Genomic DNA, 56,721 nt, shown 5'->3' with positions numbered 1-56,721 from the left:
AATTGCACCATGAACGGTGTCTGCCCGGTGGTGGTGCCTTTGCCGGTGAATGCCGAAGCCAGAACCGAGGGCAGCGTCACAACGGTGGGATCGACCGCGATCGTGCAGGCCGGCGCGGCAAAGCGGACGGCAGAGGTATTGAAGATTTCGACGGGATGGGTGCCCTTGGATTGCGTGCAATAAAAGCCATACCAGTTGGAATAGTTCCCATTGCACATGTCGACATTCCACTGGGCGACCTTTCCGGTCAGGACGCTTCCGGGAGTGATGGTGCCAGTCACTACCAACTGCAATGCGGAAGCCACGCTGAAGGTGATCTGGCCGGCCGGCACGGATGCGTTGTATGGATAGGCGGACAACAGGTTCGACGTGTCGGGATGCAGGATCCGATACGAGAGTCCGGAAACGTTGGTCGGAAAAAGCGTTTCGTCGCTTCCGGCGGGGTTGCCCCACGTATTGGCTATGCCGTTGTTGGTAGTGCTGTCCTCGCAATAGAGCGTGGGCGGGTTTGCGGTGGCGATCTGCGGCGATGTCCAGAGGATGGTTCCGACAGGGAGGCTGTTCGGAAGCGTGATGGTGCTGGGCGGCGCGAAAGTGACGGTTCCCGGGTTATTGGTGTATTGGCATCCGGCATGCGCGCGGCCAGCCAGGGCCAGCAAAAGCAAGGCGAACAAGGCCAGCAGATGCTGCCCGCGTCGAAGGTTGCGGCGCATGGGTGCGGCGGTTTGATCGATCATGTCCCGTTCCCCCGCCGCGAAGGCGGAGCGGTAGCTTCGGCCACGCACGCGGCTTGGATTTGCTGATAGATGGGTGAAGCGTTCTTGGACTTGGGCAGCGTGTAGGCAAACGTGCACGCGTGCGCGGCGCCCTGCTCATCGTCCCACTGTACGCTGAGCCTGCCGTCGGCGGCGACGCCGCGCAACAGGGCCATGCCGCCCTGGCCCACCACGCCCAGCGGCTGATCCTTGGCGTCGAACACCTGCGCGCCGAACGGCACGGGCTGGCCATCGGCCAGATGGATGTGCGCGATCGCGGCATGGCCGAACTTGCTCTTGAAGTTCACCATCACCACCGCGCCCGCGTAGGGCGCCACGTCGGCGCTGGTGGCGTCCAGTTGCACGCCCAGCGGCAGGCCCTGCGGGTCGACCTGGACGGTGTCGAGCTGGTACGGGGTGAGGTACGGCACCAGCGCGTAGCCGTTGCGATCCACGCTGAGTCCCGGTGCGTTGAGGATGTGCGCGCCGGCGGCGCCGGGCATGTGCACGATGGCGATGGTGTCGCCGGTCGGCTGGCCGAAGGTGATGCCGCCCGCATGGGCGACCACCGCGCCGCTGGCGCCGACGGAGGCCTGCGAGTAGCCGCTGCCGCTGCCGACGCTGGCGTTGAACGTGGCATAGGGGCTGTTGTAGCCGGCGTTCACGCTGTAGGCATTGCCGGTGTCGTTGCCGCCGTGCGAAGCGGTGGCGCCATAGGTGAACTGGTTCCACTGGCCCAGCGTGCCGTTGAGGGTGGCTTGTTGCTGGCTGCCGCTCTCGCTGTCGTGGTTGAGGTTGAACGAGAGGCTCGGGGCATGCGGCGTGGCCCCCAGCGGCAGGCTGGCGTTGAAGGACACCTGATTGTCGTAGCCGCCCAGCGCCAGGCGCCCGCGGCTGACCGAGACGTTGTAGGCCAGGCGTCCCAGGTGGTTGTTGTAGCCCACCTGGAACTGCGTGTCGTTGCCCGACTGGTTCCAGTAGTCGTTGACCGAGGCGTTGGCGTACAGCGAGCCGCCGTTGCGCCCCAGTTGCTGGTTGAGCGACAAGGTGAAGCGGTTGCGCTGCTGCAGCAGCCCGCGTGCGGTGTAGAGGCCGTTGCCGTTGTAGGCGGTGCCGTTCAGCGCCGCGAGCTGGGCCGGCGTGAGCAGGCTCTGCACGGGCAGGCCGTCGATCGTCTGCACGCTGGACGGCTGGTATTGCAGCGCGTTCATGCCGCGGCGGGCGTAGTCGCGCGCGGTTTCGGCATCGCTCAGGCTCAGGAAGCCGTTGGTGGAATAGCGGTCGGCGGCCACGCTCAGCGAAGTATGGGTCTCCGGGATGATCTTGCTGTAGCTGATGCGGAAGCTCTGCCCGTTGTAGTTGCCGTAGCCCGGGATGCTGGCGTGGGCATGGGTGATGTCCAGCGCCAGCGCGCCGAAGCGCGTGTTGAGCGCGCCGCCGACCAGCGCGGCGGCGTAGCCTTCCGAACCCTGCACGCCGGCGTAGCCGGTGATGCGGTTGCTGAAGCCGTGCTGCATCGTGGCCTGGATCACGTTGGGGCGATCCTGCAGGGTGGTGTCGCGCAGTTGGCCGGCGGCGACGTCGAAACGGGTGACGCCGGGGCGCAACGACTGCGCCACTGAGGCATAGGGCACGGTGAAGCTGTGCTGGCGGCCGTCGGCTTCCGTCACGTTCACGACCAGGTCGCCGCCGTAGCCGGTGGGGTAGAGGTCGTTGATCACGAACGGGCCGGGCGCGACCGTGGTCTGGTAGATCTGCACGCCGTTCTGGGTCACCGTGACCTTGGCGTTGGTGTAGGCCACGCCGTGCACCACCGGCGCATAGCCGCGCAGGGACTGCGGCAGCATGCGGTCGTCGGTGCCCAGCTGCACGCCGCGCAGGCCGTAGCTGTCGAACACGGCGCCGTCGGTGTAGCTGTCGCCCAGGCTCAGCACGGCGCCCAGCCCGGGCAGCGCGCGCTGCACGTAGGCGTCGATGTTGTGCCAGTGGCGCTGGCTGCGCTGGCCGGTGCCGGACTGCAGCGTGGCGGTGCTGTCCTGCCGGAACTGCCACAGGCCGAGGTTGAAGCCCGAGCGCAGGCCGAGGTAGGTGCTGTCCAGGTTCCGGCCGCCGCTGGTGGTGCGGTAGCTGTCGAAGTTGTAGTTGAGCAGGAACGCCGGCACGCCCGCGTCCCATGAGGCCGGATTGACCCAGCCGCGCGGCCGCTGGTTCATGTAGGCCTGCGGCACGCTGGCGTCCATGCGCAGGTCGGACATGTCGAAGGACAGCGTGGCGCCGGGAATCAGGTCGCCCAGGCTCACGCAGGCGGGCGACGACAGCTTCGCGGCGGCCGCGGCCGCTGCGTCGGTCTTGGCGGGCGCCAGGCCCATGCGGTCGAGCAGTTCGGTGCTGAGGCAGGGCACGGCGTTGGCGTCGGCGGACGGCGCGGCGAAGCGCACGTCCATGCGGCCCACCCAGTTCCTGTTGAGGTAGACGTCGAGGTTGTAGACGCCGGGCAGCACGGGGTTGCCGTGCTCGAAGCGCGAGAGGTCGGCCGTGCCGCGACCGGCGCCGGCCAGCATGCTGCGGTCGAAATTGGCGAAGCCGCCCTCGGCGGCGCTGGCGTCGGCCGGCGCATCCGCGGCGGCGGCCCATGCCGGGCGCGGGCAAGCCATGGCGACGCCCAGCGCCAGGCCGCACGCCACCGCGAGCGCCGCACGGCGCCCGGTCGGGTGGCGAAGCATGGCGCGCCGCGAGGTCATGGCGTCACGGTGCCCTTGTGCGCGTCAGCCGCGCCGTAGTCGTCGATGGTGGTGAAGGCGACGGGCGTGCCGGCGGCCGGCGCATGCGCCAGACCCTTGAGCGGCAGGCGCAGGTCGCCGAACGGCGCCAGCATGCCGCTGGCGCCGTCGATCGCCTTGCCGTCGGCGCCGAACGAAAGCTTGCTGATCGTGACGTAGTACGGCGTGGGGTTGTGCACCTCCAGCGCCGCGCCCGATTCGGTGGCGGCCTTGAAGACCAGCCGGTCGGGTGCCTTCATCGCGTCGCCCGGCAGGCTGGCCGGGCGGTAGAACAACTTCAGCCGCGAACGTATCGCGAACTGCAGGTAATTCTGGCCAGCGTTCTGCGTACTGCTGGGCTTGGGCGGCACTTCCAGCACGTTCAGCCAGAACAGCGACTCGCGGTCGGCCGGCAGCGGCTGGGAGCCCTGGGTGTAGATGATCCGCAGGCTCTGATCCTTGTGCGAATCCATGCGGAACAGCGGCGGCGTGATCAGGAAGGGCGAATTGGCGGTTGCCGGCGTCGAATTCAGGTCGCCCGCGTCGATCCACGCTTCGACCAGCGCCGGGTGGTCGCTGTCGTTGGTCAGGCGCACGGTGATCTCGCCCTGCTGGGCGGGAAGCACCACGCGGGTGCCGGCGACGACGACGCTGGCGTGTGCCGGGGCGAGCGCGATGGCGAGCGCGACCAACGCTGCGCTCAGGGTGCAGTGGAGTTTATTCATCGGGAGTGTCCCTGCCGGGCCGCACGCCGGAGGCGATGCGAAGGCGTGCCGCAGCCGAATTCGAACGACTGCGGCACGCGGTGTCGCTTACTGGTAGGTGAAGGTCATGCTGGCGCTGGTGCTGACCAGACCGGCCGACGCTGGCGCCGTGGCGTAGTACTGGGCGGCCATGTTGGTGCTGCCCGAGCCGCTGGAGAGCGTAACTGCAGGAGCGTTGGCGTTGGTCTTGACGTTGATGGCGCTGCCGCTGGTGCCGCCGGCGAGCAGCTGCACTTCGACACTGCCGGCGCTGCCGGTGTTCGTGAGGTTGCCGTCGGTGGCGTTGTTGGCGCCGCCCGTGAAGCTCAGCTGTGCCTGGGTGGCGTTCTGGTCGCAGTTGCTGAGGTTGAGGGTAAAGGCGGTGGCGCCCGCGACCTTGCCGCTGGCGTTCAGGCTCGACGCCATGACGGGGGTCAGGGTCACGGTGTTGCCGGTGCCGCCGTTGACGGTGACCGTGCAGGTGTCCTGCAGCACCTTGCCGTTGATCTGGATGGTGCCGGTGTTGGGGGCGGCACTGGCGGCGGGCACGCAGGCCAGCGCACCGAGAGTGGCGACGAGGGCAGTGGAAAGCAGTTTCTTATTCATGGTGTTTCCTTGGACTTCCGGGATGTTGATGAAAAGGACAACAGCTTGTCGGTGTTCCATGGCGAACCCGTTGCGCAAACCATCCAGCAGACGACGCAAGCTGTTGGAAGAAGTTTGAGCAAGGAGCGGGCCAAAGCGTGACGCGGTGCTCACTTTACCTTTACGGGCGCAAGAATTTCGGGTTTGGCGTCGACCCGCCGTCGGGCATTTGGTCGCAATGCCAGCCATCCGTCTACTCTCTATATTGACGTTTTTTTCATCATTTTACCTTGCAACTCATTGATTATGAATTCCATTGAAGGTGAGGATGCGAGCCTTGGCGGTCCTGCGGCTGCATGAATGCCGGCTGGCTCGACTGTCAAAAAATGGGCTAGGAGGGATGCACGATCGTCCGTCATGGCGACCCTTCAGCGGCAGGTTACCTGCCCTTTCGCGTCGAAAAATGACCTCATGTCACTTGTTTGACGTGCCGTTCACGGACATGCCGGCTCTTTTGTAAAGCACACTTGACACCAGGAATGGCTACGCCTACGCTGCGTGTCAAGCAAGCTTTACATCAACAGGGAGGGGCACCATGCGCAACCATCGTTGGCTTTGTCGCGGCCTGGCAGCCGCCGCGCTTTGTCTGGCCGCTGATGCGGCAGTTTCCGCCACGGCGCCGGCCGAAACCGTCGGCACGCTGCAGGTGCAACGTTACGGCGACCATGGCCGCCCGGTGATCCTGATACCCGGACTGGAAGGTGGCCCGTGGGTGTGGCAGCAGACCATCGCCGGTCTCGAGAAGAATCACGTGGTGTACGCGGTGACGCTGGCGGGCTTCGACGGCGTGCCGGCGCCCGCGCCCGACGCGAAGGCCGGCACCCTGCTGGATCGCGCCGATGCCTCGCTGCTGCAATTGATCGAACGTAAGCACATCGACAAGCCGGTACTGGTGGGCCACAGCCTGGGCGGCACGCTGGCGCTGCGCTTCGCGGGCGAGCATGCGTCGCTGATCGCCGCCGTGGTGGCTGTGGACGGCTTGCCGATCCTTCCCGGCATGGAGCGCGCGAGCGCCGGGCAGCGCCAGGCGATGGCCGAGCGCACGCGCACGCAGATGGCCGCGATGACGCCGGCGCAGTTCCAGGCCGCGGCGCTGGGCTACATGCAGCACGTCGGCGTCGTTGACCCGAAGCTGGCCGAGCAGTACGCACCGCTGAACGCGCGCAGCGATGCCGCGGCCAGCGCCGAGTACATGGCCGAGGACACCGTCGCCGACTATCGCACCGGCCTGAAGCAGGCGAACGTGCCGATCTTGGAGATCTCGCCGTACTACGCATCGGACTTCAGCAAGCCGCCATTGCAGATCAGCGAGGCGCAGAAGGCCGCGTATTACCAGGGCCTGCTGGCGGATGCGCCGCACGCGAAGGTGGAATCGATCTCGCCCGCGCGGCATTTCGTGATGCTCGACCAGCCGGTGAAGTTCCAGCAGGCGCTGGACGGCTTCCTGGGTTCGCTGTGAGGAACGAGACATGCCACGCCTGACCAACAAGCGCTACCAGCAGCAGCTGATGCTGACCATGGCGGTCTACATGGCCGTGCTGCTGGGCGCCGGTTCGCTGATGCACGCCGTCACGAGCCTGCCGCTGAGGGCCTTGCTGGCGGTGGCGCCGGTAGTGCCGATGCTCTACGTGATCGCCTTGATGTGGCGGCGCATCCGCGACAGCGACGAGCTGGAGCAGCGCATGCACCTGGTGGCGCTGGGCGTGGCTGCCGCGCTGGTCTCCGCCCTCAGCATGGTGGGCGGCTTCCTCGCCGCCGACGGCGTGCTGGATCTGGGTGGCAGCGCGTTGATCTGGGTGTTCCCGGTGCTGATGTTCGGCTACGGCGCGGCCAGCCGATGGGTGGCGCGCCATTACGGCATCGACACCATGTGCAGCGGCGAGGGCGCCGAGTGGTTGCCGTGGTACTTCGTGGGCACCGGCGCGTTGATGGGACTGTTCGCACTGTACCTGTGGTGGCGCCACGACGAGCGCGGGGCAGGGTGGTTCGCGCTCACGGCCTGCCTGTTCGTGACGATGGCCGCATGGGCCTGGTGGCGCCGGGTGCGTGCGGATCGCCAGGCCCGGGAGGACTGACATGTTGCGCACATGGCCGGATCGCGCCAACGACTGGCGGCTGCGCATCCGTGCGCGCGACTTCGCGCGGCGCCAGCCGAACCGGTGCTTCGCATGAACAACCACGTGCGCGAACTGCGCGGCGGGCAGGGCTGGTCGCAGGCGGATCTCGCCGAGCGGCTGGAGGTGTCGCGGCAGACGGTCAACGCCATAGAGACCGGCAAGTACGACCCCAGCCTGCCGCTGGCCTTCAAGATCGCAAAACTGTTTGGACGTCCGATCGAATCCATCTTCGAACCAGGAAACGATGCATGAGCATGAACCAAAGGAAGCGCATGGGCGTTGTCGCGGCCGTGGCGGCCGCGATCATCGCGGCGAACCATGCCAGGCACCGGCCGCCGGAACACGAGGTGCCGCCGCCGGCGCCGGCCGCGGTTTCCGCGCAGGCGGAAGTGAAACCGGCGCCGCCGCGCACCTGGCGGCTCGGCAAGCTCACGCTCACCGCCTGCGACCTCGGCCAGCCGCATAGCGGCCTGAGCGCCGCGGCGTGGTGCGGCTCGCTGGAAGTGCCGGAGAACCGCGCCGCGCCGCAAGGCCGCAAGATCGCACTGAAGCTGGCGGTGCTGCGCTCCGGCGCGCAGGTGGCCAGACCCGACATGCTGGCTTTCCTCGCTGGCGGCCCGGGCCAGGCAGCCACCGATTACGCAGGGCAGATCGGCGCGATGCTGGAGCCGCTGCGCGCGCACCGCGACATCCTGCTGCTCGACCAGCGCGGCGTCGGCGGTTCCAACGCGCTGGACTGCAAGGCCGACGACAAGGCCGCGGCGGACGACGACACCGGCTTCGATCCCGCCAAGCTGCGCGCCGCGGCGGCGGACTGCCTGAAGCAGGTGCAGTCGCACGCCGATCCGCGCTACTACACCACCACCGACGCGGTGCAGGATCTGGACGACGTGCGCAAGGCGCTGGGCGTGCCGCAATTCGACCTGGTCGGCGTGTCCTACGGCACGCGCGTGGCGCAGCAGTACGCGATGCGCCACCCCGACGCGGTGCGCAGCATCGTGCTGGACAGCACGGTGCCGAACAGCGTGGTGCTGGGCGAGGACTTCGCGCAGAACCTCGACGATGCGCTGAAGGCACAGTTCGCGCGCTGCGCAGCCGACGCTGCCTGCAAGCAGCGCTTCGGCAACCCGTACCAGACGCTGATCCAGCTGCGCGACGCGCTGCGCGCGAACCCGCACCCGGTCAGCTTCCGCGACCCGCAGAGCTACCAGACCGTGCAGCGCGTGCTCAACGAGGATTCGCTGGTGGGCGTGGTGCGCATGTTCGCCTACTCGCCGGTCACCGCCGCGCTGCTGCCGCTGTCCATCGACGCGGCTGCGCACGGCGACGTGGGGCCGCTGCTGGGCCAGGCCAAGCTGCTCACCGTGGACATGGCCGACCTCGCCGGCAACGGCATGTCGTACTCGGTGATCTGCAGCGAGGACGCCGACCTGCTCGCCGCGCGCCCGCAGGACTCCGACACCCTGCTCGGCACGCACATGGTCGACGCCTACAAGGCGATCTGTTCCGTGTGGCCAAAGGGCGCGCGGCCGGCGGATTTCCACCAGCCGCTGAAGACCGGCAAGCCCGTGCTGCTGCTGGCCGGCCAGTACGACCCGGTCACGCCGCCGCGCTATGCCGACGAGGTGGCGAAGTACCTGACGGACGCGCGCGTGCTGCTGTTCAAGGGCCAGGGCCACAGCGTGCTGGCGACCGGCTGCGGGCCGCAGCTGGTGCAGCACTTCGTCGAGAAGCTCGATCCGAAAACCATGGACGCGAGCTGCCTCGATCGCCTGCAGCCGCAGCCCTTCTTCATCGACTTCAACGGAGCCACGCCATGAGCAAGCCTTACGTGCTGGCGAATGCCATGCTCTGGGCGGCCGCCATGCTTGCGGCTGCCGTGCTGAAAGCGCCGCATTTCCTCACCGTCATCCTGCTGCCGCTGCTGGCCACGTTGTCGACGCTCGCGGCACGCCAGGACATCTGCCTCAACCGGAGTGACCTCCCGTGATCGAAGTCAGGAACCTGCACAAGGCGTTCGGCGCGGTGAAGGCCGTGGACGGCGTCGGCTTCGCCGCGCGCGACGGCGAGATCACCGGCCTGCTCGGCCCCAACGGCGCCGGCAAGACCACCACGCTGCGCATGCTCTACACGCTGATGGAGCCGGACAGCGGCCAGGTGCTGGTGGACGGCATCGACGCCGCGGCCGATCCGCTGGCGGTGCGCCGCCGGCTCGGCGTGCTGCCGGATGCGCGCGGCCTGTACAAGCGGCTCACCGCGCGCGAGAACATCGAGTACTTCGCGCGCCTGCACGGCATCGACGAAGCCACGTTGCGGACGCGCCAAGGCGCGCTGGTCGATGCGCTGGAGATGCGCGACATCCTCGACCGCCGTACCGAGGGCTTCTCGCAGGGCCAGCGCGTGAAGACCGCGATCGCCCGCGCGCTGATCCACGACCCGCGCAACGTGATCCTCGACGAACCTACCAACGGCCTCGACGTGATGGCCACGCGCGGCCTGCGCCGCTTCATGCAGCAGCTGAAGGCGGAGGGCCGCTGCGTGCTGTTCTCCAGCCACATCATGCAGGAGGTGGCGGCGCTGTGCGACCGCATCGTGGTGATCGCGCACGGCCGCGTGGTGGCCGACGAAACGCCCGACGCGCTGCGCGCGCAGACCGGCGAAACCAACCTGGAGGAAGCCTTCGTGAAGATCATCGGAACCGACGAGGGCCTCGCCGCATGAGCGCCGTTGCCCCGAAGACCCGCAGCGGCGGCGCCGCGTTCGCCGTGTTCCTCAAGGAGGTGCGCGAGAACCTGCGCGACCGCCGCACCCTGATGAGCGCCTTCCTCACCGGTCCGCTGCTGGGGCCGCTGCTGTTCGTGATGCTCGTCAACATGCAGGTGAACATGCAGCTGGACAAGATCGACAAGCCGCTGCACGTGCCGGTAATCGGCGCGCAGTACGCGCCGCACCTGGTCGATGCACTGAAGGAGGGCGGCATCGTGCCGGATGCGCCGGTGGCCGACCCCGGCATGGCCGTGCGCAAGCAGGACGCCGACGTGGCGCTGCGCATCGCCGCCGACTACGGCAAGGCCTGGCGCAAGGGCGAGCCGGTGCAGGTGGAGATGTTCTACGACTCCTCGCGGCAGGACACGCGCAGCGCGGTGGATCGCGTGCAGAAGCTGGTGGAAACCTACGCCCGCCAGCAGGGCGCGATGCGGCTGGTGGCGCGTGGCCTGTCGCCGGGCACCGCGTGGCCGGTGCAGGTGGCGCGGCGCGACCAGGCCACGCCGCAGTCGCGCGCGGTGCTGATGTTTGCGATGCTGCCGTACTTCTTCGTGATCACCCTGTTCATGGGCGGCATGTACCTCGCCATCGACCTCACCGCGGGCGAGCGCGAGCGGCAGTCGCTGGAGCCGCTGTTCGCCAACCCGGTGGCGCGCTGGAAGATCCTCGTCGGCAAGCTCGCGGCGATCTGCGCGTTCTCGCTGGTCAGCCTGGCCATCACCCTGCTCGCGTTCGCGGTGGTGGGGCGCTTCATCCCCGCCGAGAAGTTGGGCATGGAGCTGGATCTCGGCTGGCATTTCGCTGGCTACGTGCTGCTGCTGATGCTGCCGCTGGTGCTGCTGCTGGCCTCGCTGCAGACCCTGGTGGCCGCGTTCGCCAAGAGCTACCGCGAGGCGCAGACCTACATCTCGCTGCTGATGATGGTGCCGCTGATCCCCAGCGCCCTGCTGGCCTTCCTGCCGGTCAAGGCGCAGGCATGGATGTACGGCGTGCCGCTGCTGGGCCAGAACCTCGGCATCATGCAGCAGCTGCGCGGCGACGGCATCGCGGCGGATCAGCTCGGGTTGTGCCTCGCCGGCACGCTGGCGGCGGCGCTGGTGGCGGTGGGCATCACCGCGCAGCTGTACCGCTCGGAGAAGCTGGCGATTTCGGGCTGAGCTTGCCCGGCAGCGGCCACGCCCTCGGGCGTGGCCGGCTCAGTGCGTGGCGTCGGGTTTGCCAGCCGGCGCCGGTTGCGCGGCATCGTCGCCCAGGGGGTGGAGAACGCCCACCGTGACCGTGCCATGCAGGTCGTCGAAGTCATTGTCGGCGCGATCCTGCAGGCTCTTGACCACGTTGAAGGCCGACTGGGGAAAGGGCGTGAAGCCGGCGACATAGGTGATGCCACCGCCCTGGGCGGCGGCGTATAGCGGGGCAATCTCCTGGTTGTAGCGGCGGATGGCGCGCTGGGCGGCCACCTTGTCGCCGTATTTGAGGCGAAGCTTCTTCCACAGCTCGCTGGCGGCCGCGATCTCCTGGGGCGAGCTTTGCAGGGTGGCCACGGTGTAGGCCTTCTGGAAATCCGGATTCTTCCTTTCGGCGGCCAACGCCAGCCAGGCGATGCCGAGCGGGCGGTTCATCGGTATGCCGGGGATGTCCCCGTGGAAATAGACCAGGCCCAGTTCGTACTGGGCGCTCTTGTTGGCCCAGTAGGCGGAATCGCGCAGCATGTCCAGGAACTGGCCGTAATGCTCCCTCTGCAGGTGGTAGGCCGCGCGGCACGCGTAATAGTCGCCCGGGAAAAAGTCTTCCAGGCCCGCCAGGCAATACTCGATCTTGGGTGCGGCTGCCGGAGCTGGCGCATCCGGTGTGGCAGCTGCCGTGGGCCGGATGGCGATGGTTGCCGTGATCAGCAGCGTGACAAGCGAGGCATGGCGTATACGCTTTTTCATGGCGATTCTTGGATGTGGATACGGATGTCAATAGAAGCGAAACGGCAGTCATGGTGCATGGTCGACCATGCCGTTCATGATGCCCTGAACGGTCGCGCCGCTGTTTGAATCCAATTGACGGCCTGTGCCAGTTCAGGCGTCTCGGGCGCGGCCCGTGTCACGGCTCGGCGTGGCGCAGCACCCATTGCGCCACCGCCTGCGGATGTTCCAGTTGCAGATGGTGGCCGCCGTCCATGCGCTCGACGGCCATGCGCGGCACGCAGGCAGCGCGCGCTTCCATCTGCGCCGCGGGCAGGTAGGAAGTGGCGGGTTGCGACAACAGGAGCGACGTGGGTGCCCCGATGCCGGCGAGCAGGGCATGGATCTGCGTTTCGGCCAGGCGGATCGCGGTGGGACGCACGAGGCGCGGATCGCTGCGCCATTGCCAGCCATCGCCGGTTTCGCGCAGGCCGCGTTCGATGATGGGGCGCGCGAGTTCCGCGGCCAGGCCGCTGGCGATGGCGCGCGCGCTGATGGCCTGCTCGACGTTGCGGAATGTGCGCAGCCCTTTTCCATCGGCGGGCGGCGTGGCCACTGCGTCGCGGTAGCGTTGCAGGGTGTGCGTGCCGTCGTCGCCCAGCGGGCCCAGCCCTTCGATCAGGTGCAGCCGTCCGATGCGCGCGGGCGCGGCCGCGGCGATCAGCGAGGCGATGCCGGCGCCCAGCGAGTGGCCGAGCAGGTGGCAGTGCGGCAGTTCCAGCGCATCGAGCGCGGCCAGCACGGCGCGCACGTGGTCGAGGTAGTGGTAGCTGGCGCCGGCGGTCAGGTGGCCGGAGTGGCCGTGGCCGGGCAGCTCCAGCGCGATCACGCGATAGCGCGGTGCGAGCCGCGGCGCCAGTGCGGCGAAGCTGGCGGCGTTGTCCAGCCAGCCGTGCAGGGCGACGAGCGGCGGCGCGGCGGGATCGCCCCATTCCAGCGCGGCCAGCGTGAGATGGGGCAGCGCGATGCGCCGTTCGCGGGGTGCGGTCATGCGTTGAACTTGTTCCTTGAGAAAGTCTTGGTTTTTGCTCGTCATCCCGGCGTAGGCCCACTGCTGTCCGGAATAATCTGGGGATGGTGTCGAAGGATGAAGGCCCGCGCCGCTTGCACGAAGCATTGCGAGAAGGCGACTTCATTTCCGATAACGACCACTATCTAGACTGTCATCCCGGCGAAGGCCGGGATCCAGTAGCGACCATGTTCGCTCAGGCCGCACGGCCACTGGATGACTCGCTTCGCTCGCCCCTTCGGGGCCGCCCTGCGGGCGTTCTGCGCGCTTCGCGCTTGTCCGGCCTGCGCCGGAATGACGAGCAAGAGCATTACGTCAGCTCACCCAGGCCAGCCTTGCAGGTGGCGGCGCGTGATCGCGGCGAGGCTGCGCACCTGTCCGGCGCCGTCGTTGAGCGCGGGGATGTAGCGCAGGTCGTCGCCGCCGGCCGCAACGAAGAAGTCGCGGTTCTGCATGGCGATCTCCTCCAGCGTCTCCAGGCAGTCCACCGCGAAGCCGGGGCAGGCCACGTCGAGCCGCTTCACGCCTTCGCCGGCGAGGCGGCGCACGGTGGCGTCGGTATAGGGTTCCAGCCAGCGTTCGCGGCCCACGCGGGACTGGAAGCTCAGCAGCAGTTGCGACTCGTCCAGCCGCAGCCGTTCGCGCAGCAGGCGCGCGGTGGCGCGGCATTGTTCCGCATACGGATCGCCGAGATGCGCGTAGCGCTCGGGGATGCCGTGGAAGGAGAGCAGCAGCCGTTCGCCGCGGCCGTGCCGGGCCCACCAGCCCTCGATACCTGCGGCCAGCGCCTCGATGTGGCCGGGATCGTCGTGGTAGTCGTTGACGAAGCGCAGCTCCGGCGGCCAGCGCAGCGATTTCATCGCGTCGGCCACCGCGTCGATCACCGAGCCGGTGGAGGTGGCGGAATACTGCGGATACAGCGGCAGTACTAGCAGGCGCCGCACGCCTTCGCGCTGCAATCGTTCGATGGTGGCGGCCACCGCCGGTTCGCCGTAGCGCATCGCCAGCGCCACGCGCACGTTCGCGCCCAATTCGTTTTGCAGGGCCTTCGCCAGCGCTTCGCTGCGCCAGCGCAGCGGGGAGCCCTGCGCATCCCAGATGCGCGCATAGGTGTGCGCGGAGCGCCGCGGGCGCACGCGCAGGATCACGCCGTGCAGGATCGGCCACCACTTCCAGCGCGGGTAGTCGATCACGCGTGGGTCGGACAGGAACTCGGCGAGGTACGGCCGTACCGCCTTCGCCGTGGGCGCGACGGGCGTGCCGAGGTTCACCAGCAGCACGGCTGTCTGAACGGATGCCGTGGCGTCGGGGTCGGAATGGCTGGCGGGGCCGGTATAGTGGTCGTGGCTGGGCATCGTGATGCTGGCGACAAGGCTGCCGCGAGTCTGCCACAAGCGCCCCGTTCCCATCCCTCGGCCCCACCCAACGACGGAGCTGACCATGTCCAAGAAGACATCCCTGTACCGCTTCATCCTGCTCGGCGCGGCCATGCTGCTGCCGGCGATGGCCGCGCACGCCGGCGACGATACGCCGCAGATGCGCGCGCAGGCCGCGGTGCGCGTGCTGAACGAGATCGAGCAGGCGCCGGACAAGGCCATCCCCAGCGATCTGCTCAAGGACGCGAAGGCGATCGCGGTGATCCCCGACGTGCTGAAGGTCGGCTTCGTGTTCGGCGGGCGGCGCGGCGAGGGGCTGATCTCGGTGAAAAGCCCGGACGGCACCTGGTCCAACCCCAGCTTCATTTCCTTCGGCGGCGGCAGCGTGGGCTTCCAGATCGGCGTGTCGTCCACCGACGTGATCCTGGTGTTCCGCACGCAGCGCGGCGTGGATTCCATCGTCAACGGCAAGTTCACCATCGGCGCCGATGCCTCGGCCGCGGCCGGCCCGGTAGGCCGCACCGCTTCGGCCGCCACCGACCAGCAGCTGAAGGCGGAGATCTACTCCTACTCGCGCGCACGCGGCCTGTTCGCCGGCGTGGCGCTGGACGGCTCGGTGCTGAAGATCGACTACGACGCCAATGCGGCGGTGTACGGCGCCGGCATCACGCCGCGGCGCATCTTCGAGGGCGGCGTGAGCAACGTGCCGCAGGAGGTGGTGAGGTTTCGCGACGCGCTGGAAGAGTACACTTCCAAGTAACCGCCCTGTGCGAAGATCGGCGCTTCGCGGGTGGAGCCGTTTCCGCCCCGAAGCGCCTCGAGGAACATCATGGGTTTTGACAGCATCTGGCACTGGATCATCGTGCTCGTTCTCGTGCTGCTGATCTTCGGCACCAAGAAGATCGGCAACATCGGCTCCGACCTCGGCAATGCCGTGCGCGGCTTCAAGAAGGCCATGCACGGCGAGGACGAGGAGAAGGCCAAGGAGTCGCAGCAGGCGAAGGAGCAGCTGCGCGCCGATCCGCCGGCCCCGCCGGCGAGCGCCAGCACGCAGGATCAGCGCGACTCGCACGAGTCGAAGTAAGCGCGGCCGGGTTTTGCGGCGATGATCGAGATCAGCCTCGGCAAGCTAGTGCTGCTCGCGCTCGTCGCGCTGATCGTGCTCGGCCCAGAGAAGCTGCCCGGCGCGGCGCGCACGGCGGGCGCGTTGCTGCGCCGCGTGCGCAGCGGCTGGGACAGCGTGCGCGCCGAGGTGGAGCGCGAGCTGGAAGTGGAAGAGATCAGGCGCGCCGCGCGCGAGGCCGCCGCGCGCGCCGAGGCTGCGCAGGCGGAGTTCAAGGACGCCGCGAAGGAAGTGAGCCAGCCGGTCGAGGAAGCGGCGGCGACGCTCAAGGCCACGGCATCGCCATCGCCGGGGCCGACCGGGCAGGCTGCGGCGGAAGGCGGGCCCGAAACGCAGCAGGAGCTGCCGCTGGGCGAGCCGCCGGCGGCACCGGCCGCGAAGGAGTCCGCGCATGGCGGCCATTGAACCCGACGATTCCGGCGACGACCTGCAGCAGGGCCTGTTCTCGCACCTGATCGAACTGCGCTCGCGCCTGCTCAAGGCCATCGCCTGCGTACTGCTGGTGCTGCTGGCGCTGGTGCCGTTCGCGAACAAGCTCTATTCGGAGCTGGCCGCGCCGCTGGTGGCGCGCCTGCCGCAGGGCGCGCACCTGATCGCCACCGAGGTGGCCAGTCCCTTCATCACGCCGCTGAAGCTGGCGTTCTACGCCGCGCTGTTCATCAGCATGCCGGTGATCCTCTACCAGCTGTGGGCCTTCGTCAGCCCGGGGCTGTACAAGCACGAGAAGCGCCTGGCGCGGCCGCTGCTGGTCGCCACCCTGGTGCTGTTCTACTGCGGCTGCGCGTTCGCGTACTTCCTGGTGCTGCCGGCGGCGTTCCGCTTCCTCACCGCGGTGACCCCCGCGGGCGTGGAGATGATGACCGACATCACGCATTACCTCGACTTCGTGATGCTGATGTTCTTCGCCTTCGGCCTGTGCTTCGAGGTGCCGGTGGCGGTGGTGATCCTCGCCGCGGTGGGCCTGGTGGACATCGCCAAGCTGCGCAACGCGCGGCGCTACGCCATCGTGGGCGCGTTCGCGGTGGCCGCGATCATCACGCCGCCGGACATCACCTCGATGATCATGCTGGCGATCCCGATGTGCCTGCTCTACGAGCTGGGCATCGTGGCGGTGCGCTGGCTGTTGCCGAAGAAGGCGACGGACTGAATCGCGCCCGGGAACCCATGATCTTGCCCGTCATCCCGGCGCAGGCCGGGATCCAGTGGCGATCAGGCTCGTTCAGGCCATGCCACCACTGGATCCCGGTCTGCGCCGGAATGACGAACCAGGGGAGAAACTGGCTGGTCGGATGTCCCTTACGGCTGCGTGGTTGAAGCGGCAGTCGCCGGTGCGGCAACCGTGGCCGCAGGCAACGGCTCCACCTTCGTGCCGTCGTCCGGCCGCCGCTTCAGTCCGCCCTGCTTGTAGAGGTCGCTGGCCACCTGGTAGTAGGCGATCGCGGTGTCCACCAGATCCTGCTTCACCGGCACCACGGGCGTGGCGTCGCCGGTGGCGAAGTCCGGCTTCAGCTGTTCGAGGCGCTTGCGCGGTTCGAGGATGGTCAGCGTGTCGCCGCGCACGTAGCCCAGCTTCTCGTAGGTGCCGGGCAGGGCGTGGCCTTGCCCCGGCGCTTCCTGGAACACGTCCTGGCCGAAGAAGCGCGAGCGGTAGCTGAAGTCGAGCAGGCCGAGCAGGGTGGGCGGGATGTCGAGCTGGCCCATCAGCTCCTCCACGCGCTGCGGCTTGAACTGCTTGGGCGCGTAGATCCACAGCGGGATGTGGTAGCGGTTGATCGGGATGCTGGTCTTGCCGGCGCTGGAGGCGCAGTGGTCGGCAGTGATCACGAACACGGTGTCGTCGAAGTACGGCCTGGTCTGCGCGCGCCTGATGAAGTCCCCGATCGACCAGTCGGTATAGGCCACCGCGCCCGGCCGCGACGGCGCCCTCCACTTCACCCGCCCCGCCGGATAGGTGTACGGACGATGGTTGGAGGTGGTCATGATGTGCAGGAAGAACGGCTTGCCGGCGGCGTGCGCCTCGTCCATCTGCTTCAGCGCCAGCGTGAAGAGATCCTCGTCGGCCACGCCCCACACGTTCTGGCTGTGGATGGGCGTGCCCGGCGCGATGGCGCTGCGATCCACCGTCTTGTAGCCGTTGTGGCTGAAGAAGTAGTTCATGTTGTCGAAGTAGCCGTAGCCGCCGTACACGAACTCCGACTCGTAGCCGCGTGTGTTGAAGATGCTGGCCAGCGAGAACAGATCCTCGTTGTTCTTCTCGCGCACCAGCGAATCGCCCGGCGTGGGCGGCACCGACAGCGACAGCGCCTCCAGCCCGCGCACGGTGCGCGTGCCGTTGGCGTAGAGGTTGTCGAAGAAGATGCTCTTGTGCACCAGCGAGTCGAGGAAGGGCGTCAGGCCCTGCTTGTTGCCGAAGGTGCCCAGGTAGTCGCCGGACAGGCTCTCCACGCTGATCAGCACCACGTTGAGGTGCTTCTCCGGCCCTGCCGCGCGGATCGCGCGGGTGAGGTCACGCGGATCGCTGCTGGTGAAGCTGGCGTTCGGCGCCTTGAGCTGCTCGTGCAGCAGCTTGAACGCTTCGTCGTCGGGCAGCGAGCGGTAGAACTTCTTGTAGTCGAGGTGGCTGCTGCGGAACGCGGCGAAGAACTGGTAGATGCCGTTGCCGGCCAGCTCGTTGACGTAGTTGTTGGCGGTGCGATCCTTCATCTCGCCGTTCACCCCGGCCACCGACACCACGGTGAGCAGCAGCCACACCAGCGGCACGCGGGCGCGCTGCCACAGCGTGCTGCCGTCGTCGCGCGCGCGCAGGCCGCGCCGGCTCAGCACGAAGGCCACCAGCGCCAGTACCACCAGCAGCGCCAGCCAGGTGCCTACGGGATAGGACTCGCGGATGTTGCCGATCACCTCGGTGGTGTAGACGAGGTAGTCCACCGCGATGAAGTTGAAGCGCGAGCTGAACTCGTTCCAGAACACCAGCTCCGACGCCGCCACGAACAGCAGGCCGTACAGCAGCGCCAGCCCGAGCACGTACAGCCCCCACTGCCCACTGGCGCGGTTGTACGCCAGCGCCGGCATCGGCAGGAAGAACAGGAACACCGCGAGGATCGGCCACGACTCGTGCACGTGCACGTGCCACAGCAGGAAGAACAGGCCCAGCGTGGCCGCGTACAGTGCCGCCATGCCGGCGAGGTAAAGCAGCCAGCGTCCGACGCCCGCCACCGGGGCGCGCCGCGTCGGCACCAGCCACAGGAACAGCACCATCGGCCAGGCCAGGTACACGAAGGTGATGAGGTCGTAGCCCAGGCCCACGCCGAACGCGTACAGCCAGTTCAGCGGATTCGGCGACACGTTGTGGCCCGACATCACCAGCAATGCGATGCGCGTGCAGAACGAGATCGCCAGGTAGGCGATGCCCAGCCACCACAGGGGACGGAAGCGCTGGCGCAGCGGAGACGAGGAGAACAGGGCGCGCGACACGGGCAGCTCCGGGCAGGTGGGAAAGACTAGCGCGCGTTATACACGCATGCCGCGCGCGGATTGCACAATTTTCGTTGCTGCCGCCCGGCAATGCCAGATACGCCCGTGCGCGCCGGCGCTTCGCCGGGATCGAGCCGGTACGCGTCTTGCGTCTACACTTCCGCCTTGAACGTGCGCCCAAGCGATGCGCCCGCGCCGCAGTAATGGCGGAACACGTAGAACAGCGGCCGGTAGCGGCGCGGGTCGATGTGCGAGGTGCCGGGCACCACGATGTCCGCGTGCGCATGCACTTCGCGCACCTCCAGCTCCAGCGTGAAATAGCCGCCGGCATCGCCGCGCCAGGCTTCCAGCGGGCGCTCGCCGGCATGCAGCAGGCACGCCTCCAGCTGCAATGGCGCCTCGGCGATGCGCGGCGCGTTCACGCGCAGCGACGGCAGCGCGTGCCAGCCGGCCAGCGCAAATTTGTCCGCTTCGTGGCGATAGTCGCGCTTCCATGCGGGCACGGGATCGGCGCCGCTGGTGGGCGCCAGCCGTTCCACCGCCTCGTGCATCGCCTCGCTGGCGAGGTTGAGCACGCACTCGCGTTCGCGCAGCAGGTTGGCCAGGCCCTGGCCGCCGCCGCTGAGACCTATCGTGACGCGGTCGGCCAGCGCCCATGCCGACGACATCGGCGTGATGTTGGCCGAGCCGTCCGGGTTGCGCGTGGTGATCAACACCACCGGCGTGCCGAAGTAGAGGATGGAGGGATGGATCCGCAGCGTGTCGGCGGCGTGGTGGATGTCCATGCCGGCAGTGTCGCGGGCATGCCCGCCCGATGTTTCGTCGCGCGACGAAACGGGCGCGCGTGGCGGCCACTACACTGCGCGCATGAGCCGCGCCGATCTGCCCAGCCGTTACCAACTGGCCGAATTCGGCGCCCTGCTGGCGGAACCGGCCCGCGCGGCGATGTTGCTGGCGTTGCTGGACGGCAGTGCGCGGCCGGCGGGCGAGCTTGCACGCACTGCCGGCGTGGGCGCGGCTACCGCCAGTGCGCACCTGAAGCGCCTGCTGGATGGCGGCCTGCTTGCCGTGCACGCGCAAGGCCGGCATCGCTATTACCGCCTTGCCGACGACGATGCGGCCGCATGGCTGGAGGCCATGGCGTTGCCGCGCGCGCCGCGCGTGCCGCGGCCGCAGGGCAGCGACCTCGCGCTGTGCCGTGCGCGCACCTGCTACCGGCATCTGGCCGGGCAGCTCGGCGTGGCGTTGTGCGAGGCATGGCTCGCTTGCGGCTGGCTGCGCGCCGACGGCAGCGGCCTGCATCTCGAAGCCGCAGGTGCGGAAGCGCTGGCGGCGAGCGGCCTGAACGATCCTCCATCGGATCGCCTGCTGCGGCTTGCCGGCCGGGGTTGCCTCGACTGGACGGAGCGCAAGCTGCATCTGGGCGGCCCGCTCGGCGTGGCGATCACCGGCGCCATGCTGGACGCCGGCTGGTTGCGCCGCAGCCAGCGCAGCCGGGCGCTGTTGCCCAGCGACGACGGCCTGCGCCGCCTTGCGCAACTCGGTATCCGGCTGGATTCGCCGGTGCATACGGATGCTTGAAACGCTTGCCTCGATTCAAATCGGAGGGGCGTAATCCAGGTTGCGGCTTTTTCAAGAACTTTCGATATCGACAATATATTACGTTTTCGAGCTGATGCCTTTTTCGCCGCACTGGGCTCGTTGCGGGGGATAATCCTGAAAAGCGTAGTTTTAATGGCAACCGGGTTGATCGAAATAAATTACGTATTGGCGTTGTTTCATGCGTTACCGGAATTCAAAATGAAAGCAATATGAATGATTAATGCGTCGCCGGTACACATTCCGGTTTCCTGATATTGACGCGTGTCAATTCCATTGCGTAGGTTCCAAGGGTTCGCCATGAGGAGTGTGGCGAACGGTTCCGAGCGGCTGCCGTGGGGGCGGGAGCCGTCGAGCAAAGCCCAGGGCTGGCCGTGAGAGGGATTCTCTACAGGGGAATGGCCGCCGCAGATGGGCGCTCGGGAATCGTCTGGCAAGCAGAAACCGTCGTCGCACACCAGTGCGGCATTCGTCTTTGCCACGGGGTCACGAGGCCGCGTCAGGCCCGTTTGCCCTGAAAAACCTGGGGAGTCATCCATGCATCATGTACGTCTGAAAGCCCTGGCCGCAGCCATCGCCCTGGCCGCGGCTTCTTCGGTGTGCGCCACTCCGGCCAGCACCGCCAGCGCGGCGCAGTTCTCCGTCGTGCGCCACGCCACCAGGCTGCATACCGGCGACCGCGTCATGGGCGCGCTGGACGTTGCGCATTCCATGCACGTCGCGGTGTCGCTGAAGCTGCGCAACAAGGCGCAGCTGGACGCGTTCGTCGCCAATCCGCACCATCCCAACCTCACCCCCGCGCAGTTCAACGCGATGTACGCGCCGACCGCGGCGCAGGCGCAGCAGGTGGCCAACTACCTGCGCCAGTCCGGCTTCAGCAACGTCACCATCGAGCCGAACCGCCAGCTGGTGACCGCCACCGGCCGCGCCGACAAGGCGGCTTCCGCCTTCCGCACCTCGCTGGTGCGCGTGCACACGCACGACGGGCGCGACGCCTACGCCACCTCCAGCGACGTGAAGATTCCCGCCTCGCTGCAGGGCATCGTGAACGAGGTGCTCGGCCTGCAGACCGTGCACACCTTCCACGTGCTGACGCCGGTGCAGGTCAACGCCACCAGCGGCACCGCCAGTGCGCACTCGCCGACCGACTTCGCCGCGATCTACAACGCGGGCAGCACGGCGACCGGTTCGACGATCAACGTCGGCGTGATCACCGAAGGCAGCATGACGAAGGTCAAGAGCGACTTCACCAAGTTCCTCGGCCAGCACACCAGCCTCGGCAGCATCCCGATGAACGTGGTGACGGTGGACGGCGGCAGCAGCGACACCAGCGGCGACGGCGAATGGGATCTGGACACCCAGGACATCGCCGGCATCGCGGGCGGCGTCAAGGCGTTCTATCTCTATACCACCTCCAGCCTCGACACCCAGCCGCTGGTGGACGACTTCAACAAGGCGGTCACCGACAACACGGTGCGCATCATCAACGTCTCGATCGGCGGTTGCGAGACCGGTTCGGAAACGAACGGCGCGGCCACCGGCGACAACATCTTCGAGCAGGCCGATGCGCAGGGCCAGACCTTCTCGATCTCCTCCGGCGACAGCGGCGCGGACGAGTGCGGCGACGGCGGCATCACGCCGAGCTGGCCGGCCGACTCGGAATACGTGGTGGCGGTGGGCGGCACCGAGCTGTACACCTCGGGCACCACCTGGACCAACGAGACGGTGTGGAACAACCTCTCCTCGAACGAAGGCGCGACCGGCGGCAGCCCCAGCACCTTCGAGCCGCAGCCGAGCTGGCAGAACGGCGTGGGCAAGAACGCGGGCAGCTCGTACCGCGGCCTGCCGGACGTGGCCTTCGACGCCAGCCCGGAAAGTGGCGCCAGCGTGATCGTGGACGGTTCCAGCGAGCAGATCGGCGGCACCAGCCTGGCCTCGCCGCTGTTCGTGGGCGTGTGGGCACGCACGCTGGCCACCAACTCCTCGCTGGGCTTCGCCGCGCCGCTGATCTACGCGGATGCCGCGTCGCACTACTCGACCGACTTCCACGACGTCACCTCGGGCAACAACGACGGCGAAACCGCCGCCACGGGCTGGGACTACACCACCGGCTTCGGCTCGATCAACATCGCCAACTTCGTGGCGAACGTCGCGGGCAGCGGCGGTGGCGGCGGCACGACCGGTTCGCCGGTGGCCAGCTTCACCGACACCGTGAGCGGGCTGTCGGTGAACTTCACCAACACCTCCACCGACACCGGCGGCACGATCAGCAGCTACTCGTGGAGCTTCGGCGACGGCAGCACCTCCACCTCGGCCAGCCCGAGCCACACCTACGCCTCGGCCGGCAGCTACACCGTGAGCCTCACGGTGACCGACAGCACCGGCGCCACCAACACCAAGACGGGCACGGTGACGGTCACTTCCAGCGGCGGTGGCGGCTCGCCGACCCAGCTGTTCGGCAACACCGGCTTCGAGAGCGGCGCGGCCTCGCCGTGGTCGATGAGCAGCGGCACCCTGTGCAGCAACAGCACCTGCTCGGGTGAAGTCGCCCATTCCGGTACCTGGTTCGCCTGGCTGGACGGCTACGGCTCGTCGCACACCGACACGCTGTCGCAGACCGTGACCATCCCGTCCGGCAAGACCTCGGCCACGCTGTCGTACTACCTGCACATCGACACGGATGAGAGCGGCTCGACGGCGTACGACAAGCTGACCGTGCAGGTGCTGAGCAGCGCCGGCAAGGTGCTCAAGACGCTGTCGACGTTCTCCAACGTCAATGCGGCCAGCGGCTACAGCGTGCATACGGCCGACCTGTCCGCGTACATCGGCCAGAAGGTGACGATCAAGTTCACCGGCAAGGAAGACAGCTCGCTGCAGACCTCGTTCGTGCTGGACGACCTGACCTTGAACGTGCAGTAAGTTCAAACCCTGGCGGCAGTTTCCGTAACTGCCGCCAGCGGTTCGGGATGCATGAAGCAGCGCATCCCGCTTGACCAGGAAGTCTGGAGGCCCGATCGGCGACGATCGGGCCTTTTCTTGCGCGCGTTCCGGCCGATCGCTTCATCGCGCCGACGCCGGCCGGCCGTGCATCGCGTGCAGTGCGCATGCGACCATGCGCGGATGACTTCGACACCTCCTGTTCGACTGGCCATCATCGGCGGCGGCCCGGCCGGGCTGATGGCGGCCGAGGCGGCCAGCGCCGCGGGGCTGGCGGTCGACCTGTACGACGCCATGGGCTCGGTGGGGCGGAAATTCCTGCTCGCCGGCAAGGGCGGGCTCAACCTCACCCACGGCGAACCGTTCGCGCGCTTCGTCGAGCGCTACGGCGAACGCCGCGAGGAGATCGCCCACTGGCTGCGCGCCTTCGACGCCGACGCGCTGCGCGACTGGGCGCGCGGGCTGGGCGTGGAGACCTTCGTCGGCAGCTCGGGCCGCGTGTTCCCTGCCGACATGAAGGCCGCGCCCTTGCTGCGCCGCTGGCTGCACCGCTTGCGCGCGTCGAGCGTGGGCTTCCACATGCATCACCGCTGGCAAGGCTGGCGCGACGACGGCGCATTGCGCTTCGCCACGCCGGAGGGCGAACGCATCGTTGTGGCCGATGCCGTGCTGCTGGCGCTGGGCGGCGCAAGCTGGCCCAGGCTCGGTTCCGACGGCGCGTGGGTGGCGCCGTTGCGCGGCGCCGGCGTCGACATCGCGCCGCTGCAAAGCGCCAACTGCGGTTTCGAGATCGCGTGGAGCGAACATCTGCGCACGCGCTTTGCCGGCGCGCCGCTGAAGTCGGTGGCGGCGCAGTGGATCGACCGCCATGGCGTCGCGCAATCGCGCCAGGGCGAATGCGTGCTCAGCGAATACGGCATCGAGGGCAGCCTGGTCTACGCCATCGGCGCCGACCTGCGCGAACGCATCGCGCGGGAGGGCGAAGCGGTGCTGCATCTCGACCTTGCGCCTGGCGTTGCGCAGGCCACATTGGCCGAACGTCTCGCCGCACCGCGCAGCAAGCATAGCCTCGGCGACTGGCTGCGCCGTCGCGCGCACCTGGATGCGGCGAAATGTGCGCTGGTGTTCGAGAATGCCGACAAGGCCACACTCGCCGATCCGGCCGTGCTTGCCGCACGCATCAAGGCGTTGCCTTTGACGCTGCGCGCGCCGCGCCCGCTGGCCGAGGCGATCAGCACCGCCGGCGGCGTGCGGCTGGAGGCGCTGGACGACGGCCTGATGCTGCGTGCGCGGCCCGGCGTGTTCTGCGCGGGCGAGATGCTGGACTGGGAGGCGCCCACCGGCGGCTACCTGCTCACCGCCTGCTTCGCCAGCGGCTTGCTGGCCGGGCGCGCTGCGGCGCATTGGCTGAAGCGACAAGTGGACTCTTGAATCCGCACCCGCCGAGCCGTGCCTCGATGTTCTCCCTCTCCCCTCCGGGGAAAGGGTTGGGGTGAGGGGCGGGTGCTTGCCATGAAACAGCCACAAGGGCTACCAAAGCTGCAAGCTCCTGCGCGCAGAAGCAAAGGTCAGAGCAGTGCTTGAGGTGTCCGATCCGCGCCGGAATGACGAGTGGGGAAGTTCCCGGTTTTCAGATACGGCAGGGCGCAGCCGCCACGCGCGTCCAGTCACCCCAGCGCCCGCACCCGGAAATTCCGCCCCTTGATGCGCCCCGCGCGCAGCCGTTCCAGCGCCTTGCTCGCCAGCGCGCGCGTGATCGCCACGTAGGCGCGGGTGGCGAACACGTCGATCTTGCCGATGTCCTTCGCCTCCAGTCCGGCGTCGCCGGTGAGCGCGCCGAGGATGTCGCCGGGACGCAGCTTGTCCTGGCGGCCGGCGTCGATCACCAGGGTCTTCATCGGAGCGAGGTTGAGCTGCTTGCCGCGTGGCGGCGACACGCGCAGCGGGTGCCAGGGCAGCGGATGGCCGAGCTGTTCCTCGATGTTCTTCGCCTTGGGCCGCTCGCGCGGCGTGACCAGGGTGATGGCGAGCCCGTTCTCGCCGGCGCGCCCGGTGCGGCCGACGCGGTGCGTGTGCGTGTCCGGGTCGTGCGCGATGTCATAGCTCAGCACCAGCGGCAGCGCCGCGATGTCCAGGCCGCGCGCGGCCACGTCGGTGGCGACCAGCACGCAGCAGCTGCGGTTGGCGAACTGCACCAGCACCTCGTCGCGGTCGCGCTGCTCCATGTCGCCGTGCAGGGCGAGCGCGGAGAAGCCGCGGCGATCCAGCTCCTGCGCCACGGCATCGACGTCCTTGCGCATGTTGCAGAACACCAGCGCGTGCTGCGCCTGTTCCGCGCTGAGCGTGCCCTTGCCCAGCAGTTGCGCCAGCGCGTCCAGCTTCTGCGCCGGCTCCACTTCGTGGAAGCGCTGCTCGATGGTGGTTTCCTCGTGTGGCGTTTCCACCGTCACTTCCACCGGCTCGCGCTGCAGGCGCTTGCTCACCTGACGGATCTCGTCGGCGTAGGTGGCCGAGAACAGCAGGGTCTGGTGGTGCTTGGCGATGCGCCCGACGATGTCATCGATAGCCTCGCTGAAACCCATGTCCAGCATGCGGTCGGCCTCATCCAGCACCAGCACCTGGATGCCGCCGCCGTGCAGGCTGCCGCGCTTCAGGTGTTCCTGCACGCGACCGGGCGTGCCGACCACGATGTGCGGATCGTGCGCAAGCGAGGCCAGCTGCGGCCCCAGCGGCATGCCGCCGCACAGGGTCAGCAGCTTCACGTTGGGGATGTTGGCGGCGAGCTTGCGGATCGCCTTGCTGACCTGGTCGGCCAGCTCGCGCGTGGGACACAGCACCAATGCCTGCAGGCGGATCGTCTCCACCTGCAGCGCCTGCAGCAGGGCGAGGCCGAACGCGGCGGTCTTGCCGCTGCCGGTCTGCGCCTGCGCGATCACGTCGCGGCCGGCCAGCATCGGCGGCAGGCTTTGCGCCTGCACCGGCGTCATTTCCGCATAGCCGAGGGTTTCGAGGCTGGCGAGCAGGGCGGGTTTGAGCAGGAGCGTGGCGAAGGCGGTCATGCGCCATGATCGCACGCTGCCCGCGCGGCGCGGCTTTATTCCGGTATCCGGATTTCAGTGTGGGTTTCGCCTGACCCCGCCGAAGCGCTCGGCTGGACACCGTGCGTAGGAATCTGCGCAAATCGATGTGACCGGAACGCGCTTCGTAGTGTGGAAGGCCCGTCCTGTCGTCGGCACAACAGCACTGCTCCTTGACGGCGATGTCACTCACGAATCGTGTCGCACGCGCTTGACCGAGGTTTTCTGCTGGAGACACTACGGGCAGGGGATGGTCAGCGAAGCGCCGCACCGGCGCTTCGCCTTCAGGGAGGACGCGCACGATGCGCCTGGGAAGGTCGATTTTTGTCGTGGCGCTGCTTGCTGCGGCACTGGCCGGTGGCCTCTGCCTCGCCGACTGGCTAGTCCTGTGGCTGCTGAAAGTGGATGCGCCACTGGCGTGGAATACCTGGCTGCGTTACTTCCAGGCCATCGACCTGCCGCAGGTCGCTCCCTATGCGATGAAGATCAAGCTGGCCGGCGGCCTCGGCCTCGGCTTCGGCCTGCCGCTGCTGGCGTGGCTGATCCTGCTGATTCCGCTGCTCAAGCCCAAGACCGAATCGCTGCATGGCGATGCCCGTTTCGCCGACCGGGGCGACCTCAGGAAAGCCGGTCTGCTCAAGCAGATGCCGCAGGGCATTCTCATCGGCAAATACCGCGGTCAGTACCTTTGGCTCAACGGCGCGCAGCACGTCATCTGCATCAGTCCGACCCGAAGCGGCAAGACGACGTCCATCGCTATTCCGGTGCTGTTGACCTACCAGCAATCGGTGGTCGTGCTCGACCTGAAGGGAGAGCTATTCAAGGCCACCAGCGGCAAGCGGCAAGCGATGGGCCAGGCCATCCACGTGTGGGCGCCGTATGACGAGGCGGGCCACACCCACCGCTTCAACCCCTTCACCCTGCTGGACGGCATGGATCCGGGCAAGCGTCTCGGCGAAATCCAGACCATCGCCGCCATCCTCTACCCGGACGAGCCGGGTAAAGATCCTTTCTGGACGTCCATGAGCCGCGCGGCATTCACCGCCTTTGCCTCGTACCTGTTCGAGGCGTGGGATCACTACCTGCAAGCCAGCAGCAAATTCGCCATGCCCGACGCGCTGCGGCCCGAGGCGAACACCGCCGACAACTTCCCCAGTTTCGAACGCATCCTGCGGTTCTCGTCCGGCTCGCCGGGGGAAAGCACCCGCGCGATGCTGCAACGGATCACCGCCGCGCCGAAGGACTCCCCCTGGCTCAGCCCGCAGACGCGCACCGCCTTCAGCAACCTCGCCGGTCTGGCCGAGCAAACGCAGTCGAGCGTGATTGCCACCATGCAGGCGCCGCTGCAGCAGTTCCTGAACCCGATCCTGGCGGCAGCCACCAACGCGACCGACATCGACATCCTCGCATTGCGCAAGCGGCCCACCACCCTGTACGTCAACATCCCCACCAACAAGCTGGACGAGTCGGGCAAGCTGCTCAACATCTTCTTCAGCAGCGTGATCGGCAACAACCTCGGCAAGCAACTGGGCGAAGAACCGGAGCTGAAGTACCAGGTACTGATGCTCATGGACGAATTCAGCGCCATGGGCCGGGTAGACGTGTGGGCCAAGCGCATCTCGATCTCGGCCAGTTACGGCGTGCGCGATCTGTGCATCGTGCAGAGCCGCTCGCAATTGCGCTCCGTATACGGCGACCACGACGCGCAGAACTTCATCACTAACCACGGCGCGCAGATCGTGTTCGCACCGCGCGAACAAGGGGACGCCAACGAATACAGCGAGATGCTCGGCTACAAGACGATCCGCAAGCGGCACCAGAGCCGGAGCAGCGGGGGCGGCCAAGGCTCCACGGTATCGGTCAACTACACCGAGGAGAGGCGCGCGTTGTTCCTGCCGCAGGAGATCAAGGAACTGCCGGGCGACGACGAGCTGATCTTCTACGAAGGCTGCAAGCCGATCCGGGCGAAGAAGAACTGGTTCTTCAAGGACAAGGCCTTCACCGCATGGACGAAGCTGCCGCCCGTGGTTATCGAACCACCGGCACGGCGGCTGGCCGCGGCCGATGCGATCCCGCCAACACCGCCACGCATGGCGACGCTGCTGGCGCGGTAGGTTGCATCCTGACCCGCCGATGCGAACCCGCATGGACAAGACACGAGAGTCGTACCCGATGAACCACACTCCGAACGACCCAGGCGACAACCCGTATCGACCGAAGACGAGCAACGTCCGCGACCTGGGCCACGATGCACAACTGCTGCGTGATCTGGCCATCATCAATGCGGAAACGGTCGCTCGGCTGGGCCCGCTTCCGCCCGGCGGCCTGCCCGTGCAGCCCAAACGCAAACCGAATCTGCCGCACGCCGCACCACCGATCACCCCCATGGCGACTCGCCAGCAAGAGGACGACCCGATGAAACTGCACCAGATGGTCGCGGCGGCGTTGCTGCCCCTGGCGTTGGCGACCGGCTGCTCCCAACCCGATTCCGCACATCCCGCCAAGAACCCGCACCCGGTCAAGCGCTACGAAGTGATTGCCACATCCGATGCGCCGGGGCCATGGGATTCGATCAGGGGCTCTATCGGGTATGACTTGGAGAAAGCTGATGACGGTATAGTGAAATGCATGCCTGTGGCTCCATTCTTTGGCGTGCAGAGCCTTACGAGCATTGACATCGACATTGAATTGACCCGAGTGGATGCCCACACGTGGCGAGGTTATTTCTACCGGGATGCCTTGCAAGATGCGGACTACTCCGGGCTGGGCGTGTGCCACTGGGATGTCACGAGCGTTGGTGTCATCACGACCGCTCAGGGAGTGAGCTTTGGCTGGTCCATCGGACTTGAGCCTCATCAGCACGAGGGTTCGGAAACAACCTACTTCAAGAAGAGCGTGTATGGAGACCGTTCTTTCGCGCAATACGGGGCTCCAGACCTCACCGCAGAAGATCCTGAAGTAATTCAACACCCTGATGCTTATTTCCGGGCCTCCGTCGCTGTCAAGGAAATTACGCCGTGACATCGTCTCTCCAAGAGCGTGCTGATGCAGCCAATGATTCCTATGTCAATCGTTCCCAGAGCGATCTTCGGATCCCCAAGAAAGTGCAGCTGGACGGGAAGTGGTACCAAGTCTTTGGCTACGCGAACGCCCCGGTCACCGGTTTCCACGGCACTGCATATAAAAGCATGGCGGTACCGCATGAAGTCATCATCGCCTACCGCGGCACTGACCCCGGCCTGTTTTCCGGCAGAACCTTTGCGGAAAAAAAGGATCACGCGCCCACCACCCTTCAGGACATCGCCGTCGATGCCACGATGGTGCGCGATACCGTCAATCCGCAGAAGGCGGCGGCGGATCGGTTCACGGCCGAGATGATCGCCAAGGCCGCGCAGCAGGGCATCTCCAAGGATCGGATCGCCGCCGCCGGCCACTCCCTTGGCGGCACGCTGGCCGAGATCGAGGCCGCGAAGTACGGCCTGACCGGTTCCACCTTCAACGCCTACGGCGCCGTGGGCCTGGCCGACGGCCCGCCGCAGCCGGGCTGCCGCCTCACCAATTACCGCATGGCCGGCGACGTGGTAAGCGCAGCCAACCCGCACATCGGCACGGTGGTGCCGCTGGCCAGCCAGGAGGACGTGCAGAGCCTGCGCGATGGCCGTTATCTGGATGCGCCCGTCGGCGAGCCGCCGCCCAATGCCTTGATCGCGATGCGGCTGGGCGACCACGGTGTCGGCCATTTCCACAACGGCCCGGACAACGTGCTGGCGCCCCATCGCTTCCAGGAGGCGGCGCAGCGCTACGCGGACAACAAGGCCGCCTTCGACCGTTTCAGCGGCGACGTCTCCCGCGAGCATGGGGAATTGTCCCTGGCGTTGCGCCGGATGCAGGCGCCCGAGAGCCATGTCCACCTGCCGCCGGACATCCAGCGGCAGGTGGACGAGTACCTCGCCCTGCACGCCGACCAGCCTCTACGCCACGCCATCGAACAGAGCAGCCTCGTGCGGGGTGCGGAACAGGGTTTGCACTTCGGTGCCGAGGTTGCGCACGAGGGTGGCCAGTTCGTGCAAGCCCAGGACGAGCGCGTGGCGAAGGCGGCCCGCGAAGCAGGGATGTACGCCATTCCCTTGAGCCCTGCGATGCCGCTGGCGGGTTTCGGCGTGGGCGAAGCGGCCCATCTGCATGGGGAGGCGGTCGACGCCGCCGCCCGTTTCGTTGGCGACCAGCTGCAATCGGCCAGGGGCGCCGTCGAACAGGACGCGCACATGGTCGCCGATGCAGCGGTGAGGAGGATCCACGATCCGGACGTCCAGGCCGGAGCGGTCAATCTCGTCAACCGCGCCATCGACGACTATCACCGGCGCATCCAGGCTGGCGGACAACCCATCGAGCAGGCTCACGGGATCGGCAGGCTTGCTGGCGCCCCGGCCGGATCGGACTATGCGCGCGCTGACCCGCGCCACCCGGAGAACCCGGATCACGCGCTGTACAAGGAACTCCAACGGCGCATTCCCGAGGCTTCCGAGAACCGGCTGCTGCAGTTTACGGCAGCCTGCCATGTCCACAAGATCACCGGCGAGAACCTGCGGGAGGTTCACTTCATCGAGAAGAACCACTCCGTCGTCTTCGCTTCCGGTGGGTTGATGCCGAACATCACCGCCGTGGAGGTGGGTCAGCCTTCACCGCAACCTGCGCAGTCCATCCAGCAGATCCAGAATTTCGACGCGGGGCAGGCCCTGCTCAACCAGCAGGTTCAGCAGCAACTCCGGCAGATCGATATGCAAGCGCAGCAGGGGCCGGTGATGGGCGGGCGGTGAGGTCGGGAATCCGTGGCTACGCGCCAAGGCGCCGCATCAATCGAAATAGCCCTCGTCCGCCCCACACTGAAATCCGGATACCCCTTTATTCCAGCGCCGAATCGATGTGGATCTCGCCGCTCAGCAGCTTGTGGATGGGGCAGGCATTGGCGATCTGCAGCAGGCGTTCGCGCTGCTCCTCGCTCAGTTCGCCGCGCAGTGCGATGCGGCGGGCGATGCGGTTGCTGCCGGGCGGCGGCGTGCCATCGGGGTTCAGATCCAGCGTCACCTCCACGCCTTCCAGCGGCCAACCCTTGCGCTCGGCGTACATCTTCAGCGTGATCGCGGTGCAGGCGCCGAGGCTTGAGAGCAGCAGGCGGTGCGGGTCGGGGCCGGTGTCGCCGCCATGCAGCGCGGGCGGCTCGTCGGCTGGCCAGCTGTGGCCGCGGTCGTCGGCGAGGCGCACGGCATAGGGCGCGGCGGCGAGGGTGGCGGTAACGGCGGGAGGCGTGTTCATCGGCATGCTCCGGTGGCGGTGACGGGTGGTGTACCACGGTTGCCCGCATGCCGGCATGACTTGCATCCGCGCGCACGGTCGCGGATCGTGTACGGCCCCGGTTCCGGCCACGCATTCCCATGGACATCGTTTTCATCGAAGACCTGCGCATCGACGCCGTGATCGGCATCTACGACTGGGAGCGCCGCGTGCGGCAGACGCTGGCGTTCGACATCGAGATGGCGTTCGACAACACCGTGCCCGCCGCCAGCGACGACATCGCGCACACGCTGAACTACAAGGACGTGTCCAAGCGGCTGATCGACTACGTGGGCGCGTCCAGCTTCGGCCTGGTGGAGACGCTGGCCGAGCATTGCGCCGCGATCATCCGCGAGGAGTTCGGCGTGGCCTGGGTGCGGCTGAAGCTCTCCAAGCCCGGCGCGGTGCGCGGCGCGAAGGCGGTGGGCGTGCGCATCGAGCGCGGCACGCGGCCGCAATAGCGTGGCGCCGGTTCGCCGCCGATCCGCTTCCGCCGGGACGGCCTGCGGCAGAGCCTCGGGGAACGCCCGCGCATTCCGCCTGCCGCGATGCCCGCGGCCCACCGTGGAGAATCCGACGACATGAATTCCATGCACGACCTGCTGCAACGTCCCTGGATGCACACCTTGATCGGCGCGCTGGTGCTGCTTGCCGCGGCCAGCCTGATAGGTGTGGTCGCCCGCTTCGTGTTGTCGCGCGTCGTGCGCGGGGCTAGCCGCTACGCCGACTGGAAGTGGGGCGATGCGCTGTTCGCGCACGGCGCGTTCAAGTGGCTGGCCTGGATGGTGCCGGCGGTGGTGGTGCAGTTCGGCATTGCCTGGGTGCCCGGCGTCTCGCCGGACAACGGTCAGCTGATCGGCAAGCTGGCGATGGCGCTGTTCGTGTTTTTCCTGGCGATGGCGCTCAGCGCGGCGCTGTCGGCCGCGGAGGATCTGTACCGCCGCACGCCGCAGGGCAGCCAGCGTTCGCTCAAGGGGCTGGTGCAGCTGGTCAAGCTGGCGCTGTTCATCGTGGCGGCGCTGGTCATCATCGCCGCGGTCACCGGCAAGCAGGTGGGGCTGCTGCTGTCGGGGTTGGGCGCGATGTCGGCGGTGCTGCTGCTGATCTTCAAGGACACCATCCTCGGCTTCGTGGCCGGCGTGCAGCTGGCTTCCAACGACATGCTGCGGGTGGGCGACTGGATCACCGTGCCCGGCGCGGGCGCCGACGGCAGCGTCATGGACATCACGCTGTACACGGTGAAGGTGCGCAACTTCGACAACACCATCGTCACCGTGCCGACCTGGAAGCTGATCGCCGAGAGCTACCAGAACTGGCGCGGCATGCTCGAATCGGGCGGGCGGCGCATCAAGCGGGCGCTGTACCTGGATGCGTCCAGCGTGCGCTTCCTCGACGCGGACGACCTGGCGCGGTGTGCACAGCTGCCCCTGCTGCGCGATTGCCTGGAAGGCTGGCGCGATGCCGTCGCGGGCGGCAGCGACGCTGCGTCCGCCGGGAACCGCCAGCCGACCAACCTCGGCGCCTTCCGCGCCTACGTGCTTGCCTACCTGAAGGCGAATCCGGGCATCCATCCGCAGATGACCTGCATGGTGCGCCAGCTCGCCAACGGCCCGCAGGGCATCCCGCTGGAGCTGTACTGCTTCACCCGCACTACCGCGTGGGAGGCGTACGAGGGCATCCAGTCCGACATCTTCGACCACCTGTTCGCGCAGCTGCCCATGTTCGGCCTGCGGCTCTACCAGCTGCCGTCCGGCTACGACACGCGGGTTGCGCTGGCGTCGCCGGGCGGCGGGCCGGCGGAGTCGCCGCCTTCCGCGCCGGTGGGGCAGTGATGGCCCGCGTCTACCTGAGCCTGGGTTCCAACCTGGAGCCGCGCCGCTACCTCAACGCGGCGCTGGACGAACTGCGCGTGCGCTTCGGCGCGCTCGACGTGTCGCCGGCCTACCGCAGCAAGTCGGTGGGCTTCGACGGCGCGGATTTCGTCAACCTCGCGGTGGGCCTGGACACCGACCTCGAGCCCCAGGCGCTCAACGACTGGCTGCACGCGCTGGAGGATCGCCACGGCCGCCGCCGCGACGTGCCGCGCTACTCCGACCGCACGCTGGACGTGGACATCGTGCTGTACGGCGAGCGCGTGATCGACGGCCCCGGCCACCTGCAGATACCGCGCAAGGAGCTCCGGCACGCCTTCGTGCTGAAGCCGCTGGCCGACATCGCGCCGCAGGTGCGCCATCCCGTCTCCGGGCAGACGATGGCGGCGCTGTGGGCCGCGTTCCCGCAGGAGCACGAGCCGCTGTCGGTCGAGCTGCTCTGACACCCTGCACTGTCGCCGTCGCGCGGGCAGTGCTAGAAAAGCGGCTCCAATCGCATGGAGGGTGGGGACATGGCCGGAAAGTTCGCCCGCAGCTGGGCGTTGATGAAAGCGAGCGCGGGGGTGTTGCGCGCGGACAAGTCGCTGCTGGTGTTCCCGCTGCTGGCGGGCGCGTGCAGCATGGTGGTGGCGGCGAGTTTCCTGGTTCCGGTGGTGCTGGCCATGATCGGTCATCACGCCGATGTCGATGTCGGCGAGCGCCGCTTCCCGCCGCTCTATTACGCGGTGCTGTTCGCGTTCTACCTCGTGCAGTATTTCGTGATCGTGTTCTTCAACACTGCATTGGTCGGCGTGGCGCTGGCGCGCCTGCGCGGCGAGCCGGCCGGCCTGGCCGAGGGTTTCGCGCTGGCGCGTTCGCGCCTGGGCAGCATCTTCGGCTACGCGCTGATCGCCGCCACCGTGGGGCTGCTGCTGCGCATGCTGCAGGAGCGCCTGGGCCTGATCGGTCGTTTCGTGGTGGGCCTGCTCGGCCTGGCGTGGACGGTGGCCACCTTCCTGGTGGTGCCGGTGCTGGCCAGCGAGGGCATCGGCCCGATGGATGCGGTGAAGCGCAGCGTCGAACTGCTCAAGCGCACCTGGGGCGAGAACCTGATCGGCAATGCGGGACTGGGCGTGGTGTCCGGCCTGGTGATGCTCCTCGTGGTGCTGCTCGCCGGCGTGCTGATGGTCGGCGCGGCGGCCACCCAGTCGGTCGTCGCCATGGTGCTGGTGGGCGTGTTGGCGGTGCTCGCCTTCATCCTGCTCGGGCTGGTGCAATCCACCTTGCAAGGCATCTATTCCGCTGCGTTGTACCGCTATGCCGAGGCGGGCGAGGTGAGCGGCGGTTTCGACCAGGCACTGCTGGAATCGGCGTTCCGCACCAAGCGCTGATTCACACCGCGAGCGTGCGCCCGCCGTCGACGCGGACGATCTGTCCGGTCACGTAGGGCGCATCGCGCAGCAGCCACAGCACGGCGCCGGCCACGTCCTCGGGCGAGCCGGCGCGCTGCAGTGGCGTGCGGGCCAGCATCGCCTGCTGGTCGTCGTAGGGCTTGCCGTCGCTGGGCCACAGCACGGCGCCGGGCGCCACGCCGTTGACGCGCACGTCGGGGGCGAGATCCAGCGCCAGCGCGCGCGTCATCGCCGCCAGCGCGGCCTTGGCCATGCAGTAGACGGGATGATCCGCCAGCGCGCGCTCGGCGTAGATGTCCACCAGGTTGATGATGGCGCCGCGTGCGGTACGCAGCGCGGGCGTAGCGGCCTGCGCGAGGAAGAACGGCGCCTGCGCGTTCGAGGCGAACAGCTCGTTCCATTGCGCCACGGTGGCGGTGCCGACCGGCGTGGGGAAGAACGCCGAGGCGTTGTTGACCAGCGCGTCGAGCCGGCCGAAGCGCGCGAGCGCAGCGTCGACCAGTGCGGCTGGCGCGTGCGGGTCGGCCAGTTCGGCCTGCAGCACGAGGGTGCTTTCCGCGCGCGCGCCTTCAAGCTCGGCGGCAAGCGCTTCGGTTTCCGCCACCGAACGGCGGCAATGCAGGGCGAGGTCGTAGCCGGCCGCGTGCAGGCTGCGCGCGATCACCGCGCCCACGCGCTTGCCAGCGCCGGTGACCAGGGCGGCGGGGCGTTGATGGCGAGGCGGCATGCGATGGTTCCTGCGCGATACGGATGGCGAGAGCTTGCCGGATAGCGACCTGTGCGTCACTCATGCATCGCCGGACGGCGGGTGTTTGCGCGCGACGGCCTTGCGCGCGGCGCCGGCAAGCTTGCGCACGCGCGAGGCGGTGCGTGGTGCCGGCGCGGCGTCGGGTGCTTCATCGCCTTCGTGCTCGATGCCATGGCTGAACAGCTCGATGGTGGTGGCGGCCACCTGTCCGGTGTCGTAGTAGGCGTAGGCGCCCACGCCCAGCGCGCCGACCACTGGCAGCCAGCGCGACAGGCCCTCGCCCACCGCGCGCCGGCTGAGCTTCACGCCGAGCTGCTTGGCGACGCGTTCCACCACGGCGAACGACATGCGCCGGAACAGCAGGCGGTCGCCCATGCGCACCACCAGGTCGCGGAAGGCCTGCGCCGCGGTGTGGCGGAACAGGCAGTACAGCATCTGCTCGCGCCCGAGTTCGGTGTGGCGGCCGTAGGCGGCGGCGATGTCGCTGACCATCTGCGCCTGGATCCGCCAGATCGCCATCAGCTCCGGCAGCACGGTGAGCCAGCCCAGCGGCCCCGGCGGCAGCGCCAGGGTGCCGGAGGTGAGCGCGGCGCGCTGGGCGGCGCGGCTGGCGATCTGGCGCGCCCTGGCTTGCGGGTCGTCCGCGCCGTCCACCTTGCTGGCGGGGATGCGGCTGATGAAGTCGAGGATGGCCTGGGTGACGCGGTTGGCCTCCTCCTGCCCGCCGATCACGGCGGGAACCTGGCGACTGTCGCTTGACTTGCTCATGGCGCGCTCCTGGATGCCGGCAAGGCACGTGGAGAAGCCAGTCTAGGGCGGCGGCATGAAGCCCGGATCAATGGGCGCATGGCACCGGACAAGCATGACTTGTGGCCCAGGTCGGGTTGGACCCGGTGATAGTAATGTTATAACATTACAGTCACTGGCGCGGTCATACCGCCAGTCCATCGCCCCGGAACCGGAATCCCGAACCATGAAGCTTTCCCCGCTTGCCCTGAGCCTTGCCGCCGCGCTGTGCGTGTTCTCCACCCACGTGCGCGCCGCCGATACCACGCCCGCCGCCGCGGGCAGCGATACGCCCACCGACGGCGGCCAGCCGCGCGGCACGCGCAACAAGCCCGCGCCGAAGGTGAAGGATCTCAGCGGCATCAGCGTCTCGGCCGCGCTGGATCAGGCGCGCAACGCACTCTCGCCCGATACCGGCTCCAGCCAGTACGTGATCGACGCCAAGGACATCCAGGCGCTGCCGCTGGGCGCCTCCACCCCGCTGAACCAGGTGGCGCTGCAGGCGCCCGGTGTGGTGCAGGATTCCTACGGGCAACTGCATGTGCGCGGCGATCACGCCAACCTGCAGTACCGCATCAATGGCGTGATCATCCCCGAGTCGATCTCCGGCTTCGGCCAGACGCTGGACGCGCGCGCGATCCAGAGCATGAGCCTGCTCGACGGCGCGCTGCCCGCCGAATACGGCCTGCGCACCGCTGCCGTGGTGGACATCACCACCAGGAGCGGCGCCGACCTCGGCAACGGCGGCAGCATCGGCGTCACCGGCGGCTCGTTCGGCACCTTCAACCCGAACGTCTCGCTGTGGGGCAACAGCGGCAACTGGAGCGCCTACTTCACCGCCAACTACATGCAGAACGACGTCGGCATCGAGAACCCCACCGCCAGCCGCAAGCCGATCCACGACCACACCAACCAGATCAAGGGCTTCGGCGACATCACCTACCTGATCGACAACGACACGCGGCTGAGCTTCATGTTCGGCTTCGCCAACAACCGCTTCCAGATCCCGGACAACCCGGGCAAGGCGCCGCAGTTCGGCTACCTCGATGTCACCGACTTCGACTCCGCCAAGTTGAACGAGCAGCAGGACGAGCAGACCCGCTTCGGCGTGTTGTCGCTGCAGGGCAAGCTGGGCGGCACCGACTACCAGGTGTCGCTGGGCCAGCGCTACAGCGGCCTGCAGTACCTGCCCGACGACATCGGCGACCTGATGTTCAACGGCGTGGCCGGCGCCATCGACCAGGCGGATCGCGCCAGCACGCTGCAGGCGGATTTCTCTACGCCGCTCAGCGACACTCACACCTTGCGCTACGGCGTGTACGGCAGCTTCGACCGCGCCGTCACCAACACCGACACGCTGGTGTTCCCGGTCGACGCCGACGGCAACCAGGCCAGCACCACGCCGTTCGGCATCTTCACCAGCGACCAGATCGTCGCCAAGACGTGGTCGGCCTACGTGCAGGACGAGTGGAGCATCGGCCAGGACTGGACGGTGAACTACGGCTTGCGCGGCGACGTGTACAAAGCCTTCGGCACCACGCAGAGTCAGCTCAGTCCCCGTGTAGGGGTGGTCTGGCAGGCGGGCGGAAACACCACCGTGCACGCCGGCTATTCGCGCTACTTCACGCCGCCGGCCACCGAGCTGATCAGTACCGCGAACATCGCGGCCTTCGCCGGCACCACCAACACGGTGAAGGACTACGGCGACGACACGCCGCTGGCAGAGCGTTCGGACTACTTCGACCTGGGCATCTCGCAGAATCTCGGCAGCGCCTGGACGCTGGGCCTGGACACCTACTACCGCGAAGTGCACAACCTGCAGGACGAAGGCCAGTTCGGTGCCGCGCTGGTCTACTCGACCTTCAACTACAAGTACGGCCGCGTGGCCGGCACGGAGTTCACCGCCAACTACGACAACGGCCCGTGGACGGGCTATTTCAACTTTGCCTGGAGCAAGGCGATGGGCAAGGACGTGGTCACCAGCCAGTACAACTTCAGCCCCGATGACCTGGCGTACATCGCCGGCAACTACATCTACCTCGACCATGACCAGAAATACACCTCCTCCGGCGGCCTCAACTATGCGCTGGGCGACAACACCAAGGTGGGCGCGGACTACCTGTTCGGCACCGGCCTGCGCCGCGACGGCGCGGTGCCGAACGGCGCGCGCATGCCGGCCTACTTCCAGCTCAACCTCAATGTCTCGCACGACTTCAACTTCGATGCCATCGGCAAGCTGCACGCCCGGCTCGCGCTGATCAACGCGCTGGATCGCACCTACGAGCTGCGCGATGGCACCGGCGTGGGTGTGGGCGCGCCGCAGTTCGGCCCGCGCCGCGGCGTGTACCTCAGCCTGCAGAAGGATTTCTGACCCCGGCCTTGCTCCCTCTCCCCTTTGGTGAGGCCGTGCTGTTCCTCCCTCTCCCCTCTGGGGAGAGGGCCGGGGTGAGGGGCCAACCTAGCGAAAGCCCGATTCAATCCCAACCGTTCGCGTTGAGCGTAGCGAAGCGGAGTCGAAACGCCCGCCGAGCCCTTCGACTCCGCTTCGCTACGCTCAGGGCGAACGGATGATGTGTTCGCTGCGTTCAGGACGAACGGAAGGCATCGGCGAACGGCGTGTGGCGGCAGACGGCCCTTGCCGACGCATCGGCTATCCTTGCCGCTTTGCCGAACCGGTCGCCCGCATGTCCTCCCGCCTTCCCGAACCCGGCGCCGACGAGCGCGCGCATTCCGACCGCCTGCTGCAGCACCTGCGCGAGCACATCGCCGCGCACGGCCCGATGCCGTTCTCGCAGTTCATGGAGCGCTGCCTGTACGCACCGGGGCTGGGCTACTACAGCGCGGGCAAGACCAAGTTCGGCGAGGCGGGCGATTTCGTCACCGCGCCGGAGCTGGGCGAACTGTTCGCGCGCTGCGTGGCGAACGTGGTGGCGCCGGTGCTGGACACCCTGGGCGACGGCGCGAGTTTCCTCGAGCTGGGCGGCGGCAGCGGCGCGTTCGCGGAAGCGGCGCTGAAGGCCCTCGCCGAAGCCGGCAGCCTGCCGCACCGCTACCTGATCCTCGAACCCAGCGCCGACCTGCGCGAGCGCCAGCGCGAACGCCTCGCCGCCGCGCTGCCGGCCGAGGTCAACGCGCGCGTGCGCTGGCTGGATGGCCCGCCCAACCACGGCTGGCGCGGCGTGCTGTTCGCCAACGAGGTGATCGACGCGCTGCCCACCACGCGCATCGCGATGAAGGGCGGCGAGGTGTACGAGGAACACGTGGCGCTGGATGGCGAAGGCCGGCTGATGCGCGTGGAGCGCCCCGCCGACGCGCTGGTGGCCGGCGCGGTGCGCCACGTCGAGCGCGACCTCGGCGAGGAATTCGCCGACGGCTACCGCAGCGAGATCCTGCCGCAGCTGCCGTACTGGCTGCAGGCGGTGGCCGGTTCGCTGGAAGCCGGCATGCTGCTGTTCATCGACTACGGCTACGTGCGCCGCGAGTTCTACCAGCCGGAACGCCGCGACGGCACGCTGATGGCGCACTACCGCCACCACGCGCACGCCGATCCGCTGTGGCTGCCCGGCCTCAACGACCTCACCGCCTCGGTGGACTTCACCGCGCTGGCCGAGGCCGGCAACAGCGCGGGTTTCGGCGTGGCCGCCTACCTGCCGCAGGCGCAGTTCCTGATCGCCAGCGGCTTGCAGGAAGTTTTCGAGAACGCCAGCGCGCAGGCCGCCGACGAGGCGGAGCGCTACCGGCTGGCGCAGGAGGTGAAGCGGCTCACCTTGCCCGACCGGATGGGCGAGCGCTTCCAGGCAATGCTGTTCGCGCGCGGCATGGACATGCTGCCGCTGCCGGCGGAGTTGCTGGAAGCGGATCAGGGCGGGCGGCTTTAGGAACGAGCTGTAGCGCGCGATAGCCCGCGGGCTTCATCCCGTCACATCCAGGCAACAGGGTCGCCGAGCGGGGATAGATCCCGGCCTACGGATTGCGTGGTTCTTGCTTTCGGCGTGTCAGCCTGCGCGCTCGCGGAACTGCACCACGTTCCCTTCCGGGTCGTGGCCGTCGCAGACGCGCGTGTCCTGGAACACCCATTCGCGCGAGGTGGAGTTGAGCTGGCCGCCGTGCGATGCCGCCGCCGCGCGCGCCGCTGCGAGGCTGGCGACCGGGAAAACCAGCTTGATGGCCGTGTTTTCTCGGCGTTGCGGCGGCTCCGCGATGTGGATGGATGCCGCGCGTTTGCCTGGTATCGCGACGACCACGAGCTGGAAGGCGTCCGACTCAAGCACGAGGTGATCCTGTTCCTCGTGCGCGAGCCGAAGGCCGGCGACGTTCGCGTAGAAATGGCCGACCTTGGCGATGTCCTTGGCGTACAGGACGGCGGCGGCTGGAGGCCGGCTGGGCATGGCGACGTTCCTTGTGGCGCTGTGTGCTATTGCGCGGCTGGCGTTGCCGCCGCCCCGCGCCCAAGCGCCATGCCCTTCAGCACGTTGAGCGCCTGCGACAGCGCGTAGTCGCTGGTGGCGAGCTTGGTGGCGGCGGCGCTGCCGTCGTTGTCGATGTCGGCGCTGGCCTTGGCGTTCTGGTTGGCGAGGTGGTGGGGCAGGTCGGCCTCGGAGTCGACCAGCGCAGGCGCGGCGTCGGCCTTGCGCACGTCGAGCTCGGCCAGCGCGATGTCGGGCTTGATGCCCTCGGCCTGGATCGAGGTGCCGTTGGGCGTGTAGTAGCGCGCGGTGGTGATCTTCACCGCGTGGTCGGCGTCCAGCGGCAGCACGGTTTGCACCACGCCCTTGCCGAAGGTGCGCTGGCCCATCAGCAGGGCGCGGTGGTTGTCCTTCAGCGCGCCGGAGACGATCTCGGCGGCGGAGGCGGTGCCGTGGTTCACCAGCACCACCAGCGGCGCGCCGTTCAGCAGGTCGCCGGGATGTGCGCTGAAGCTCATGTTGGAGTCGGCCAGTCGCCCGCGCGTGGTGACGATGGTGCCGGCATCGAGGAAGTCGTCGCTGACGCCCACCGCGGCGGTGAGCAGGCCGCCGGGGTTGTTGCGCAGGTCGAGCACGGCGCCCTTGGGCGCGCCGTCCTTGGCGATCAGCGCGCCTAGCTTGCGCTCGAGGTCGGGCGCGGTGTCGCTCTGGAACTGGGTGATGCGGATGTAGTCGTAGCCGGGTTCGAGCTGGCGCACCTTGACGCTGGTGATCGCGATGTTCTCGCGCACCAGGTGCATGTCCACCGGCTTGTCGCTGTCCTTGTGCACGATGGTCAGCGTGATCTTGCTGCCGGGCTTGCCGCGCAGTTTCTTGAACATCTCGTCCACGTTCTGCGGGTCGACCAGCACGCCGTCGATCTTCACGATGCTGTCGCCGGGCTTGATGCCGGCGCGCGAGGCGGGCGTGTCGTCGATGGGCGTGACGATCAGCAGGCCGCCGTCCTGCTCCAGCACCTCGATGCCGAGGCCGCTGTACTGGCCGGTGGTGTCCTCGTCGAGCTGGGCCAGGCCGTCCTTGTCGAGGTATTCGCTGTGCGGGTCGAGGCCGGCGAGCATGCCGGTGATCGCGTCCTTCATCAGTTCCTTGTTGCCCACCGGCTCCACGTAGGCCTGGCGCACGATGTCGTAGACGCGGCTGAAGCGGCGGATGTCGTCGAGGCTGGGCTGGGCGTCGGCGCCCTTGGCGGCAGCGTCGGCGCGCACGTGGGTGGCGGGCAGGTCGGTGGGCGGCTCGGGCGCGCTGGCGGCGGGCGCCGGCGCGGTCTGCGCATGCGCGAACGGCGCCGCCAGCAGCAGGGCGCACAGGCTGTAGGTGGGAAACCGCATGGAACGCTCCGGGGGAAAGGGGGATGAAGCCATCGCGCGAACGGCGGCCTGGACGCTGCCAGCCTGCGACGACGGCGCCTTGCCGTCAACGTTCCCGCGCAGCGCGATCAGTGTGACTTCAGCCAGCCGCGTGGATCGACCGGCTGGCCGTTCTGCCGCAGCTCGAAATACACGCCGGTGTTGACGCCGGTGGGCGCGCTGGCGGTGCCCACGGCTTCGCCGGCCTTCACCGCATCGCCCACGCCGTGCAGCAGGACTTCGTTGTTGCCGTACATGCTCATCCAGCCGTTGCCGTGGTTGAGGATCAGCAGCATGCCGTAGCCGCGCAGGAAGCCGGCGTAGACCACGCGGCCGTTCGCCACCGCATGCACCTCGCTGCCGCCGGCGGCGCGGATCAGCACGCCATTGCCGTAGCTGTGCACCTCGCCGGAGGCCGGCCAGGGCAGGTTGCCGCGGATGTCGGCGCCGGCGCCGCCCACCGCCAGCGGCGGCGCCTTGCCGCCGTGCCTGCGCGCGGCGGCGCGAGCGGCGGCTTCGCGCATGGCCTGGTCGATCTGCTTCTGCAGGCGGTCGAGCAGGGTGTTCAGCGATTGCTCGTCCTGCTTCAGTGCGGCCAGTCGTTGCGCCTGATCCTGATAGGTAGCGTCGGCCGCGGCGGCCAGCTTCTGTTGTGCGGCGCGCTGCTGCGCCAGTTGCCTGCTCTGCTGCTCGCGCTGTGCGCGCTGGGCCTGCAGCGCCTGCTGCTCGGCGGTGATCTGCTGCTCCAGCGTCTGCAGTTGGGCGAGGCCGGCCATCAGCTGCTGCACCTTCTGCAGGCGATCCTGCTGGAAGTATTTCGAATAGACCAGCGCGCGTGCGATGCGATCCATGTCGTCGTTGTCCAGCAGCAGGCGCAGATCCGAGCCGTGGCCCAGCGCGTAGCTGGCGCGCAGCAGGTCGGCGATGGCGGCGCGCTGGGTGGCCAGCTTCTGCTTGAGGTCGGCGCGCTGCTGCTGCAACTGCTCGAGTTGCTGCTGCTTGGCGGCGATGTTGGCGTCGGTTTGGCGCAGCGCACGAGCGGCGGCGGCCAGCGCGGCGGCCTGCTTCGCCAGTTCCGCGTTGAGCTGGTCGCGGCGCGCGGCGGTGGCGGCCTGCTGCTTGCCCAGCGCCTGCACCTCCTGATGCACGTTGCTGAGCTTCTGCTTCGCCGCGGCCTGTTCGGCCTGGCTCTTGTCCTGCCATGCCCGCGCGGGAGAGGCGGCGAGCGCGGCGCCCAGCGCTGCGACGGCGAGGAGGGGGAGGCGGACGACGCGGGCGGGAATGGGCATGGCCCGATTATCGCCGAGTAGCCTGGGCGGCAGAAGCCGCTCCGCCGCGCGGATGCGGAATCGCGCACAATGCCCGCGACTCCCCGCGGTGCGAGGCGCATGCTCAATCGGCTCTGGTTCGGCTTCTTCCTCGCCGCGGCGGTGGCCGCGCTGTCGCACTGGCTGGTCGGTGGCGATGCAAGCGTGTTCGCGGCCATCGTGGCCTCGCTGTTCGACATGGCCGACCTCTCGGTGAAGGTGCTGTTGCTGCTGTTCGGCACGCTGGCATTGTGGCTGGGTTTCCTGCGCATCGCGGAGCAGGCGGGGCTGGTGGACGGGCTGGCGTGGCTGCTCGGCCCGCTGTTCGCGCGGCTGATGCCGGAGGTGCCGCGCGGCCATCCTGCCATCGGCCTGGTCACGCTGAATTTCGCCGCCAACGCGCTGGGGCTGGACAACGCGGCCACGCCGATCGGCCTGCGCGCGATGCGCGAGCTGCAGACGCTGAACCCGTCCGCCGACACCGCGAGCAACGCGCAGATCCTGTTCCTGGTGCTCAACGCGTCCTCGCTCACCCTGCTGCCGGTGACGGTGTTCGTGTACCGCGCGCAGGCCGGCGCGCACGATCCCACGCTGGTGTTCCTGCCCACCCTGCTGGCGCATTTCTGCGCCAACCTCACCGGCTTGCTGTCGGTGGCCTGGATGCAGCGCCTGAAGCTGCGCGATCCGGTGGTGCTGGCCTGGCTGCTCGGCGGCGGCGCGCTGCTGGGCGGCTTCGTGGCGCTGCTCACCTCGCTCACCGCGGCGGCGCTGGCCTCGCTGTCGGGGCTGCTCGGCAACCTGATGCTGTTCGGCGTGATCCTGCTGTTCCTGTGTGCGGGCGCATACAAGCGCGTGCCGCTGTTCGAGAGCTTCATCGACGGCGCGAAGCAGGGCTTCGACGTGGCGAAGGATCTGCTGCCCTATCTCGTGGCGATGCTGTGCGCGGTGGGCGTGCTGCGCGCCTCGGGCGCGCTGGACTTCGCGCTGGACGGCATCCGCTGGGCGGCGACCCACGCGCACCTGGACACGCGCTTCGTGGACGCGCTGCCCACCGCGTTGGTCAAGCCGTTCTCCGGCAGCGCCGCGCGTGCCATGCTGATCGAAACCATCCACCACTACGGCGTGGACAGCTTCCCCGCGCTGCTGGCCGCCACCATCCAGGGCAGCACCGAAACCACCTTCTACGTGGTGGCGGTGTACTACGGCGCGGTGGGCATCCGCCGCGTGCGCCACACCATCGGCTGCGCGCTGCTGGCCGACCTGGCCGGCGTGCTGGCCTCGATAGCCGTGTGCTATTGGTTCTTCGGTTGAAACGAAACGAGAGGATGAACGCGATGCGCATGGGCCTGGCCGCCAACCAACTGCACCACAGCCACGACGACGCGGCGTTGTTCCGCTGGCTGAACGCCTGCGAGCACGGCATCCGCGAACTCGGCATCGAGCTGCACGCGGTGGGCCGCACCCACGACGCCATCATGCGCGCCGGCATGCTGGCGAACTACACCACCCTGCGCCGCTATCCCTACGGCCGCGCCGGCGGCCTGATGAAGCTGGTGGCCGAGGTGGTGGGCATGGATGGCGCGGAACGCACGCTGGACGGCGCGATCTACCTGATCGATCCGGTCGATCCGTCCTCGGTGTTTCCGGAGGCGGTGGCGCTCAAGCGCCAGTGCGTGATCCACGCCAAGCCCTTCCTTTCCACCGTGGCCTCGGCGCGCGACTGGATCGAACTGGAGCGCATGCACGCCGGGCTGGCGCCCGACCGCGGCGCCGACGACCTGTACGCGCTGGAATCGCAGACGCTGGCGCTGATCGCCCACGACGCGATGAAGCCCGCGATGCTGGCCTACGCAGCCGAGCACTTCGACACGCTGTCGCGCTTCGCCCGCCGCGTGGCCACCGGCACCACTGGCCAGCGCCTCAACGAACTGGCCTGGAGCCGCGGCTGGCCGCAGGGCCAGCCGTGGGCCGACCGCTACCAGAGCGGCCCGATGGGCGGCGACGCGCAGATCGCCGACCTGGTGCTGGAGCGCCGCTGCCACCGCGCGATCTTCTTCGAGGATCCGCATGTGGCGCGCCAGCACGAGGCCGATATCCAGCTGCTGGAGCGCGCGGTGACCACGGTCACCGACGTGGCGGTGTGCATCACCACGCCAAGGGTGGCGGCACGCTGGGCAGAAGCGACGGCGTTGCGGGTGCGCCAGCGCATGGATGGCTGATTGCGCACCGGCATGAACGCGGATTGGAGTCTGTTGCGTCGAAGATCCCGACGCTGATGCACAGCTGTCCGGAATAATCTGGGGATGGTGTCGAAGGATGAAGGCCCGCGCCGCTTGCACGAAGCATTGCGAGAAGGCGACTTCACTTCCGATAATGACCACCTATCCAGACTGTCATCCCGGCGAAGGCCGGGATCCAGTAGCGACCATGTTCGCTCAGGCCGCACGGCCACTGGATGACTCGCTTCGCTCGCCCCTTCGGGGCCGCCCTGCGGGCGTTCTGCGCGCTTCGCGCTTGTCCGGCCTGCGCCGGAATGACGAGAAAGATCGCGGCCACGAATGTTCAAAATTATTCCGGACAGTAGTGGACGCTGATGGGGAGCCTCAGGACAGTTATCCGCTGAGGCGGCGACGCTGGCGGCCGGACGCCGTCCGCGACCGATCTCGCCGGCGCAGCAAGGCGCATTGCACCGGTTTGCCCGGACGGCTTGCCCGCTGCGCCGCATGCGCCTGTGGTACCCCGCATTTTCACGCCGCCCCTACGCCGCGCGGGTGATCGTACGCCTTGCTGGATAGCAAACGGCCGTCCGGGCCAGCGTCACACCGGGCAGGGAAGGGGTGTACGGGGGTGCAATGCTCCTGCTACGCGCATACCAAACTCAGAACGGAGATCGACCATGCTTTTTGGAAAAGGCAGGATCGTGGGCGCCATGGCAGCGCTCGCGATGACGACGAGCGCCGCGTACGCGGGAACCTTTCCGGATTATGGCTACCAGCCGCCGGATACCTACAAGGGCCCCATCTTTCAGCTCAGCCAGAACTATCCGACCACCCTGCCGACGGATACGCCGGCATTCTTCAAGCTGCTGCCACCCAAGCTTGGCAACGACTTCGAGCAATGGCGGCCGTACGTGGATGCGGTGAAGAAGTATTGCCTTGAAGGCAATGTGGAAAGCGACTGGTACGTGCAGAACAACAGCGTGCGCAAGTGGTATCACGCGCCTTGGCAGCATTACGGCCCGCTGGGCCGCGAGGGCATCCACGGCCTGACCAAGGAAGCGCAGATCCAGTCGCAGCAATTGGCGCCCACGCAGACCACCACCGGCCAGACCTTCGCGGTGGGCATCTACAACGACATCGGCGGCTATACCATCGGCCAGGTCTGGAAGGATCCGCAGAATCCCGATCCGTCGGTGGTCAGCAAGCCCAACAGCTTCCACAACGGCACGGTGGTGTGCAAAGCCTTGTTCGCGGACGTGGATCTGAAGCAGGTGCCGTTCCTGGCCAATCCCGTGCTGTGGCAGGCCTACGTCACCGACAGCTTCAATTCGGCCAACCGCGAAATCAAGAATGTGGCCCTGATCCAGATGGACTTCGCGGTGCGCGATACGCGCATACCGGGCACCGGCTGGATCTTCGGCACTTTCCAGTACAACGGCGCCGTGACCGGCAAGCCCGGTTGGGACAACCTCGTGCCGGTCGGCGTGATGTGGGGCAACGACCCGGAGAACATCGGCAACGACTACACCAACCCCAAGCCCACGGTGACCAAGATCAATCCGGCCATCAAGGAGACGGCGATCAACGCCAAGTCGGAGCTGCCGCCCACGCACCTCGGCTGGAACGGACGTCTGGACGGCCCGGTGGATAATCCGGTCAGCGCGTGCATGAGCTGCCACATGACGGCCGAAAGCCCGCAATTGTCGCCGATGAATCCCACCTTCCAGGCCAACCCGCCGCCGGTCGGCTCCAAGGCATGGATGCGCTGGTTCCAGAACGAGATGGCCGGCGTGCCGTTCGATGCGGCAGCGATAAGCACCGACTACAGCCTGCAGCTCGCCGGCGGCATCCAGAACTTCTACGACTGGAAATGCACCCAGGACGGCGTGTTCGTGCAGGGGCCCAACGCCTGCCAGCAGGCCAGGAACTTCCGCTTGAAGCTGATGAAGTCGGCTGCGCCGCCGGCCAAGGTCTTCAAGGTGGAACGCGATCCCGCGCTCAATAACATCCACTGAACGATGTTGGGACGCCGGGCTGGGTACGCACCCAGTCCGGCTTTTTTTGTCCGACTCCAATCGGACGCGGCGCTGTCATGCGTGGTGCGCCCATGCGACACTGCCGTCCCGCCGGATCACAGGGGAATGTGGCATGCAGGTACTCACGCTGGAACATTTTGCCGGCCGCCTCAATCAGGCCTTCACGGTGGATCTCGGCCACGGCAAGTCGCCGTTCGTGCTGGTCGAGGCGAGGCCGCTGCCGGCGGCAGCCGTGCAGGGCTTGGTCAGGGCACCGTTCTCGCTGCTGTTCCACCATGCATCGGCGGTGTTGTTCCCGCAACGCATCTACCAGATGGAAAGCCCCGGCATGGGCGATTTCGGCATTTTCCTGGTGCCCGTGGCGCGCAACCAGGACGGCTTCATCTATCAGGCAATATTCAACTGAGCGTTACCGGCTGAAGTGCGCCATCGCATGAGCCGGTGGAAACCTTCCTGGGATTCGTCGCGAAAGCCCAGTCTTCGATACAGCTCATGCGCCCGGAGATTGCGCAGCTCGACGTGCAGCATGACGCTGCAGGCTCCTTGTTGCTCCGCTGCGGCGAGCAACTGCGCAAGGAGTGCGCTGCCGATGCCCTTGCCGCGATGGGCAGGCAGCAGTCCTATGTCGATCACCAGCCAGTCTTCCTTCTCGCGCGAGACGTAGAGACGGCCGACCGGTTCGCTCTGGCATTCCAGTATCAGGAACTCGGCGTCGGCGAAGTGCTGCACGAAATGCCGGTGCTGCAGGTCAAACTGGCTGTCGAGAAACGCGGCCTTCGCGCTCTCCGGCCACGGGACAGACGCCAACTCTTCGGCACGCGACCACGCATAAAGCCCGCGCAGGAACACCTCGTCGCTTTCGGTCGCCCAGCGCAAGGCATAATCCGCGTGCCGGAGCGGCTCCGGCAGTTCGGTCGCAAAGGCTTGCCTGGGTGGGAACGCGGGAAGTGTCTGCACGTGGAATGCATCAAGCCCTGACGCAACAGGCCGGCCCGGAACGGGCTTGCGGGGCCGGCCTGTTGCGCATCGGGGGCATCAGGAAAACGCCGGGTACGCGCCATCCAGGGCGATGCAGAAGTTCACCGCGAGAAAGGGCTGGCGGTTTTCGTGCGGCTGGCTGCCCCCGTAGGTAGCCAGGGCGGCGGGCAGCAGCGCGGTATTCGGCTGCTGGTTGTTGTTGTAGACCGCGAAGGCGCTGGAGCCGGTCAATGCCGCATTGGCGGCGGGTTGCGGCGAGCGCGTATAGGCGCCGGCAAATGCCTGTGCCGAATGGTTGTGCATGGGCATCTCGCTGGAAATCAGCGTATGCGCCGCTTCGCCGAACGACTCGCCGATCGTGCGCTGCGACAGCCCGAGGCCGGTACCCTGGCTGCAGGGCGCGCGCGTGGCCAGGTTGGGCAGCTGGAACGTACTCGTGCCGTTGCCGCCGTAGGTGGTGCCGAGCAGGGAGTAAAGCGTCGAATACTGCGAGATGTTCAAAGTCGCGCCGTTGCATAGTGCCCAGCCGTACGGCGCATAGTTGAAGCCGAAGATCTGTACTTCGCCGATAAAAGGTGTGGTCATGCCATTCTCCGAATGAGGTTGCGCAGTGGTCAGCTCTGCGAGGGGAAAATCCCTTCCCAGGCGATGCAGAAGGACAGCGTCAGCGTAGGCATGATGTTGTTGTGCGGAAGACTTCCACCCGATTGCCCGATCATGGTCGCGGCCATGACTTCGGCCGTGGGGGTTCCTGTGATGTTCTGCAGGTAGAGATGGTCGCTGGGCAAGCTGCCGGGTTGCACCGTCGCGCCTGGCGAAACGGCGCTCGCTGCGTTGGTGGTGGCCATGAAATTGTGGTTGTGCGCCGGCATCTGGCTGCTCAGCAGGGTGACGTTTTCGCTGCCCCCCACCTGGCCGAGCACGCGCGGGGTAAGCCCCTGGCCGGTGCCCTGGTGCAAGGGCACCTGGCCGCGCAGATCCGGCAATCCGAAGGTGTTGATGCCGTCGCCGCCGTAGGTGGTGCCGAGCAGGGTGTAGAGCACCTGGTAATTGGCGATGGACTGCAGGCTGCCGTCGCAGGCCATCCAGCCGGTAGGTATGCGTGGAAATCCGAACAGGCGTATCTCGCCGACGTAGGGTGTCGTCATGTAGGTTCTCCTCCTGAAAACGAATGGGTCGTCAAGCCGTCAACTGCGCGATGGATAGATGCCGGTAAGTGCGATGTTGAAGTTGATGACGCGATACGGCTGCATGTTGTCGTGTGCGCCGGATCCGCCCGTCATGCCGATGGTCGCCGGATAGAGTGGGACGGTGTTGGTGCCGCCGGCGGCGTACACCGGGATGCCGGTGTTGCTGCTGGTGCCCAAGAGCGTGTTCGTCGCGTTCTTGCTGTTACCGGTGCTGGTGGTGGCGCCGACCGTGTGGGAATGCATCGGTAGCTGCTGACCCGTAAGGGCGACTGATTCCGCGCCGCCCACTGTTCCGGTCGTATACGGAGCGGGCTGCCATGCCGGATCCGCCGAGGCGCCGGCGCCGGCAGGGGTTCGCCCCTGCAGGTTGGGCAACTGGAAGTTGGTGGTGCCGTTGCCGCCGTATTGGACGCCGAGCAGCGAGAACAGCGCCGCATTCTGTTGGACGGGCAGGAGCTGCCCGTTGCACAGCGCAAAGCCGCGTTGGGCAAACCCGAAGCCGGTCATCATGATCTGGCCGATATAAAACTCCGACATGCGACTTCCCCTTGTCATGGTTGGTTGTCGCGACGCCTTGGCGCCGCACGTTCCTGCACTGCCTTCTGCGGCAATGGCCGCCGTTGCAGCAGATTATGTTCAGCCGATGCGCCCCGGTTACCGTAGATTCCCCGACCAAGGCATCCGGATGATAGCGATGCATTGCCCGGCTGGTGTGATGAGGCGGTGACGAAGGCAAAGCTTGACTTGCCGGCGTCCGTCAACGACGTTACGCACGGCTGGGTAGGAGTCTTGCAAACGGAGCAGGCCGATACTCGGATTTTCGCGTTGCACTGGGAATGGGCCTCTTCGCTGCGCATCCGGCGTGGCTTCTGTGCCTGGGGTGCATGCGCAAGGCATTGCAGGAAGTCTCAGGGGAAGGGGCCATGATCCATACGCTATTCGTCTGCCGTCGCGCGGCACGCGCCGGGGTATCCGGCGCCATCGTTTCTATGTTCGGCATGGGCTTGCTGTTGGCTTTCATGATGCTGGCCAGCCTCTGGCCGCGTGAAGCGGCGGCAGTCCCCTCCCAGGCAGGCTGCACCCTGACGATTACGTTCAACGCCGCCCCGCTCAATACGACGCAGACCTACCAATTGACGGGCGATATAAATACGACGGGGTCGGAGGCGCGCGCGTGCAGTCCAAACGGCGATATCCAGGCATCGTCCACCGATACGGCCGTGGGGCCCGGTCTGGGCAATCCGGGCGACACGATCGCCGGGCAGCACGGCACTTATACCCTTAACTACACAGATAGCGGCACCGAGTCGATCTCGTATACGCCAACCTCCAGCGCTCCGACCGGCTATACCGAGTCGTTCCCGTTTTATGGCGACGACAACGCGACGGTCTACAACGACACGGCCAACATCACCATCCACGTCGCGACCTCGGCCCCCGGCGCCCCGACCATCGGCGCCGCCACGGCCGGCAACGCGCAGGCCTCGATAACGTTCACCGCGCCGGGCAGCGATGGAGGCTCTCCCATCACCGGCTACACGGTGACCTCCAGCCCCGCCGGCGGCGTCGATTCCAATGCTGGCACCACTGCGCTCAGTCACGTGGTCACCGGCCTCACCAACGGAACGGCTTACACCTTCACGGTCACCGCGACCAATGCGATCGGCACTGGCACGGCATCGGCGGCGTCCAACAGCGTCACGCCGTCCACGGTACCCGGCGCGCCTACCGGCGTCACCGCCAGCAGCAGCACGCCGGCGCAGGCCACCGTCACGTTCAGCGCGGCCAACAACAACGGCTCGGCCATCACCGGCTACACGGTGACCTCCAGTCCCGCCGGCGGCGTCGATTCCAATGCCGGTACGACCGCGCTCAGCCACGTGATCACCGGGCTGACCAACGGTACCGCCTATACCTTCACCGTGATGGCGACCAACGGGGACGGTGCCGGCCCGGCTTCGTCGCCGTCCAACAGCGTGACGCCGAAGGCATCGCAGACGATCACCTTCGCCTACCCGGGCACGCAGAACTTCGGCACCACGCCCACGCTGACGGCAACGGCCAGTTCGGGCCTGACGGTGACGTTCTCGTCGACCACCACCAGCGTATGCACGATCACCAGCGGCGGCGCGCTTACCTTCATCAGCGCCGGCAGTTGCACCATCAATGCGGATCAGGCCGGCAACGGAACCTACGGCGCGGCGGCGACGGTGCCGCAGACATTCACGGTCGCGGCGGTCGTGCCCGGCGCGCCCAGCATCGGCACGGCCACGGCCGGCGATGCGCAGGCATCGGTCAGTTTCACGGCGCCTGCCTTCACGGGCGGCGCGTCGATCACCGGATACACCGTCACCAGCAATCCGGGCGGCCTGACCGGTACCTGCGCCAATTCGCCTTGTACGGTGACGGGCCTTGCCAACGGTACGGCGTACACCTTCACGGTGACCGCAACCAATTCGGCGGGCACGGGAGCGCCATCGGCGGCGTCGAACAGCGCGACGCCAAAAGCGTCGCAGACGATCACCTTCGCCAATCCGGGCACGCAGAACTTCGGCACCACGCCGACGCTGACGGCCTCGGCAAGTTCCGGTTTGACGGTGAGCTTCAGCTCGAGCACGACCGCCGTATGCACGATCACCAGCGGCGGTGCGCTTACCTTCATCAGCACGGGCAGTTGCACCATCGATGCGGATCAGAGCGGCAACGGTGCTTATGGTGCGGCGGCGACGGTGCCGCAGACATTCACGGTTGCGGCGGTCGTGCCCGGCGCGCCCAGCATTGGCACGGCCACGGCCGGCGATGCGCAGGCATCGGTCAGCTTCACGGCGCCGACCTTCACGGGCGGCGCGACGATCACCGCGTACACCGTCACCAGCAGCCCGGGAGGGGAGACCGGCATCTGCACCAATTCGCCTTGCACGGTGACGGGCCTTACCAACGGCACGGCGTACACCTTCACGGTGACCGCGAGCAATTCGGCCGGCACCGGCGCACCATCGGCGTCCTCGAACAGCGCGACACCGAAGGCATCGCAAACCATCACCTTCAACAACCCGGGTGCGCAGAACTTCGGCACCACGCCGACACTGACGGCGATGGCCACCTCGGGCCTGACGGTGACGTTCTCTTCGAGCACGACCGCGGTATGCACGATCACCAGCGGTGGCGCGCTTACCTTCATCACCAGCGGCACCTGCTCCATCGACGCGGATCAGGCCGGCAATGGCGCGTATTCCGCCGCGCCGCAAGTCATTCAGTCGTTCACCGTCAATGGCATCGTGCCGGGTGCGCCAACCATTGGCGTGGCGGTGGCGGGCGACCAGCAGGCGACGGTGAACTTCACTGCACCGGCCTCGTCGGGTGGCTCGCCGATCACCAGCTACACCGCCACCAGCAGCTCGGGAAGCAATGTCGGCACGTGCGCCGCTTCGCCGTGTACGGTTACCGGACTGGTCAACGGTACGGCATACACGTTCACGGTAACCGCGACCAATGGTGTCGGCACCGGCAGCGTGTCTGCCGCCTCGAACGCCGTCACGCCTAAAGGCAACCAGACGATCACCTTCGCCAATCCGGGCACGCAGAATTTCGGTACCACGCCGACCTTGACGGCCACCGCCAGCTCCAGCCTGACGGTGACGTTCTCTTCGAGCACGACCGCGGTGTGCACGATCACCAGCGGCGGCGTACTGACCATCGTGACGCCTGGAACCTGCACCATCGATGCCAACCAGCCCGGCAACGGTGCCTACCTGGCGGCGGCGCAAGTCAGCCAGTCGTTCGCCATCGCAGGCGTGGCGCCCGGCGCGCCGACCATCGGCACGGCCACGGCCGGCGATGCCCAGGCGACGGTGACCTTTACCCCGCCGAATGCTACCGGCGGCGCCGCCATCACCGGGTATACCGTCACCAGCAACCCGGGCGGCCTGACCGGTAGCTGCACCAATTCGCCTTGTGTGGTCACGGGCCTTACCGATGGAACGGCGTACACCTTCACCGTAACGGCGACCAATTCGGCGGGCACCGGCGTGGCGTCCGCGGCATCCAACAGCGTGACGCCCAAGGTCGCCGCGGCGATCACCAATTTCGCCGCCAACCCGGCGGCACCGGTGTTCAAGCCGAACGGCACGTTCACCGTATCCGCCACCGGCACGGGTTCGAGCAGCCCCCTGGTGTTCGCCATCGCCTCGGCGTCGAGCGCGATATGTTCCATCCAGGGCAGCACGGTCACCACGCTTTCGGCTGGCAAATGCACGGTGACCGCCAACCAGGCCGGCGACGGCAGCCATGTGGTCGCGCCGCAGGCGACCCTGGACGTGATGATCAGCAACCCGCCGCCGCCCACGATCGGCAACGTCAGTGCGAGCACCGGCTACAACACCGTTGCGACGATCGACCTGAGTGGCGCCATATCGGGCATCGACGTCACCTCGGTGGCGATTGCGGGAGCACCACAGCACGGCACCGCGACAGTGTCGGGTGAAACGGTGACCTACACGCCATCCTCGACCTTCTACGGCGGCACGGATACGTTCACCTACACGGCGACCAATCCGGGCGGCACCTCGGCACCGGCGACGGTGACCGTGACGGTGGGCGCGCCGGCGGCACCGACGGTGGCGGGTAAGACGGCGACGACCGCGTACAACACGGCGACGGCCATCGACCTGAGCGGTTCGATCACTGGCGTGGATGTCACAGCGGTGACGATCGGCACCGCGCCGACGCACGGCACGGTGAGCGTGTCGGGCAAGACGGTGACCTACACGCCATCGTCGACGTATTACGGCGGCAGCGACAGCTTCACGTACACGGCAACCAACCCGGGAGGCACCTCGGCACCGGCGACGGTGACCGTGACGGTGGGCGCGCCGGCGGCACCGACGGTGGCGGCCAAGACGGCGACGACCGCGTACAACACGGCGACGGCCATCGACCTGAGCGGTTCGATCACTGGCGTGGATGTCACAGCGGTGGCGATCGGCACGGCACCGACACACGGCACGGCGAGCGTATCGGGCGAGACGGTGACCTACATGCCGTCGTCGACCTACTACGGCGGCACGGATACGTTCACCTACACGGCGACCAATCCGGGCGGCACCTCGGCACCGGCGACGGTGACCGTGACGGTGGGCGCGCCGGCGGCACCGACGGTGGCGGCTAAGACGGCGACGACCGCGTACAACACGGCGACGGCCATCGACCTGAGCGGCTCGATCACCGGCGTGGACATCGCGGCGGTGACGATCGGCACGGCACCGACGCACGGCACGGTGAGCGTGTCGGGCAAGACGGTGACCTACACGCCATCGTCGACGTATTACGGCGGCACGGATACGTTCACCTACACGGCGACCAATCCGGGCGGCACCTCGGCACCGGCGACGGTGACCGTGACGGTGGGCGCGCCGGCGGCACCGACGGTGGCGACCAAGACGGCGACGACCGCGTACAACACGGCGACGGCCATCGACCTGAGCGGTTCGATCACCGGCGTGGACATCACGGCGGTGACGATCGGCACCGCGCCGACGCACGGTACGGTGAGCGTGTCGGGTGAAACGGTGACCTACACGCCGTCGTCGACCTACTACGGCGGCACGGATACGTTCACCTACACGGCGACCAATCCGGGTGGCACCTCGGCACCGGCGACGGTGACGGTGACGGTGACGCCGCTGTCGGTGCCGGTGGTGCAACCGCTGACCGTGTCCACCACGACCGGCGTATCGGTGCAGATCCAGGCGGCAGCCCAGGCGAGCGGCCCCAAGCCGTTCACCGGCGCGAGCGTGGCTCAGGCTCCGGCCCACGGCCAGGCGCAGGCGAGCGGGGAACAGATCACCTATACGCCGGCGGCGGGCTTCGTGGGCACCGACCACTTCACCTACGAGGTCGCCAACAACTTCGGCAGCTCGACGCCGGCCACGGTGACCGTGACCGTGACTGCGGCTGGCCAGGGCAGCGCGCCGGATGGCACCGTCACCGTGATGACCAAGCCCGGCGAGGCGGTCACGGTGAACCTGGCGAGCATCGTGCCGGGTCAATACGCATCCTCGGCGCTGCTTGGCGTCTCGCCGGGCGATGGCGGCCAGGCTGCGATCGGCCAGCCGACGGCGCTGACGTTCACTCCGGCCGCCAACTTCCACGGCCTGGCCCAGATCACCGCGACGCTGACCACGACGGATGGCCAGACCAAGACGGTGGACGTGCTGGTGCTGGTGAACACCCAGCTCGACCCCTCGCATAACGCGGACGTGCTGGGCCTGATCAATGCACAGACGATGGAGGCGCAGCGCTTCGCGCAGAACCAGCTGGACAACATCCGCCAACGGCTGGAAAGCCTGCACGACGGCGACGACCGCCTGTTCAGCAACAACCTTGCGTTGAGCCTGGACGGCCAGTCGCTGCAAGGGCCTGCCAGCAATCGCCGGGCGCCATACGACGGCCAGAACGGAGCGGACTATGCCGACGGCTCGATGTCTGCCATGCAGCGGCCGGGCATCGGCGCAGCCGGGGGCGACACGATGCCGTCGCCCAATCGCCGGGCCTTCGGGCCGGCGGTACGGGCCAACAGTCAGGACAGTGGCAGTAGCGACGGCAGCGGTGGTGCTGGCGGCGGCGCCGGCGGAGCGTCGCCGAACCGCGGCCCGTCCGGTCTGGGCGTATGGATCGACGGCATGGCGGCGTTCGGCAGCTATGACTCCTACCGGCAGTCGGCGG

Annotated in this window: 48 protein-coding genes (2 of these 48 cut by a window edge); 28 read left to right on the top strand and 20 right to left on the bottom strand. The window is 67.6% G+C overall.

The genetic code is table 11. The features are described 5' to 3' along the window. The 4 genes from ACZ5Z2_RS16230 to ACZ5Z2_RS16215 all read right to left on the bottom strand — a co-directional run. On the bottom strand, positions 1 to 737 hold the 5' portion of the coding sequence (locus ACZ5Z2_RS16230) for a fimbrial protein (RefSeq protein ID WP_464759598.1). It extends 292 nt beyond the left edge of the window; the window shows 737 of its 1,029 coding nt (coding positions 1–737); its start codon is at positions 735 to 737; the stop codon falls past the left edge of the window. Continuing rightward, positions 734 to 3,496, bottom strand: coding sequence for a fimbria/pilus outer membrane usher protein (locus ACZ5Z2_RS16225; RefSeq protein WP_464759597.1), 2,763 nt, complete (start codon positions 3,494 to 3,496; stop codon positions 734 to 736). The genes ACZ5Z2_RS16230 and ACZ5Z2_RS16225 overlap by 4 nt, the downstream gene beginning before the upstream one ends. Further along, the gene (locus ACZ5Z2_RS16220; protein WP_464759596.1) at positions 3,493 to 4,239 is read right to left on the bottom strand and encodes a fimbrial biogenesis chaperone; all 747 of its coding nucleotides are present in this window, start codon (positions 4,237 to 4,239) and stop codon (positions 3,493 to 3,495) included. Before ACZ5Z2_RS16220 ends, ACZ5Z2_RS16225 begins: the two co-directional genes overlap by 4 nt. Before the next feature lie 87 nt (positions 4,240 to 4,326). Then, positions 4,327 to 4,863, bottom strand: coding sequence for a fimbrial protein (locus tag ACZ5Z2_RS16215; protein WP_464759595.1), 537 nt, complete (start codon positions 4,861 to 4,863; stop codon positions 4,327 to 4,329). Positions 4,864 to 5,437: 574 nt separating this feature from the next. Between ACZ5Z2_RS16215 and ACZ5Z2_RS16210 the strand changes: the two genes are divergently transcribed. From ACZ5Z2_RS16210 to ACZ5Z2_RS16180, 7 genes are all read left to right on the top strand, one after another. Further along, positions 5,438 to 6,361 carry an alpha/beta fold hydrolase gene (locus ACZ5Z2_RS16210; RefSeq protein ID WP_464759594.1) on the top strand — a complete coding sequence of 308 codons (924 nt, stop codon included), beginning with the start codon at positions 5,438 to 5,440 and terminating at the stop codon, positions 6,359 to 6,361. A gap of 10 nt (positions 6,362 to 6,371) precedes the next feature. Beyond that, on the top strand, positions 6,372 to 6,977 hold the full coding sequence (locus ACZ5Z2_RS16205) for a hypothetical protein (RefSeq protein WP_464759592.1): 606 nt from the start codon (positions 6,372 to 6,374) through the stop codon (positions 6,975 to 6,977). 93 nt (positions 6,978 to 7,070) lie between these two features. Next, on the top strand, positions 7,071 to 7,271 hold the full coding sequence (locus ACZ5Z2_RS16200; RefSeq protein WP_464759591.1) for a helix-turn-helix transcriptional regulator: 201 nt from the start codon (positions 7,071 to 7,073) through the stop codon (positions 7,269 to 7,271). Positions 7,272 to 7,273: 2 nt separating this feature from the next. Then, on the top strand, positions 7,274 to 8,839 hold the full coding sequence (locus tag ACZ5Z2_RS16195) for an alpha/beta hydrolase (RefSeq protein WP_464761731.1): 1,566 nt from the start codon (positions 7,274 to 7,276) through the stop codon (positions 8,837 to 8,839). Continuing rightward, positions 8,836 to 9,009: a hypothetical protein gene (locus ACZ5Z2_RS16190; RefSeq protein ID WP_464759590.1), complete on the top strand. Its 174-nt coding sequence runs from the start codon at positions 8,836 to 8,838 to the stop codon at positions 9,007 to 9,009. The genes ACZ5Z2_RS16195 and ACZ5Z2_RS16190 overlap by 4 nt, the downstream gene beginning before the upstream one ends. After that, positions 9,006 to 9,740 carry an ABC transporter ATP-binding protein gene (locus ACZ5Z2_RS16185; protein ID WP_464759589.1) on the top strand — a complete coding sequence of 245 codons (735 nt, stop codon included), beginning with the start codon at positions 9,006 to 9,008 and terminating at the stop codon, positions 9,738 to 9,740. Before ACZ5Z2_RS16190 ends, ACZ5Z2_RS16185 begins: the two co-directional genes overlap by 4 nt. Next, positions 9,737 to 10,942 (top strand): ABC transporter permease, encoded by a 1,206-nt coding sequence (locus tag ACZ5Z2_RS16180; protein ID WP_464759588.1) that lies wholly within the window; start codon positions 9,737 to 9,739, stop codon positions 10,940 to 10,942. Before ACZ5Z2_RS16185 ends, ACZ5Z2_RS16180 begins: the two co-directional genes overlap by 4 nt. A gap of 39 nt (positions 10,943 to 10,981) precedes the next feature. On the opposite strand, the gene ACZ5Z2_RS16175 is transcribed toward ACZ5Z2_RS16180, so the two are convergent. From ACZ5Z2_RS16175 to hemH, 3 genes are all read right to left on the bottom strand, one after another. Next, positions 10,982 to 11,716: a hypothetical protein gene (locus ACZ5Z2_RS16175; RefSeq protein ID WP_464759587.1), complete on the bottom strand. Its 735-nt coding sequence runs from the start codon at positions 11,714 to 11,716 to the stop codon at positions 10,982 to 10,984. A gap of 157 nt (positions 11,717 to 11,873) precedes the next feature. After that, positions 11,874 to 12,725, bottom strand: a complete 852-nt coding sequence (locus ACZ5Z2_RS16170; RefSeq protein ID WP_464759586.1) for an alpha/beta fold hydrolase — start codon at positions 12,723 to 12,725, stop codon at positions 11,874 to 11,876. A 338-nt stretch (positions 12,726 to 13,063) separates the two neighbouring features. Continuing rightward, entirely contained in the window at positions 13,064 to 14,098 is a 1,035-nt protein-coding gene (hemH, locus tag ACZ5Z2_RS16165) for a ferrochelatase (protein WP_464761730.1), read from the bottom strand. A gap of 85 nt (positions 14,099 to 14,183) precedes the next feature. Here hemH and ACZ5Z2_RS16160 point away from each other — a divergent pair, with 85 nt between their 5' ends. The 4 genes from ACZ5Z2_RS16160 to tatC all read left to right on the top strand — a co-directional run bounded on the left by ACZ5Z2_RS16160 (position 14,184) and on the right by tatC (position 16,389). After that, complete coding sequence (locus tag ACZ5Z2_RS16160; protein WP_464759585.1) at positions 14,184 to 14,879, top strand: lipid-binding SYLF domain-containing protein; 696 nt, start codon at positions 14,184 to 14,186, stop codon at positions 14,877 to 14,879. 69 nt (positions 14,880 to 14,948) lie between these two features. Then, a complete protein-coding gene (tatA, locus tag ACZ5Z2_RS16155; protein ID WP_464759584.1) occupies positions 14,949 to 15,203 on the top strand; it encodes a Sec-independent protein translocase subunit TatA in 255 nt (84 codons plus the stop codon). A gap of 21 nt (positions 15,204 to 15,224) precedes the next feature. Beyond that, positions 15,225 to 15,647: a Sec-independent protein translocase protein TatB gene (gene tatB, locus ACZ5Z2_RS16150; RefSeq protein WP_464759583.1), complete on the top strand. Its 423-nt coding sequence runs from the start codon at positions 15,225 to 15,227 to the stop codon at positions 15,645 to 15,647. Continuing rightward, positions 15,634 to 16,389, top strand: coding sequence for a twin-arginine translocase subunit TatC (gene tatC, locus ACZ5Z2_RS16145; RefSeq protein ID WP_464759582.1), 756 nt, complete (start codon positions 15,634 to 15,636; stop codon positions 16,387 to 16,389). Before tatB ends, tatC begins: the two co-directional genes overlap by 14 nt. Before the next feature lie 149 nt (positions 16,390 to 16,538). Here the strand turns inward: tatC and ACZ5Z2_RS16140 are convergent, their stop codons facing one another. Continuing rightward, positions 16,539 to 18,716, bottom strand: a complete 2,178-nt coding sequence (locus ACZ5Z2_RS16140; protein ID WP_464759581.1) for an LTA synthase family protein — start codon at positions 18,714 to 18,716, stop codon at positions 16,539 to 16,541. Between the two features lie 152 nt (positions 18,717 to 18,868). Beyond that, positions 18,869 to 19,501, bottom strand: coding sequence for a flavin reductase family protein (locus ACZ5Z2_RS16135; protein ID WP_464759580.1), 633 nt, complete (start codon positions 19,499 to 19,501; stop codon positions 18,869 to 18,871). Between the two features lie 82 nt (positions 19,502 to 19,583). Between ACZ5Z2_RS16135 and ACZ5Z2_RS16130 the strand changes: the two genes are divergently transcribed. The 3 genes from ACZ5Z2_RS16130 to ACZ5Z2_RS16120 all read left to right on the top strand — a co-directional run bounded on the left by ACZ5Z2_RS16130 (position 19,584) and on the right by ACZ5Z2_RS16120 (position 24,683). Further along, positions 19,584 to 20,297 (top strand): ArsR/SmtB family transcription factor, encoded by a 714-nt coding sequence (locus tag ACZ5Z2_RS16130; RefSeq protein ID WP_464759579.1) that lies wholly within the window; start codon positions 19,584 to 19,586, stop codon positions 20,295 to 20,297. A 555-nt stretch (positions 20,298 to 20,852) separates the two neighbouring features. Next, positions 20,853 to 23,234 carry a protease pro-enzyme activation domain-containing protein gene (locus ACZ5Z2_RS16125; protein WP_464759578.1) on the top strand — a complete coding sequence of 794 codons (2,382 nt, stop codon included), beginning with the start codon at positions 20,853 to 20,855 and terminating at the stop codon, positions 23,232 to 23,234. 201 nt (positions 23,235 to 23,435) lie between these two features. Beyond that, on the top strand, positions 23,436 to 24,683 hold the full coding sequence (locus tag ACZ5Z2_RS16120) for a TIGR03862 family flavoprotein (RefSeq protein ID WP_464759577.1): 1,248 nt from the start codon (positions 23,436 to 23,438) through the stop codon (positions 24,681 to 24,683). Between the two features lie 236 nt (positions 24,684 to 24,919). On the opposite strand, the gene dbpA is transcribed toward ACZ5Z2_RS16120, so the two are convergent. Continuing rightward, positions 24,920 to 26,311, bottom strand: a complete 1,392-nt coding sequence (gene dbpA, locus ACZ5Z2_RS16115; RefSeq protein ID WP_464759576.1) for an ATP-dependent RNA helicase DbpA — start codon at positions 26,309 to 26,311, stop codon at positions 24,920 to 24,922. Positions 26,312 to 26,631: 320 nt separating this feature from the next. Between dbpA and ACZ5Z2_RS16110 the strand changes: the two genes are divergently transcribed. The 3 genes from ACZ5Z2_RS16110 to ACZ5Z2_RS16100 are packed head-to-tail and all read left to right on the top strand — an operon-like array spanning position 26,632 to position 31,146. Further along, positions 26,632 to 28,443, top strand: coding sequence for a type IV secretory system conjugative DNA transfer family protein (locus ACZ5Z2_RS16110; protein WP_464759575.1), 1,812 nt, complete (start codon positions 26,632 to 26,634; stop codon positions 28,441 to 28,443). Between the two features lie 31 nt (positions 28,444 to 28,474). Then, entirely contained in the window at positions 28,475 to 29,350 is an 876-nt protein-coding gene (locus ACZ5Z2_RS16105) for a hypothetical protein (RefSeq protein WP_464759574.1), read from the top strand. Further along, on the top strand, positions 29,347 to 31,146 hold the full coding sequence (locus ACZ5Z2_RS16100; protein WP_464759573.1) for a hypothetical protein: 1,800 nt from the start codon (positions 29,347 to 29,349) through the stop codon (positions 31,144 to 31,146). Before ACZ5Z2_RS16105 ends, ACZ5Z2_RS16100 begins: the two co-directional genes overlap by 4 nt. Before the next feature lie 85 nt (positions 31,147 to 31,231). On the opposite strand, the gene ACZ5Z2_RS16095 is transcribed toward ACZ5Z2_RS16100, so the two are convergent. After that, entirely contained in the window at positions 31,232 to 31,642 is a 411-nt protein-coding gene (locus tag ACZ5Z2_RS16095; protein ID WP_464759571.1) for an OsmC family protein, read from the bottom strand. A gap of 119 nt (positions 31,643 to 31,761) precedes the next feature. Between ACZ5Z2_RS16095 and folB the strand changes: the two genes are divergently transcribed. The 4 genes from folB to ACZ5Z2_RS16075 all read left to right on the top strand — a co-directional run bounded on the left by folB (position 31,762) and on the right by ACZ5Z2_RS16075 (position 34,901). Further along, positions 31,762 to 32,121 carry a dihydroneopterin aldolase gene (gene folB / locus ACZ5Z2_RS16090; protein ID WP_464759570.1) on the top strand — a complete coding sequence of 120 codons (360 nt, stop codon included), beginning with the start codon at positions 31,762 to 31,764 and terminating at the stop codon, positions 32,119 to 32,121. Positions 32,122 to 32,241: 120 nt separating this feature from the next. After that, complete coding sequence (locus ACZ5Z2_RS16085; protein WP_464759569.1) at positions 32,242 to 33,492, top strand: mechanosensitive ion channel family protein; 1,251 nt, start codon at positions 32,242 to 32,244, stop codon at positions 33,490 to 33,492. Continuing rightward, positions 33,492 to 33,974 carry a 2-amino-4-hydroxy-6-hydroxymethyldihydropteridine diphosphokinase gene (folK, locus tag ACZ5Z2_RS16080; protein WP_464759568.1) on the top strand — a complete coding sequence of 161 codons (483 nt, stop codon included), beginning with the start codon at positions 33,492 to 33,494 and terminating at the stop codon, positions 33,972 to 33,974. The genes ACZ5Z2_RS16085 and folK overlap by 1 nt, the downstream gene beginning before the upstream one ends. Positions 33,975 to 34,043: 69 nt before the next feature. Continuing rightward, positions 34,044 to 34,901 carry a DUF6159 family protein gene (locus ACZ5Z2_RS16075; protein ID WP_464759567.1) on the top strand — a complete coding sequence of 286 codons (858 nt, stop codon included), beginning with the start codon at positions 34,044 to 34,046 and terminating at the stop codon, positions 34,899 to 34,901. 1 nt (position 34,902) lies between these two features. On the opposite strand, the gene ACZ5Z2_RS16070 is transcribed toward ACZ5Z2_RS16075, so the two are convergent. After that, positions 34,903 to 35,649, bottom strand: coding sequence for a pteridine reductase (locus ACZ5Z2_RS16070; protein ID WP_464759566.1), 747 nt, complete (start codon positions 35,647 to 35,649; stop codon positions 34,903 to 34,905). 60 nt (positions 35,650 to 35,709) lie between these two features. Further along, positions 35,710 to 36,438: a hypothetical protein gene (locus tag ACZ5Z2_RS16065; RefSeq protein WP_464759564.1), complete on the bottom strand. Its 729-nt coding sequence runs from the start codon at positions 36,436 to 36,438 to the stop codon at positions 35,710 to 35,712. Positions 36,439 to 36,643: 205 nt separating this feature from the next. Here ACZ5Z2_RS16065 and ACZ5Z2_RS16060 point away from each other — a divergent pair, with 205 nt between their 5' ends. Together ACZ5Z2_RS16060 and ACZ5Z2_RS16055 are read left to right on the top strand one after the other, a co-directional pair. Beyond that, complete coding sequence (locus ACZ5Z2_RS16060) at positions 36,644 to 38,827, top strand: TonB-dependent receptor (protein WP_464759563.1); 2,184 nt, start codon at positions 36,644 to 36,646, stop codon at positions 38,825 to 38,827. A 313-nt stretch (positions 38,828 to 39,140) separates the two neighbouring features. Beyond that, positions 39,141 to 40,334 (top strand): class I SAM-dependent methyltransferase, encoded by a 1,194-nt coding sequence (locus ACZ5Z2_RS16055; RefSeq protein WP_464759562.1) that lies wholly within the window; start codon positions 39,141 to 39,143, stop codon positions 40,332 to 40,334. A 117-nt stretch (positions 40,335 to 40,451) separates the two neighbouring features. On the opposite strand, the gene ACZ5Z2_RS16050 is transcribed toward ACZ5Z2_RS16055, so the two are convergent. The 3 genes from ACZ5Z2_RS16050 to ACZ5Z2_RS16040 form a co-directional block, all read right to left on the bottom strand. Beyond that, entirely contained in the window at positions 40,452 to 40,844 is a 393-nt protein-coding gene (locus ACZ5Z2_RS16050; RefSeq protein WP_464759560.1) for a VOC family protein, read from the bottom strand. A 26-nt stretch (positions 40,845 to 40,870) separates the two neighbouring features. Further along, positions 40,871 to 42,250: a S41 family peptidase gene (locus ACZ5Z2_RS16045; RefSeq protein ID WP_464759559.1), complete on the bottom strand. Its 1,380-nt coding sequence runs from the start codon at positions 42,248 to 42,250 to the stop codon at positions 40,871 to 40,873. Between the two features lie 107 nt (positions 42,251 to 42,357). After that, complete coding sequence (locus tag ACZ5Z2_RS16040; RefSeq protein WP_464759558.1) at positions 42,358 to 43,557, bottom strand: murein hydrolase activator EnvC family protein; 1,200 nt, start codon at positions 43,555 to 43,557, stop codon at positions 42,358 to 42,360. A 99-nt stretch (positions 43,558 to 43,656) separates the two neighbouring features. Between ACZ5Z2_RS16040 and ACZ5Z2_RS16035 the strand changes: the two genes are divergently transcribed. The 4 genes from ACZ5Z2_RS16035 (at position 43,657) to ACZ5Z2_RS16020 (ending at position 48,236) form a co-directional block, all read left to right on the top strand. Further along, complete coding sequence (locus ACZ5Z2_RS16035; protein ID WP_464759557.1) at positions 43,657 to 44,886, top strand: nucleoside recognition domain-containing protein; 1,230 nt, start codon at positions 43,657 to 43,659, stop codon at positions 44,884 to 44,886. A gap of 23 nt (positions 44,887 to 44,909) precedes the next feature. Continuing rightward, positions 44,910 to 45,794, top strand: coding sequence for a methylglyoxal synthase (locus ACZ5Z2_RS16030; RefSeq protein WP_464761729.1), 885 nt, complete (start codon positions 44,910 to 44,912; stop codon positions 45,792 to 45,794). A 710-nt stretch (positions 45,795 to 46,504) separates the two neighbouring features. After that, entirely contained in the window at positions 46,505 to 47,809 is a 1,305-nt protein-coding gene (locus tag ACZ5Z2_RS16025; RefSeq protein ID WP_464759556.1) for a hypothetical protein, read from the top strand. Between the two features lie 133 nt (positions 47,810 to 47,942). After that, positions 47,943 to 48,236 carry a DUF6916 family protein gene (locus ACZ5Z2_RS16020; protein WP_464759555.1) on the top strand — a complete coding sequence of 98 codons (294 nt, stop codon included), beginning with the start codon at positions 47,943 to 47,945 and terminating at the stop codon, positions 48,234 to 48,236. Here ACZ5Z2_RS16020 and ACZ5Z2_RS16015 read toward each other — a convergent pair. The 4 genes from ACZ5Z2_RS16015 to ACZ5Z2_RS16000 form a co-directional block, all read right to left on the bottom strand. Beyond that, positions 48,218 to 48,787, bottom strand: a complete 570-nt coding sequence (locus ACZ5Z2_RS16015) for a GNAT family N-acetyltransferase (protein ID WP_464759554.1) — start codon at positions 48,785 to 48,787, stop codon at positions 48,218 to 48,220. The genes ACZ5Z2_RS16020 and ACZ5Z2_RS16015 overlap by 19 nt on opposite strands. 78 nt (positions 48,788 to 48,865) lie before the next feature. Then, positions 48,866 to 49,393, bottom strand: coding sequence for a phage tail protein (locus ACZ5Z2_RS16010; RefSeq protein WP_464759553.1), 528 nt, complete (start codon positions 49,391 to 49,393; stop codon positions 48,866 to 48,868). Between the two features lie 29 nt (positions 49,394 to 49,422). Further along, complete coding sequence (locus tag ACZ5Z2_RS16005) at positions 49,423 to 49,956, bottom strand: phage tail protein (RefSeq protein ID WP_464759552.1); 534 nt, start codon at positions 49,954 to 49,956, stop codon at positions 49,423 to 49,425. 39 nt (positions 49,957 to 49,995) lie between these two features. Continuing rightward, on the bottom strand, positions 49,996 to 50,535 hold the full coding sequence (locus tag ACZ5Z2_RS16000; RefSeq protein ID WP_464759551.1) for a phage tail protein: 540 nt from the start codon (positions 50,533 to 50,535) through the stop codon (positions 49,996 to 49,998). 386 nt (positions 50,536 to 50,921) lie between these two features. On the opposite strand from ACZ5Z2_RS16000, the gene ACZ5Z2_RS15995 reads away from it, so the two are divergent. Continuing rightward, a protein-coding gene (locus ACZ5Z2_RS15995) for a fibronectin type III domain-containing protein (protein WP_464759550.1) crosses the window boundary here: on the top strand, positions 50,922 to 56,721 show its 5' portion. It continues 767 nt past the right edge of the window; 5,800 of the gene's 6,567 nt are visible here — the first part of the coding sequence; the start codon lies at positions 50,922 to 50,924; its stop codon lies off the right edge, out of view.

Source organism: Rhodanobacter sp. G1 (assembly GCF_055397855.1).
Note: the sequence above shows the minus strand (reverse complement) of the source record. Positions and strands in the feature narration are given on the sequence as shown.

Bases quoted from the DNA above. Each gene is read 5' to 3' on its own strand.
- ACZ5Z2_RS16225 (WP_464759597.1), bottom strand. From the start codon at position 3,496: ATGACCTCGCGGCGCGCCATGCTTCGCCACCCGACCGGGCGCCGTGCG.
- ACZ5Z2_RS16220 (WP_464759596.1), bottom strand. From the start codon at position 4,239: ATGAATAAACTCCACTGCACCCTGAGCGCAGCGTTGGTCGCGCTCGCC.
- ACZ5Z2_RS16215 (WP_464759595.1), bottom strand. From the start codon at position 4,863: ATGAATAAGAAACTGCTTTCCACTGCCCTCGTCGCCACTCTCGGTGCG.
- ACZ5Z2_RS16210 (WP_464759594.1), top strand. From the start codon at position 5,438: ATGCGCAACCATCGTTGGCTTTGTCGCGGCCTGGCAGCCGCCGCGCTT.
- ACZ5Z2_RS16205 (WP_464759592.1), top strand. From the start codon at position 6,372: ATGCCACGCCTGACCAACAAGCGCTACCAGCAGCAGCTGATGCTGACC.
- ACZ5Z2_RS16200 (WP_464759591.1), top strand. From the start codon at position 7,071: ATGAACAACCACGTGCGCGAACTGCGCGGCGGGCAGGGCTGGTCGCAG.
- ACZ5Z2_RS16195 (WP_464761731.1), top strand. From the start codon at position 7,274: ATGAACCAAAGGAAGCGCATGGGCGTTGTCGCGGCCGTGGCGGCCGCG.
- ACZ5Z2_RS16190 (WP_464759590.1), top strand. From the start codon at position 8,836: ATGAGCAAGCCTTACGTGCTGGCGAATGCCATGCTCTGGGCGGCCGCC.
- ACZ5Z2_RS16180 (WP_464759588.1), top strand. From the start codon at position 9,737: ATGAGCGCCGTTGCCCCGAAGACCCGCAGCGGCGGCGCCGCGTTCGCC.
- ACZ5Z2_RS16175 (WP_464759587.1), bottom strand. From the start codon at position 11,716: ATGAAAAAGCGTATACGCCATGCCTCGCTTGTCACGCTGCTGATCACG.
- ACZ5Z2_RS16170 (WP_464759586.1), bottom strand. From the start codon at position 12,725: ATGACCGCACCCCGCGAACGGCGCATCGCGCTGCCCCATCTCACGCTG.
- hemH (WP_464761730.1), bottom strand. From the start codon at position 14,098: ATGCCCAGCCACGACCACTATACCGGCCCCGCCAGCCATTCCGACCCC.
- ACZ5Z2_RS16160 (WP_464759585.1), top strand. From the start codon at position 14,184: ATGTCCAAGAAGACATCCCTGTACCGCTTCATCCTGCTCGGCGCGGCC.
- tatA (WP_464759584.1), top strand. From the start codon at position 14,949: ATGGGTTTTGACAGCATCTGGCACTGGATCATCGTGCTCGTTCTCGTG.
- tatB (WP_464759583.1), top strand. From the start codon at position 15,225: ATGATCGAGATCAGCCTCGGCAAGCTAGTGCTGCTCGCGCTCGTCGCG.
- tatC (WP_464759582.1), top strand. From the start codon at position 15,634: ATGGCGGCCATTGAACCCGACGATTCCGGCGACGACCTGCAGCAGGGC.
- ACZ5Z2_RS16135 (WP_464759580.1), bottom strand. From the start codon at position 19,501: ATGGACATCCACCACGCCGCCGACACGCTGCGGATCCATCCCTCCATC.
- ACZ5Z2_RS16130 (WP_464759579.1), top strand. From the start codon at position 19,584: ATGAGCCGCGCCGATCTGCCCAGCCGTTACCAACTGGCCGAATTCGGC.
- ACZ5Z2_RS16125 (WP_464759578.1), top strand. From the start codon at position 20,853: ATGCATCATGTACGTCTGAAAGCCCTGGCCGCAGCCATCGCCCTGGCC.
- ACZ5Z2_RS16120 (WP_464759577.1), top strand. From the start codon at position 23,436: ATGACTTCGACACCTCCTGTTCGACTGGCCATCATCGGCGGCGGCCCG.
- dbpA (WP_464759576.1), bottom strand. From the start codon at position 26,311: ATGACCGCCTTCGCCACGCTCCTGCTCAAACCCGCCCTGCTCGCCAGC.
- ACZ5Z2_RS16110 (WP_464759575.1), top strand. From the start codon at position 26,632: ATGCGCCTGGGAAGGTCGATTTTTGTCGTGGCGCTGCTTGCTGCGGCA.
- ACZ5Z2_RS16105 (WP_464759574.1), top strand. From the start codon at position 28,475: ATGGACAAGACACGAGAGTCGTACCCGATGAACCACACTCCGAACGAC.
- ACZ5Z2_RS16095 (WP_464759571.1), bottom strand. From the start codon at position 31,642: ATGAACACGCCTCCCGCCGTTACCGCCACCCTCGCCGCCGCGCCCTAT.
- folB (WP_464759570.1), top strand. From the start codon at position 31,762: ATGGACATCGTTTTCATCGAAGACCTGCGCATCGACGCCGTGATCGGC.
- ACZ5Z2_RS16085 (WP_464759569.1), top strand. From the start codon at position 32,242: ATGAATTCCATGCACGACCTGCTGCAACGTCCCTGGATGCACACCTTG.
- folK (WP_464759568.1), top strand. From the start codon at position 33,492: ATGGCCCGCGTCTACCTGAGCCTGGGTTCCAACCTGGAGCCGCGCCGC.
- ACZ5Z2_RS16075 (WP_464759567.1), top strand. From the start codon at position 34,044: ATGGCCGGAAAGTTCGCCCGCAGCTGGGCGTTGATGAAAGCGAGCGCG.
- ACZ5Z2_RS16070 (WP_464759566.1), bottom strand. From the start codon at position 35,649: ATGCCGCCTCGCCATCAACGCCCCGCCGCCCTGGTCACCGGCGCTGGC.
- ACZ5Z2_RS16065 (WP_464759564.1), bottom strand. From the start codon at position 36,438: ATGAGCAAGTCAAGCGACAGTCGCCAGGTTCCCGCCGTGATCGGCGGG.
- ACZ5Z2_RS16060 (WP_464759563.1), top strand. From the start codon at position 36,644: ATGAAGCTTTCCCCGCTTGCCCTGAGCCTTGCCGCCGCGCTGTGCGTG.
- ACZ5Z2_RS16055 (WP_464759562.1), top strand. From the start codon at position 39,141: ATGTCCTCCCGCCTTCCCGAACCCGGCGCCGACGAGCGCGCGCATTCC.
- ACZ5Z2_RS16050 (WP_464759560.1), bottom strand. From the start codon at position 40,844: ATGCCCAGCCGGCCTCCAGCCGCCGCCGTCCTGTACGCCAAGGACATC.
- ACZ5Z2_RS16045 (WP_464759559.1), bottom strand. From the start codon at position 42,250: ATGCGGTTTCCCACCTACAGCCTGTGCGCCCTGCTGCTGGCGGCGCCG.
- ACZ5Z2_RS16040 (WP_464759558.1), bottom strand. From the start codon at position 43,557: ATGCCCATTCCCGCCCGCGTCGTCCGCCTCCCCCTCCTCGCCGTCGCA.
- ACZ5Z2_RS16035 (WP_464759557.1), top strand. From the start codon at position 43,657: ATGCTCAATCGGCTCTGGTTCGGCTTCTTCCTCGCCGCGGCGGTGGCC.
- ACZ5Z2_RS16030 (WP_464761729.1), top strand. From the start codon at position 44,910: ATGCGCATGGGCCTGGCCGCCAACCAACTGCACCACAGCCACGACGAC.
- ACZ5Z2_RS16025 (WP_464759556.1), top strand. From the start codon at position 46,505: ATGGCAGCGCTCGCGATGACGACGAGCGCCGCGTACGCGGGAACCTTT.
- ACZ5Z2_RS16020 (WP_464759555.1), top strand. From the start codon at position 47,943: ATGCAGGTACTCACGCTGGAACATTTTGCCGGCCGCCTCAATCAGGCC.
- ACZ5Z2_RS16010 (WP_464759553.1), bottom strand. From the start codon at position 49,393: ATGACCACACCTTTTATCGGCGAAGTACAGATCTTCGGCTTCAACTAT.
- ACZ5Z2_RS16005 (WP_464759552.1), bottom strand. From the start codon at position 49,956: ATGACGACACCCTACGTCGGCGAGATACGCCTGTTCGGATTTCCACGC.
- ACZ5Z2_RS16000 (WP_464759551.1), bottom strand. From the start codon at position 50,535: ATGTCGGAGTTTTATATCGGCCAGATCATGATGACCGGCTTCGGGTTT.